General features: G+C 70.8%; 51 protein-coding genes and 1 tRNA gene (2 of these 52 running past the window's edge). 26 read left to right on the forward strand and 26 right to left on the reverse strand.

Annotated elements, in window-relative coordinates:
- Window positions 1-371 carry the 5' portion of a DUF6423 family protein gene (locus tag ACIA5G_RS23655; RefSeq protein ID WP_395927982.1) on the reverse strand. 115 nt of this gene lie to the left of the window's left edge, so the window shows 371 of its 486 coding nt (coding positions 1-371); its start codon is at window positions 369-371; its stop codon lies off the left edge, out of view.
- Window positions 372-638: 267 nt separating this feature from the next.
- Window positions 639-959, reverse strand: coding sequence for a DUF6235 family protein (locus tag ACIA5G_RS23660; protein ID WP_395926636.1), 321 nt, complete (start codon window positions 957-959; stop codon window positions 639-641).
- 341 nt (window positions 960-1300) lie between these two features.
- On the opposite strand from ACIA5G_RS23660, the gene ACIA5G_RS23665 reads away from it, so the two are divergent.
- Window positions 1301-1486 carry a hypothetical protein gene (locus tag ACIA5G_RS23665; protein WP_395926638.1) on the forward strand — a complete coding sequence of 62 codons (186 nt, stop codon included), beginning with the start codon at window positions 1301-1303 and terminating at the stop codon, window positions 1484-1486.
- A gap of 80 nt (window positions 1487-1566) precedes the next feature.
- Here ACIA5G_RS23665 and ACIA5G_RS23670 read toward each other — a convergent pair whose 3' ends face one another.
- Both ACIA5G_RS23670 and ACIA5G_RS23675 read right to left on the reverse strand, forming a co-directional pair.
- On the reverse strand, window positions 1567-2265 hold the full coding sequence (locus ACIA5G_RS23670; protein ID WP_395926640.1) for a maleylpyruvate isomerase family mycothiol-dependent enzyme: 699 nt from the start codon (window positions 2263-2265) through the stop codon (window positions 1567-1569).
- Window positions 2266-2289: 24 nt separating this feature from the next.
- Complete coding sequence (locus ACIA5G_RS23675) at window positions 2290-3471, reverse strand: acyl-CoA dehydrogenase family protein (RefSeq protein WP_395926643.1); 1182 nt, start codon at window positions 3469-3471, stop codon at window positions 2290-2292.
- A 221-nt stretch (window positions 3472-3692) separates the two neighbouring features.
- On the opposite strand from ACIA5G_RS23675, the gene ACIA5G_RS23680 reads away from it, so the two are divergent.
- On the forward strand, window positions 3693-4856 hold the full coding sequence (locus ACIA5G_RS23680) for an epoxide hydrolase family protein (RefSeq protein WP_395926645.1): 1164 nt from the start codon (window positions 3693-3695) through the stop codon (window positions 4854-4856).
- Between the two features lie 77 nt (window positions 4857-4933).
- Here ACIA5G_RS23680 and ACIA5G_RS23685 read toward each other — a convergent pair whose 3' ends face one another.
- Window positions 4934-5503, reverse strand: a complete 570-nt coding sequence (locus ACIA5G_RS23685; RefSeq protein ID WP_395926647.1) for a dihydrofolate reductase family protein — start codon at window positions 5501-5503, stop codon at window positions 4934-4936.
- A gap of 192 nt (window positions 5504-5695) precedes the next feature.
- On the opposite strand from ACIA5G_RS23685, the gene ACIA5G_RS23690 reads away from it, so the two are divergent.
- The 4 genes from ACIA5G_RS23690 to ACIA5G_RS23705 all read left to right on the forward strand — a co-directional run bounded on the left by ACIA5G_RS23690 (window position 5696) and on the right by ACIA5G_RS23705 (window position 10223).
- Window positions 5696-7201: an APC family permease gene (locus ACIA5G_RS23690; RefSeq protein WP_395926649.1), complete on the forward strand. Its 1506-nt coding sequence runs from the start codon at window positions 5696-5698 to the stop codon at window positions 7199-7201.
- 28 nt (window positions 7202-7229) lie between these two features.
- Window positions 7230-8777 carry a GMC family oxidoreductase gene (locus ACIA5G_RS23695; protein WP_395926651.1) on the forward strand — a complete coding sequence of 516 codons (1548 nt, stop codon included), beginning with the start codon at window positions 7230-7232 and terminating at the stop codon, window positions 8775-8777.
- Between the two features lie 110 nt (window positions 8778-8887).
- Window positions 8888-9628: a DUF899 domain-containing protein gene (locus ACIA5G_RS23700; RefSeq protein ID WP_395926653.1), complete on the forward strand. Its 741-nt coding sequence runs from the start codon at window positions 8888-8890 to the stop codon at window positions 9626-9628.
- Window positions 9629-9788: 160 nt separating this feature from the next.
- Window positions 9789-10223, forward strand: a complete 435-nt coding sequence (locus ACIA5G_RS23705) for a VOC family protein (RefSeq protein ID WP_395926655.1) — start codon at window positions 9789-9791, stop codon at window positions 10221-10223.
- 102 nt (window positions 10224-10325) lie between these two features.
- On the opposite strand, the gene ACIA5G_RS23710 is transcribed toward ACIA5G_RS23705, so the two are convergent.
- The 7 genes from ACIA5G_RS23710 to ACIA5G_RS23740 all read right to left on the reverse strand — a co-directional run bounded on the left by ACIA5G_RS23710 (window position 10326) and on the right by ACIA5G_RS23740 (window position 18876).
- A complete protein-coding gene (locus ACIA5G_RS23710) occupies window positions 10326-11102 on the reverse strand; it encodes an acetoin reductase (RefSeq protein WP_395926657.1) in 777 nt (258 codons plus the stop codon).
- A gap of 76 nt (window positions 11103-11178) precedes the next feature.
- A complete protein-coding gene (locus ACIA5G_RS23715) occupies window positions 11179-11637 on the reverse strand; it encodes a nitroreductase family deazaflavin-dependent oxidoreductase (RefSeq protein WP_395926659.1) in 459 nt (152 codons plus the stop codon).
- A 145-nt stretch (window positions 11638-11782) separates the two neighbouring features.
- A complete protein-coding gene (locus ACIA5G_RS23720) occupies window positions 11783-13123 on the reverse strand; it encodes a nucleotide disphospho-sugar-binding domain-containing protein (RefSeq protein WP_395926661.1) in 1341 nt (446 codons plus the stop codon).
- A gap of 150 nt (window positions 13124-13273) precedes the next feature.
- Window positions 13274-14458, reverse strand: coding sequence for a macrolide family glycosyltransferase (locus ACIA5G_RS23725; RefSeq protein ID WP_395926663.1), 1185 nt, complete (start codon window positions 14456-14458; stop codon window positions 13274-13276).
- Window positions 14459-14582: 124 nt separating this feature from the next.
- Complete coding sequence (locus ACIA5G_RS23730; RefSeq protein WP_395926665.1) at window positions 14583-16142, reverse strand: GMC family oxidoreductase; 1560 nt, start codon at window positions 16140-16142, stop codon at window positions 14583-14585.
- Between the two features lie 33 nt (window positions 16143-16175).
- The gene (locus tag ACIA5G_RS23735; RefSeq protein ID WP_395926667.1) at window positions 16176-17537 is read right to left on the reverse strand and encodes an aspartate aminotransferase family protein; all 1362 of its coding nucleotides are present in this window, start codon (window positions 17535-17537) and stop codon (window positions 16176-16178) included.
- A 109-nt stretch (window positions 17538-17646) separates the two neighbouring features.
- Window positions 17647-18876 (reverse strand): acyltransferase family protein, encoded by a 1230-nt coding sequence (locus tag ACIA5G_RS23740; RefSeq protein WP_395926669.1) that lies wholly within the window; start codon window positions 18874-18876, stop codon window positions 17647-17649.
- 283 nt (window positions 18877-19159) lie between these two features.
- Here ACIA5G_RS23740 and ACIA5G_RS23745 point away from each other — a divergent pair, with 283 nt between their 5' ends.
- On the forward strand, window positions 19160-19930 hold the full coding sequence (locus ACIA5G_RS23745) for a thioesterase II family protein (protein ID WP_395926671.1): 771 nt from the start codon (window positions 19160-19162) through the stop codon (window positions 19928-19930).
- 18 nt (window positions 19931-19948) lie between these two features.
- Here the strand turns inward: ACIA5G_RS23745 and ACIA5G_RS23750 are convergent, their stop codons facing one another.
- The 4 genes from ACIA5G_RS23750 to ACIA5G_RS23765 all read right to left on the reverse strand — a co-directional run bounded on the left by ACIA5G_RS23750 (window position 19949) and on the right by ACIA5G_RS23765 (window position 23298).
- Window positions 19949-20203, reverse strand: coding sequence for a hypothetical protein (locus ACIA5G_RS23750; RefSeq protein WP_395926673.1), 255 nt, complete (start codon window positions 20201-20203; stop codon window positions 19949-19951).
- A gap of 298 nt (window positions 20204-20501) precedes the next feature.
- Window positions 20502-20578 (reverse strand) — tRNA-Arg (locus ACIA5G_RS23755).
- Between the two features lie 1080 nt (window positions 20579-21658).
- Window positions 21659-22042, reverse strand: a complete 384-nt coding sequence (locus tag ACIA5G_RS23760; protein ID WP_395926675.1) for a peptidase inhibitor family I36 protein — start codon at window positions 22040-22042, stop codon at window positions 21659-21661.
- A gap of 185 nt (window positions 22043-22227) precedes the next feature.
- The gene (locus tag ACIA5G_RS23765) at window positions 22228-23298 is read right to left on the reverse strand and encodes a LacI family DNA-binding transcriptional regulator (RefSeq protein ID WP_395926677.1); all 1071 of its coding nucleotides are present in this window, start codon (window positions 23296-23298) and stop codon (window positions 22228-22230) included.
- Window positions 23299-23372: 74 nt separating this feature from the next.
- Here ACIA5G_RS23765 and ACIA5G_RS23770 point away from each other — a divergent pair, with 74 nt between their 5' ends.
- Window positions 23373-24557 (forward strand): MFS transporter, encoded by a 1185-nt coding sequence (locus ACIA5G_RS23770; RefSeq protein ID WP_395926679.1) that lies wholly within the window; start codon window positions 23373-23375, stop codon window positions 24555-24557.
- Window positions 24558-24753: 196 nt separating this feature from the next.
- Window positions 24754-25914, forward strand: a complete 1161-nt coding sequence (locus tag ACIA5G_RS23775; protein WP_395927984.1) for a sensor histidine kinase — start codon at window positions 24754-24756, stop codon at window positions 25912-25914.
- Here ACIA5G_RS23775 and ACIA5G_RS23780 read toward each other — a convergent pair.
- Complete coding sequence (locus tag ACIA5G_RS23780; RefSeq protein WP_395926682.1) at window positions 25888-26526, reverse strand: phosphoglycerate mutase family protein; 639 nt, start codon at window positions 26524-26526, stop codon at window positions 25888-25890. The two genes, ACIA5G_RS23775 and ACIA5G_RS23780, sit on opposite strands and share 27 nt — an antisense overlap.
- A 56-nt stretch (window positions 26527-26582) precedes the next feature.
- Between ACIA5G_RS23780 and ACIA5G_RS23785 the strand changes: the two genes are divergently transcribed.
- The 8 genes from ACIA5G_RS23785 to ACIA5G_RS23820 all read left to right on the forward strand — a co-directional run bounded on the left by ACIA5G_RS23785 (window position 26583) and on the right by ACIA5G_RS23820 (window position 41565).
- On the forward strand, window positions 26583-28601 hold the full coding sequence (locus tag ACIA5G_RS23785) for a cytochrome c oxidase assembly protein (RefSeq protein WP_395926684.1): 2019 nt from the start codon (window positions 26583-26585) through the stop codon (window positions 28599-28601).
- Between the two features lie 148 nt (window positions 28602-28749).
- Window positions 28750-30426, forward strand: a complete 1677-nt coding sequence (gene ettA, locus ACIA5G_RS23790; protein ID WP_395926686.1) for an energy-dependent translational throttle protein EttA — start codon at window positions 28750-28752, stop codon at window positions 30424-30426.
- Between the two features lie 16 nt (window positions 30427-30442).
- Window positions 30443-33505, forward strand: a complete 3063-nt coding sequence (locus ACIA5G_RS23795) for a hypothetical protein (RefSeq protein WP_395926688.1) — start codon at window positions 30443-30445, stop codon at window positions 33503-33505.
- Between the two features lie 766 nt (window positions 33506-34271).
- Entirely contained in the window at window positions 34272-39260 is a 4989-nt protein-coding gene (locus ACIA5G_RS23800; protein WP_395926690.1) for an NAD-glutamate dehydrogenase, read from the forward strand.
- Window positions 39257-39676: an acyl-CoA thioesterase gene (locus tag ACIA5G_RS23805; RefSeq protein WP_395926692.1), complete on the forward strand. Its 420-nt coding sequence runs from the start codon at window positions 39257-39259 to the stop codon at window positions 39674-39676. Before ACIA5G_RS23800 ends, ACIA5G_RS23805 begins: the two co-directional genes overlap by 4 nt.
- A complete protein-coding gene (locus tag ACIA5G_RS23810) occupies window positions 39669-40304 on the forward strand; it encodes a hypothetical protein (RefSeq protein ID WP_395926694.1) in 636 nt (211 codons plus the stop codon). The genes ACIA5G_RS23805 and ACIA5G_RS23810 overlap by 8 nt, the downstream gene beginning before the upstream one ends.
- 5 nt (window positions 40305-40309) lie before the next feature.
- Window positions 40310-41251 carry a threonine/serine dehydratase gene (locus tag ACIA5G_RS23815; RefSeq protein WP_395926696.1) on the forward strand — a complete coding sequence of 314 codons (942 nt, stop codon included), beginning with the start codon at window positions 40310-40312 and terminating at the stop codon, window positions 41249-41251.
- A gap of 59 nt (window positions 41252-41310) precedes the next feature.
- Window positions 41311-41565 carry a hypothetical protein gene (locus ACIA5G_RS23820; RefSeq protein WP_395926698.1) on the forward strand — a complete coding sequence of 85 codons (255 nt, stop codon included), beginning with the start codon at window positions 41311-41313 and terminating at the stop codon, window positions 41563-41565.
- On the opposite strand, the gene ACIA5G_RS23825 is transcribed toward ACIA5G_RS23820, so the two are convergent.
- From ACIA5G_RS23825 to ACIA5G_RS23835, 3 genes are all read right to left on the reverse strand, one after another.
- A complete protein-coding gene (locus tag ACIA5G_RS23825; RefSeq protein ID WP_395926700.1) occupies window positions 41562-43124 on the reverse strand; it encodes a glycoside hydrolase family 13 protein in 1563 nt (520 codons plus the stop codon). The two genes, ACIA5G_RS23820 and ACIA5G_RS23825, sit on opposite strands and share 4 nt — an antisense overlap.
- Window positions 43124-43507: a globin gene (locus ACIA5G_RS23830; protein WP_326960134.1), complete on the reverse strand. Its 384-nt coding sequence runs from the start codon at window positions 43505-43507 to the stop codon at window positions 43124-43126. Before ACIA5G_RS23830 ends, ACIA5G_RS23825 begins: the two co-directional genes overlap by 1 nt.
- A 153-nt stretch (window positions 43508-43660) precedes the next feature.
- Complete coding sequence (locus tag ACIA5G_RS23835) at window positions 43661-44644, reverse strand: mechanosensitive ion channel family protein (protein WP_395926702.1); 984 nt, start codon at window positions 44642-44644, stop codon at window positions 43661-43663.
- Window positions 44645-45002: 358 nt separating this feature from the next.
- On the opposite strand from ACIA5G_RS23835, the gene ACIA5G_RS23840 reads away from it, so the two are divergent.
- The gene (locus tag ACIA5G_RS23840) at window positions 45003-45500 is read left to right on the forward strand and encodes an HNH endonuclease (RefSeq protein WP_395926704.1); all 498 of its coding nucleotides are present in this window, start codon (window positions 45003-45005) and stop codon (window positions 45498-45500) included.
- A 119-nt stretch (window positions 45501-45619) separates the two neighbouring features.
- On the opposite strand, the gene ACIA5G_RS23845 is transcribed toward ACIA5G_RS23840, so the two are convergent.
- Window positions 45620-45991 (reverse strand): hypothetical protein, encoded by a 372-nt coding sequence (locus ACIA5G_RS23845; protein ID WP_395926706.1) that lies wholly within the window; start codon window positions 45989-45991, stop codon window positions 45620-45622.
- Window positions 45992-46269: 278 nt separating this feature from the next.
- Here ACIA5G_RS23845 and ACIA5G_RS23850 point away from each other — a divergent pair, with 278 nt between their 5' ends.
- Together ACIA5G_RS23850 and ACIA5G_RS23855 are read left to right on the forward strand one after the other, a co-directional pair.
- Complete coding sequence (locus tag ACIA5G_RS23850; protein ID WP_395926708.1) at window positions 46270-46524, forward strand: hypothetical protein; 255 nt, start codon at window positions 46270-46272, stop codon at window positions 46522-46524.
- Complete coding sequence (locus ACIA5G_RS23855) at window positions 46511-46999, forward strand: DUF5130 family protein (RefSeq protein WP_395926710.1); 489 nt, start codon at window positions 46511-46513, stop codon at window positions 46997-46999. Before ACIA5G_RS23850 ends, ACIA5G_RS23855 begins: the two co-directional genes overlap by 14 nt.
- Before the next feature lie 153 nt (window positions 47000-47152).
- Here ACIA5G_RS23855 and ACIA5G_RS23860 read toward each other — a convergent pair whose 3' ends face one another.
- Together ACIA5G_RS23860 and pepN are read right to left on the reverse strand one after the other, a co-directional pair.
- Window positions 47153-47521: a VOC family protein gene (locus ACIA5G_RS23860; RefSeq protein ID WP_395926712.1), complete on the reverse strand. Its 369-nt coding sequence runs from the start codon at window positions 47519-47521 to the stop codon at window positions 47153-47155.
- 131 nt (window positions 47522-47652) lie between these two features.
- Complete coding sequence (pepN, locus tag ACIA5G_RS23865; protein ID WP_395926714.1) at window positions 47653-50220, reverse strand: aminopeptidase N; 2568 nt, start codon at window positions 50218-50220, stop codon at window positions 47653-47655.
- 162 nt (window positions 50221-50382) lie between these two features.
- Here pepN and ACIA5G_RS23870 point away from each other — a divergent pair, with 162 nt between their 5' ends.
- Window positions 50383-51003 carry a DsbA family protein gene (locus tag ACIA5G_RS23870; RefSeq protein ID WP_395926716.1) on the forward strand — a complete coding sequence of 207 codons (621 nt, stop codon included), beginning with the start codon at window positions 50383-50385 and terminating at the stop codon, window positions 51001-51003.
- Between the two features lie 7 nt (window positions 51004-51010).
- Here the strand turns inward: ACIA5G_RS23870 and ACIA5G_RS23875 are convergent, their stop codons facing one another.
- Window positions 51011-51820, reverse strand: a complete 810-nt coding sequence (locus tag ACIA5G_RS23875; RefSeq protein ID WP_395926719.1) for an MBL fold metallo-hydrolase — start codon at window positions 51818-51820, stop codon at window positions 51011-51013.
- On the reverse strand, window positions 51817-52539 hold the full coding sequence (locus tag ACIA5G_RS23880) for a 2-phosphosulfolactate phosphatase (protein ID WP_395926721.1): 723 nt from the start codon (window positions 52537-52539) through the stop codon (window positions 51817-51819). The genes ACIA5G_RS23875 and ACIA5G_RS23880 overlap by 4 nt, the downstream gene beginning before the upstream one ends.
- A 45-nt stretch (window positions 52540-52584) precedes the next feature.
- Here ACIA5G_RS23880 and ACIA5G_RS23885 point away from each other — a divergent pair, with 45 nt between their 5' ends.
- Both ACIA5G_RS23885 and ACIA5G_RS23890 read left to right on the forward strand, forming a co-directional pair.
- Window positions 52585-53058: a ribose-5-phosphate isomerase gene (locus ACIA5G_RS23885; RefSeq protein WP_395926724.1), complete on the forward strand. Its 474-nt coding sequence runs from the start codon at window positions 52585-52587 to the stop codon at window positions 53056-53058.
- Window positions 53058-53867, forward strand: a complete 810-nt coding sequence (locus tag ACIA5G_RS23890; protein ID WP_395926726.1) for an Fpg/Nei family DNA glycosylase — start codon at window positions 53058-53060, stop codon at window positions 53865-53867. Before ACIA5G_RS23885 ends, ACIA5G_RS23890 begins: the two co-directional genes overlap by 1 nt.
- A 103-nt stretch (window positions 53868-53970) precedes the next feature.
- Here the strand turns inward: ACIA5G_RS23890 and ACIA5G_RS23895 are convergent, their stop codons facing one another.
- Window positions 53971-54783, reverse strand: coding sequence for a hypothetical protein (locus ACIA5G_RS23895; protein WP_395926728.1), 813 nt, complete (start codon window positions 54781-54783; stop codon window positions 53971-53973).
- A gap of 147 nt (window positions 54784-54930) precedes the next feature.
- On the opposite strand from ACIA5G_RS23895, the gene ACIA5G_RS23900 reads away from it, so the two are divergent.
- From ACIA5G_RS23900 to ACIA5G_RS23910, 3 genes are all read left to right on the forward strand, one after another.
- Window positions 54931-55806 (forward strand): LLM class F420-dependent oxidoreductase, encoded by an 876-nt coding sequence (locus tag ACIA5G_RS23900; protein ID WP_395926730.1) that lies wholly within the window; start codon window positions 54931-54933, stop codon window positions 55804-55806.
- Window positions 55807-55811: 5 nt separating this feature from the next.
- The gene (locus tag ACIA5G_RS23905; protein WP_395926732.1) at window positions 55812-56261 is read left to right on the forward strand and encodes a nuclear transport factor 2 family protein; all 450 of its coding nucleotides are present in this window, start codon (window positions 55812-55814) and stop codon (window positions 56259-56261) included.
- Between the two features lie 116 nt (window positions 56262-56377).
- Window positions 56378-56869, forward strand: partial view of a carbohydrate-binding protein gene (locus tag ACIA5G_RS23910; protein WP_395926734.1) — the 5' end (the start) only. The gene runs 1074 nt beyond the window's last position; 492 of the gene's 1566 nt are visible here — the first part of the coding sequence; the start codon lies at window positions 56378-56380; the stop codon falls past the right edge of the window.

The raw sequence follows: 56869 nt of genomic DNA on the forward strand, positions 1-56869 counted from the left end.
GGGCTGTAGCGCGAGTACGAGTAGGCGGGCTTCCGCGCGCTCGTCTCCATTTCGTACACCTTGAGGACCGCCTCGCCGGGCCGCACCTCACCACCGTAGAAGGTCAGGCGGCGCTGGTCCGGGGTCATGAACGACTTGGTGAACTGCCGTGACATCACCAGGGTTTCCGGGTCGTTCACGAAGGTCGACTCGTCGTCCATCACGACCTGCATCGCGACCCAGGTCTGGTCGGTCAGGTTCGTCTCGGACTTGATGATCTGCCAGCGCCCCGGCTCCGGCAGGTTCACCGTCACCGAAACGTCGTGGTCGGTGGTGTCGATGGCGCCGGAAATCATCAGCACCCTCCGCCGGACGTCGGCGACGCCCGCCATTTGGATGTCTTTCGCGCGCACGCGGCCGGATACATCCAGCCCGGCGAATTCCGGTGATGACATTTGCGTGGCCTCCTCGTTTTTCCCCCGGGATCCCCAGTGTTCAGCCAACTAGGCTGAGGATTCCAGAGCGGGAGAGGCGACGCAAGATGACTAACACATGATCGCGTCGGGCGTTTGACCCAGACGGACGAACTGTTGCGCAAATTATTACGACATCCGGCGCGCGTTCGCGCGCGAACGGGTCATCGCCCGCGCGCAAACGGCTCAGAGCTCGTCGACGTCGGCTTCGACCTCGACGGAGAGTGCCGACACATCCGGGTGGGCCGCCTCGTCGTCGAGCGTGCCGACGTAGAGGAGTTCGAACGACTCACCGCGGTTGATGCAGACCTTGACCGTGAGATCGGCTTTCACCAGAATCGTGAAATTCTGGATGTTCTCGGGATCGCCGAATACGTCGTAAATGAGGAATGCCGAACCGTCGCCGATCGCGAACATCGCCTCGTAGACGATGTTCCGCTCGGCCTGGGTGGCCGTGGCCGACCACTGTTCCAGCACCTCGAGTCCCGCGACGAGCTGGAGGCGCATAGCCATCCGCTGGCCTCCCAACAGGCGCACACCGAAGAGCGGGGGAGCGGGTCCGGACGTGCGCGCGACGGCCCGCCGATGGACGGTCGGAGGCCGAAGTCTCCCCCCGAACGATCTGACCTCAAGTCTGCTGGGCGGCGGCACCGCCGGGCATCTCCGAACTTGCCCAACGCGGCCGGCCCGCACCCGGCGCAGGGCACGAGAAGCGGCACGGCCACTTCGTGCGGTGAGCTTGACAGTAAGGAAAACCCCAGCAGCGCGAAGCCTCCGAGGTGTGCGATGACCGAACGTCCTGACCCCGCGCGAAATCCTGTCCGGCGAGCGGCCGGGACGGAGGAGCCGTGAGCGCCGCCGAACGGCAGCGGACCTGCGCCGCCTGTGGCGGGCCGTTCGCCGAGGGTGAGCCGACGGACGTCGAGGTGCTCCTGGACGGCGCCGTGCGGTACGTGGCCGTCCACAGCGGCCACAGCACGTTCCCCCGCAAGGGGGACGGCGAAGCGCTCACAGCGCCGGGAAAAGCGGCCTGACGGTCGTTTCCGCCGGCTCGCCCGGACCACAAAAAGCCGGCGACGGATCGCTCCGTCGCCGGCTTCGTGCGGATCTTGCGCTACCGCCACGCCCACCGCAGGCCACCGTCGGCGACCATCGGCTCGGCCGCCGTCGCCGGCGGGGTGAAGGCTGCCCAGGTGAACGCCGGGAGCCACGGCCCGGGGTCGGCACTCCACTCCAGCGCCCGGATCTGGCCGGTCGTGCGGCGGCCGGTGAACGAGCGCAGGACGTCGTAGTCGGCGCCGGTCACCACCGCGGCCGGCGCGCCGTCCCCCAGCGTCCACCGCTGTCCTGCGGCGACCACCTCGAGCGCCGGGGCGCCGTGCTCGCCGAGGTACCCGCCCATCCCGCGCACGACCACGTCGAGCGAGCGCAGGAACGCCGGGTGCCCCGGCTCGGGCGCGGTGCCGAGGGCCCGGTGCAGGTCGAGCTCGTGGCTGAGCGCGTCCATGATCATGAGCCGGCCGCCGCCCGCCCCGATGAGGGACGCCACCTGCTCACCGAGCACCGACCACGAGTCGAGCACCACATCCAGCGGACCCGCCACGGCGGCCGCCTCCGCGGCGGCGTCCGGTTCGGCCCCCTTGCGACGCGTGACGAGCGCGGCGATCTCCACCAGGTGGGCCAGGAGGTCGCGGACGGTCCACCCCGGGCAGGCGGGGACCACCCGGCCGGCGGAGTCACCCGCCGACGTCGCCAGCACGCTCACGGTCTTGACGAGGTGGCGGTAGACGGCGTCGTCGGGCAGCTCGGTCATGGGTGCCTCCGTTCGGGCTCGCACTCAGATGTACTGCGTGTTCGGCTCGAGCCCGCACAGAGAACGGCCGTACAGCTCGAAGTTGGTGTTCGGGTGCATCAGGCCGTGCAGGCTGAACGCCTGCATGTCGCGCCGGATCCGCTGGATCGGCTTGGACAGCTTGATCGACGAGCCCCCGCTCGCGGACGCCAGCACGTCGACGGCCTCCGCGACCAGCCGCACGAGGCGGCCGAGCCGGCCGCGGTTGTGCATCCGCTCCTCGAGCGTCCAGGCTTCGCCCGCGGTGCCCTTCTCGTCGAGGACGGTGGCCATCTTCCAGGCGTAGTACTCCGCTTCCTCGAGCTTCAAGGCCGCCTCGGCGATCTCGAAGTGCGTGACCGGAGCCGCGCTCTGGAGGGTGTAGTCGGTGAATGCGATCGGCCGGCCCGGCAGGCTCTGGCGGAACTCGGCCAGCGCCGCGCGGCCCATCCCGATCGCCACGCCGATGAACCCCGCCGCGCCGGTCGGGATCATCGGGGTGCGGAACACCGGGGAGGCGGCGTTGAGCTCGGACGCGAACTGCTCCTGGAGCACCAGCGCCATCGGCAGGGTGCGCTCGAGCGGGACGAACAGGTTCTCGGCCACCGTGTTGACACTGCCGGTGCCGGCGAAGCCCGAGGTGTTCCAGTCGTCGTCGATCTTCAGGTCCGACATCGGCACCAGCGCGGCCACCGGCCACTGGCTGCCGTCCGGGGCCGGGGCCATCGCCATGATGGCCTGCCAGTGGCTGTGCCGCGCGCCGCTGACGAAGTGCCAGCGCCCGTTGACGACCAGGCCGCCCTCGGCCTCGGTCGCGACCGCGGTCGGGCTCAGCGCCACGCAGATCCGGGCGGCGGGCGTGGCGAACACCTCGTCCTGCACGTGGTCGGGGAACGCCGCGGCCATCCAGTCACCGATCGCCCACACGGCGGTGTTCCACCCCGCCGAGGCGTCGGCCGACGAGATGACCGACAGGATCTCGCCCATCTCGCGCGCACTCACCTCGTGGCCGCCGTACCGTTCCGGCCGGCGCATGTCGAACAGGCCGGCCTCGGCGAGCGCCTCGACCACCTCGCCGTCCAAGGAGCGGTTCTGCTCCGACAACGGGGCTTTCGACTCGATCAGCGGCACCAGGTCTTCGGCCCGCTTCCGGAGCTCGTCCGCCGACACAATGGCGTTTCCTGACACGACGCCCTCCAATCAGTCGCAGCGTGACTCACGCGCGTCGGCCTCGACGATCCTGGAAGCACCGGGCTCGATCGTCTCTTTCCTTGCGCCGCGGTTCGCGGCGCCGGAAGCCGAGCAACCGTGAAGACGCGGGTGCGCCCCGGCCGTGACCACGATGTGCCTGGGGTTCCGGGCCACGCGCGGACCCCTGCCCACCCCCGGCCGAGGAAAGGTTGACCTCGATGCGTCCCTATCGGATCGAAATCCCCGATTCCGAGCTCGCGGACCTCCGCGCGCGAATCGCCTCGACCCGGTGGCCGACCGCGGTGTCGGTCCCGGGCTGGGAGCGCGGTGTCCCCGCCGACTACCTCCGTGAGCTCGCCACGTACTGGCAGTCCACCTACGACTGGCGGGCGGCGGAGCGGGAGCTGAACCAGTACCCGCAGTTCATCACGGAGATCGACGGCACCGACGTCCACTTCCTGCACGTCACCTCGGCGGAGCCGGGCGCGACGCCGCTGCTGCTCACCCACGGCTGGCCCGGTTCGATCGTCGAGTTCCTCGACGTCATCGGCCCGCTCACCGACCCCCGCGCGCACGGCCTCGACCCCGCCCAGGCGTTCCACCTGGTCATCCCGTCCATCCCCGGGCACGGCTTCTCCGGTCCGGTCACCGAGCCCGGCTGGGACGTCAAGCGCGTCGCCGCGGCGTGGGCGGAGCTGATGCGGCAGCTCGACTACGACACCTACGTCACCGCGGGCGGCGACTGGGGTTCGATCATCTCCCTCGAGCTCGCCCACATCGCGCCCGAGCACGTGCAGGGTGCGTACGTGTCGATGCTGCTGACCGTGCCGTCGGGTGACCCGGCCGAGATGGGGCAGCTGGACGAGTCGGACTTCGGCCGGCTGGCCGAGCTGGGCCGGTTCGACGCGGAGCTGTCCGGCTACATGAAGGTCCAGACCACTCGGCCGCTCACCGTCGGGTACGGCCTCACGGACTCGCCGGTGGGGCAGCTCGCCTGGATCGTCGAGAAGTTCCACGACTGGAACAAGGCCGTCAAGACGCCGGAGGAGGAGGTCGGCCGGGACCGCCTGCTGACCAACGCCACCCTCTACTGGCTGACCGGGACCGCGACGTCGTCGGCGCAGTTCTACTACGAGTCCGCGGCGCACCTCGGCGCGATCTTCACCCCGGGGGTGGCGCCGGCGCCGGTCACCGTCCCGATCGGCGTCGGGGTCTTCGGGCAGGACCCGGGGCTGCCGATCCGGAAGTTCGCCGACCGCGACTACGCCACCATCACCCACTGGTCGGAGTTCGACCAGGGCGGGCACTTCGCCGCGCTGGAGCAGCCGGAGCTGTACGTCGGCGACCTGCGGACGTTCGTCGCCTCGCTGGGTGGCCGCTAGCCAAAAGGAAACGGACGTCGGTGCTGCCTCTCTCGGCGGCACCGGCGTCCGTTCTTTTGGTGGTTCGGGCTTTTTGCTTACTTCTTGACCGCATAGCGCAACAGGACCACGCCGGTTTCGAACGAAGTGGCTTCGAGCACCTCGAGGTTCTCGCTGCTTTCGAAGAAGCGCGTTCCCTTGCCACGGGTGGCCGGGCAGACCCGCATCTGGACCTCGTCGACGACACCCGCCTCGAAGAGCGAGCGCACCAGGGTGAGGCTGCCCCACACCCAGATGTCCTTGCCCTTCTTCTTCTTGAGGTCCTTGATCGTGGCGACCGGGTCGGCGGTCACCGTGGCGGCCGGCCAGTCCTCGCCCCACGGGGCCTCTTCGAGCGTCGTCGAAGCGACGAACTTGGTGAGGGCGTTGACCTTCTTGCCGTAGACACCCTGGTCTTCGGCGGTCGGCCAGTACCCGACGGACATGTTGTAGGTGTTGGCGCCGAGGATCATCGTGTCGACCGAGTCGATGAACGCCATCACGCTGTCCTGGAACGGGCTCGTGGTGTTGTCGTCGAACGGCTCGCCGGACACGAAGCTCAGGCCGCCGTCCTCCTCGGCGACGATGTTGTCCACAGTGGCCCATTGCTGAACGATGATTTTTCGCATGCGCCCGATGTTAGCAGAACCCATTTTGCATACGTCCGGTATGCGTTTCTCATATGCTGCTCCGGTGGTTTTGCACATGATTCCTGGTGAGCGGAAAGTTGTTTCGTCGCAGCAACGAAGACGTCGTCGGGCAGGGCGGTGCGCCACCCTGGACAGCACTTCCGCAAAGAGCAACGAGAGCTGCAGGTAGCCATGAATCAGTCTCCTTCGTCCCCGGAAACCCGGCTGCGCGGCACCTTGAGCACCCCGAAGATCGTCTTCCTCGTCGTCGCCGCGGCGGCGCCGATGGCGTCGATGGTCGGGACGGTGCCGCTGGCCTTCGCCATCGGCAACGGTGCCGGTTTCCCCGCCATGTTCGTGTTCGCCGGCCTGACCCTGCTGTGCTTCTCCGTCGGCTACGCCGCGATGAGCCGCCGGATCGTCGACACGGGGGGCTTCTACACCTACATCGGCGCGGGGCTCGGCAAGCGCGCGGCCGTCGGTGGCGGCCTGGTCGCGGTGATCGCGTACAACGCCGCCACGGTGGGGCTGGCCGGCGCGTTCGCCTACTTCGCGCAGCTCGCCGGGCAGGCGTTCGGGCTCGACCTGCCGTGGCCGGTGTGGGCCGGGGTGGGGCTGCTCGCCATGGGGCTGCTGGGCTACCGCGCGATCGACCTGAGTGTCCGCGTCCTCGCCGTGCTGATGCTCGCCGAGGTCGGCATCCTCGTGCTGCTCGACGGCGCCGTCATCGCGCGTCACGGCTTCGCCTCGTTCCCCGGTGTCTCCTTCTCCCCGGGCGCGGTCTTCGGCACGGCCGTGGGTGTTTCGCTGATGTTCGCCTTCATCTCCTACATCGGCTTCGAATCCGCGGCGCTGTACGGCGAGGAAGCCCGCAACCCCAAGAAGAGCGTGCCGCGGGCGACCTACATCTCCGTTGTGCTCGTCTCGGTGTTCTACGCGCTGAGCAGCTGGGTCGGCGTCGGCGCGGTCGGCCCGGACCGGCTGCAGGCCGCCGCCGGGGAGCAGCAGGGCATGCTGTTCTTCAACCTGAGCGACGACTACCTCGGCACCGCCATCACCGGGATCATGCAGCTGCTGCTCGTCACCAGCCTGTTCGCCGGCATGCTCGCCATGCACGGCGCGGCGAACCGCTACCTGTTCGTGCTCGGCCGTGAGCGCGTGCTGCCCCGGTTCCTCGGCGCGGCCCGGACGAAGTCGGGTTCGCCGCACAAGGCGAGCCTGACGCAGACCGCCTTCTGCGTGCTGGTCGTCGCGATCTTCGCGCTCGCCGGCGCCGACCCGTACCTCGGCCTCTCCACCACCATGATCGGCCTCGGCACGCTCGGCATCATCGTCATCCAGGCCGCGGCCGCGGTGTCGGTGATCGGGTTCTTCGCCCGGCGTTCGGGGCGGCACTGGTGGCGGACGTTTCTCGCGCCCGGGCTGGGCTTCGCCGGCCTCGCGGTGTCGGCCGTGCTGCTGGTCGGCAACTTCTCGCTGCTGACCGGGAGCACCAACCCGATCGTGGCGCAGCTGCCGTGGGTGCTGCTCGTCGCGGCCGTCTTCGGCGCCGGCTACGCCACCTGGCTGAAGGCGCGCCGGCCCGAGCGGTACACCACGCTGGCCGCCGGCGCGGAACGCGACCCGGACGGCGCCGGCGCCCCCGCCGACGGACCGGTCCGGCTCGTCCGGCCGGAGCAGGACGACCTCGCCGCCTGACCGCCCATTCCCCTTGAGGAGCACAAGCATGTACGACTACGTCATCGTGGGCGCCGGTTCGGCGGGGGCCGTGCTCGCGGCCCGGTTGACTGAGGACCCCGACGTCCGCGTCTGCCTGGTCGAGGCCGGCGGCCCGGACGCGGTCCAGGACATCCACGTCCCGGTCGGCTTCGCCAAGCTGTTCCGCACCGACCTCGACTGGGACCACGACACGCACGAGGAGGAGCACCTGCAGCGCCGGCGCGTCTACCTCGGGCACGGCCGGGTCCTCGGCGGGTCCAGCGCCACCAACAACATGATCTACGTCCGCGGCAACCGGCTCGACTTCGACGGCTGGGGACAGCCGGGCTGGAGCTACGCCGACCTGCTGCCCTGCTTCCTGCGTGCCGAGGACAACGAGCGCGGCGAGTCGGAGTTCCACGCCACCGGCGGCCCGCTGCGGGTTTCCGACGGCCGCTCGAAGAACCCGATGTCGGCCGCGTTCGTCGACGCGGCCGCGCAGGCCGGGTTCAAGCGCACCGAGGACTTCAACGGCGCCGAGCAGGACGGTTTCGGCGAGTTCCAGGTCACCCAGCGCGACGGCCGCCGCGAGAGCACCGCGACCGCGTACCTGCACCCCGCCGCGGACCGGCCGAACCTCACGGTCGAGACCAACCTGCGGGTACACCGGGTGCTGGTCGAGAACGGCCGCGCGACCGGTGTCACCGGCGAGCGCCACGGCGAGGAGGTCACCGTCCGCGCCGAGCGCGAGGTGATCGTCTCCGCCGGGGCCTACAACTCCCCGCAGCTGCTGCAGCTGTCCGGGATCGGGCCGGCCGGGCTGCTCGGCGCGCTCGGCGTGCCGGTGGTCGCGGACCTGCCCGCGGTCGGCGCCAACCTCCAGGACCACGCGCTGATCCCGCTCGTCTACACCCACGAGCACCCGATCAGCCTGCTCGCGGCCGGCGCGCCGGAGAACATCGCGAAGTACATGGAATCGGCGAGCGGGCCGCTCACGTCGAACGGCCCCGAAGCCGGCGGGTTCATCCGGACGAGCTCGTCGCTGGCCGCCCCGGACGCGGAGTTCCTGGCCGCGCCGGTGATGTTCTCCGACGGCGGCCTCGGCACGCCGACCGGGCACGCGGTCTCGTTCGGCCCGAGCATGCTGACCCCGCTCAGCCGCGGCAGCGTGTCGCTCGCTTCGCCGCACCCGACGGCGAAGCCGAAGATCGTGCACAACTACTTCGCCGAGCCCGAGGACCTGGCCGCCGCGGCCGAGGCGCTGCGGGTCGCGCTGGAGATCGCCCACCAGCCCGCGCTGGCGCCGTACACGACGACGCCGTACCGGGTGCCGGCGTCGGACTCGGACGCGGACCTGCACGCCTACATCCGGGCGTACGCGCACTCGACGTACCACCCGGCCGGCACCTGCGCGCTCGGCGCGGTGGTCGACCCGCAGCTGCGGGTGCAGGGTGTCGACGGCCTGCGCGTCGCCGACGCCTCGGTGATGCCCACCGGCGTGCGCGGCAACCCCAACGCCGCGGTGATCGCGATCGCCGAGCGCGCGGCGGAGCTGATCCGCGAGACCGCACGATAGGAGTTGCGCCGGGCCGCCGCCCCGTCCCAGAATCGCCAGCAAAAGGACTAGCCGGCCGAGTAGGCTGCCGATGCTGTTTTCCGCGTCGCCAGAGAGGGAAGGGGCGGCTCATGAGCCTGCCGAAAATCGTTTCCCAGGACGAGTGGTACACCACGCACAAGGAATTCCTCGTCAAGGAAAAGGAGTTCACCCGGGCGAAGGACGCGCTGAGCGCGGCGCGCCGTGAACTGCCGATGACCGAGATCGAGAAGGATTACGTCTTCGACGGCCCGGCGGGCAAGCTTCGCCTGGGTGATCTTTTCCAGGGACGCCGTCAGCTGATCGTCTACCACTTCATGTTCCACCCCGACTGGGACGAGGGCTGCCCGGCCTGCTCGTTCCTCGTCGACCACTTCGGCAACTGGTCCCACCTGAACCAGCGCGACACGACGATCGCGGTCGTGTCGCGGGGACCGCTGGCGAAGCTGCTCGCCTACCGGGAACGCATGGGGTGGAACTTCGACTGGTACTCCTCCGGCGGCAGCGACTTCAACTACGACTTCCACGTGACCCTGGACGACAAGGTGGCGCCGCCGAACCACAACTTCGAGGACCGCGCGGCCCTCGAAGCGCGGGGCCTGACCGAGTTCCCCGGCATGGAGGTGCCGGGCATCAGCGTCTTCCTGCGGGACGGCGAGCGGATCTTCCACACGTATTCGACCTACGCGCGGGGGACCGAGGTGTTCGACTCGACGTTCCACGCGCTCGACCTGACGGCGCTGGGCCGCCAGGAGCCGTGGGAGAAGCCGGAGGACCGTTACTCCGGTCCGGTGAAGGGGATCCGCCGACACGACGAATACACCGACGAGTAAACCGGATTTTTCGCGAATAAACCTCCGATGGCGATCGGGACGGGCCCTGCGGGCCCATTCCCGGTCGCCATCTCGCGTGTTGTGGCGGGCCGGCCGGGAAGGACCTCCGAAATTGCGGGGCCGCGCGGCGGAAAGTAACGTCGGCCCCTATACTGTGGACATGGCAATTCAACGAATGGACCACGTGGGCATTGTGGTCGAAGATCTCAAGGCCGCGGTCGCGTTCTTCGTCGAACTCGGCATGGAGCTGGAAGGCGAAACGACGGTCGAGGGCAAGGCGACCGACCAGCTCATCGGGCTGGAGGGCGTCGTGTCGGACGTCGCGTTCGTGAAGACCCCGGACGGCAGCGGCCGGATCGAGCTGTCGGTCTTCCGCCATCCGGTGGCCGAGGACTCTGCGCCGAAGGCGCCGCTGAACGTCCCGGGCATCCCCCGCATCACGTTCGTCGTCGACGACCTCAAGGAGACCCTGGAGCGCATGCGCGCCATCGGCACCGAGTTCGTGGGCGAGACGGCGCAGTTCGGGAGCTACTGCCTCTACTGCAACGTCCGCGGGCCCGAGGGTGTCATCATCGGGCTGGTCGAGGAGCTGTGACCGGCGCCGGCTGACCGGTGGCACAAAAGAACGGACGCCGGCGATGTCAGTACGAGTGACATCGCCGGCGTCCGTGGGGTGGCAGCCGGTGGGGCGCGCCGGCTACCGCATCACCATGCCGCCGTCGATGACGACGGACTGACCGGTCATGAAGTCCGAGTCCGGCCCGGCCAGGTAGGACACGAAGTTCGCGACGTCCTCCGGCACCTCCACCCGGCGCAGGACGGCACCCTGCGCGAAGGTGGTCATCGTCTCGCGCGGCTCGTTGCCCAGCTTGGGGCCGAGCACCTTGTCGAGCTCCGCCCACATGTCGGTGTCGACGATGCCGGGGCAGTAGGAGTTGACGGTGATCTTGTGCTCCGCCAGTTCCATGGCCGCGCTCTGGGTGAAGCTCACCACGCCGAACTTCGTGGCCGAGTAGGCCGAGAACTGCGGAACGCCGGTGTGGCCGGCGCCCGAAGCGGCGTTGATGATCTTGCCGCCACCGTTCTTCTTCATGGTCTCGGCGGCCGCCTGGATGCCGTACAGGACACCGAAGACGTTGACGCGGAAGAGGTCCTCGAGGTCCTGAGGGGTGACCTCGAGCAGCTCCTTCGTCTGGCAGATGCCCGCGTTGTTCACCATGATGTCGAGCGAGCCCAGTTCGGTGAAGGCTTCGTCGACGATCGAGAAGATCTTGTCCCGGTCGGACACGTCACCGGGCACGACCACGGTCTTCCGGCCCAGGTCGTTGATTTCCTCGGCGGTCGCCTTGGCCGTGTCGGGGTTGAGGTCGTTGACCGCGATGTTCGCCCCGTCCTTGGCGAGCCGCAGCGCGATCGCCTTTCCGATCCCCCGGCCGGCGCCGGTCACGAGCGCAGTTTTTCCAGCGAGACTCAAGACCTTCTCCTTAGGTTTCCGTGGTCAAGCCGGTCGCCGGCCACGGCGGTTTACTGGTGATCTACTCGGTGTTCTCTCACGCGGCTGATTCGGCGCCTTGCTCGACCGGGGTCAGCACGAAAAGGGGGATCGACCGGGTGGTCATCCGGGTGTAGTCCTCGAACTCGGGCCAGGTTTCGACGGCCCGGGACCACCACGCGTCGCGCTCGTCACCCGAAATCTCCCGCGCGACGAACTCACCCTTGTCCGCACCGTCCTGGATCTGGACGCGCGGTTCGCGGGTGATGTTGTAGTACCAGCCCGGGTGCTTGTCGGAGCCGGCCGACGAGGCCACGAGGGCGTACTGCCCCTCGTGCTCGATCCGCATGACCGGGACCTTGCGCGTCCGGCCCGTTTTCGCCCCGGTGCTGGTGAGCAGGACGACCGGCCGGTCGTTGTACAGGTAACCGTCGGTACCGTTCGAGACTTCGTACTTCTCGACGTATTGGCTGATGTACTCGACCGGACTCGGCGAGTATTCCCCGTCTGTAGGCATGATTCCATTTTCTCAGTCGTCGTCGGGCCTGGCCAGCAGTTCGGCACGGGCGGAGAAGGTGCAGATGTTTCGATCATTCTTTTGTCGACCGGAAACAAAACCTGGCGGGAGCCGGTGATGCTGCCGCCACCGGCTCCCGCCACTGCTACCGGGTCTTGTGCTGCTCGGCCAGCCGCTCCAGGGTCGGGACGAACTCGCTCGGGCTGGGCTGGGCCAGCCAGTCGTTGCGCAGCCGGTCCGCCTGGTCCTGGAAGTGCTGCTCGTTCAGCACCCGCAGGATCTGCTCCCGCATCTCCAGCGGATCGGGGTTGGCGACGTTCATGACGAGGCCCGCGCCCGAGTCCGTGACGTACCGGGCCAGTGCCGGCCCCAGGCTGTACCGCGAGCGGCCCAGCCGGTCGCCCGAGCCCGGCGTCACGTGGATGTCGTGGCCGACGAAGTCGACGACGATCTGCCGCACGCCGTTGGCGATCGCGGGTGTCACCGTGCCCATGCCGCCGTGGTGGATGAGCAGGTCACACGTCTGGATCAGCTGGTTGAGCGGGACGAAGTCCACCACCCGCACGTTGTCCGGGATCTTGTCGACCTGCGACAGCTGCTTCTCGTTGAGCGTCGCGACGACCTCGATGTCCAGCACCGACACCGCTTCCAGCAGCGCCGGGATGTGGGCCCAGCCCTCGGCCATGAACGACCGCTCGGACAGGCCGAGGGAGATGGCGACGCGGGGACGCTCCGGCTTCGGGTAGATCCAGTCGGGCATGACCTGCTGCTTGGCGTGCGGGATCCAGCGCAGCGACAGCGGCTCCGCGGAGACGAACGGCCCCACCGCCGGCGGCTGCGGGTTCACCGTGAACTGCCCGACCAGCAGCTCCTGGTTCACCTCGACGCCGTAGCGGTCGGCCATCCCGCGGACGGTCTCGGCGAGCGGGTTGTCGACCTCGACCCCGGCCGCCTGGACCCGGTTGACGCGGTCGATGCTGGCGCAGAACACGTCCGGGCAGGTCCACCAGCGCGCCTGCGCGGCGCCGACGGCCTTCCCGGCCACCGCGCCACCCGGCATGCAGGGGTCCCACAGCACGAGGTCGGGCTGCCAGGTGCGGAAGAAGCTCACCAGGCCGTCCATCGCGGGCATCGGCTCGGCCGGGTCACCGCGGTAGGGCAGGAAGTCCCACATCGACGGCACGTAGTACTGGGTCAGCACGTTCCAGTGCTCACGGTCCGGGTCGTCCTTGGTGAACGCCAGGGCTTCGGTGATCTTCTTGAGGTCCACGCGCTCGTCGACGTAGGGCGACGCCGGCCCCAGGAGCGGGGTGCTGTCGGCCTCGCAGATCGACACCGGGGTCAGGCCCATCGCCGCGACCTCGTCCGCGATCGCCGGGTGGGACGTCACGACGACCTCGTGGCCCGCCGCCTTGAGCGCCCACGCGAGCGGAACCAGGGGATACAGATGTGCCGATGCCGGCCAGATGACGAATGCTACGCGCATTTGGAACTCCTTAGACGTTGCCTCGATCTGAACGCGTCCGACACCACGGTGTCCCGAAAGCACCCGGGCGGACCACCTCGGAATTGCGGAGAACGGCGCAAGCGCGTTTCTCACCAACAACTCCCGAGGTTCGTGGCCTCCGGGCGCGGTTCAGCGTGCGTAGGCTTCGAGTGCGTCCGCTCCCGCTTTCGCTCCGCCGCAGTTCTCGATGATCTGCTGGTACCGCTTCACGCCGGCCAGGATCTCCTCGTCGTGCGTGATCTGTTCGACCGCGCTCCGCAGCGTCGCGGCGTCCAGCGTGGCGGGGTCGAGGACCCGCGACAGGCTCTCCTGCTCGGCACGCGTCGCGATCAGCTGGCACATCGGCACCGGCGGCACGATCACCATGGGGACGCCGAGCGTCGTCGCGTCGAAGAGGGTCTTGATCCCCGTGTGCGACACGACGGCCGAGGCGTGCTTGAGCACGTCGAGCTGCGGGAAGTGCGGGCGGACGTCGAAGTTCGCCGGAATGGGGCCGAGTTCGCCGACGTCCAGCTTGTGTGCGGCCAGCGCGATGTTCCAGTCGAGGTCACCGAAGGCTTCGAAGCACATCTTGTAGAACTGCGGGTTGTTGTTGAACAGCGTGCCGAAGGAAATGAACAGCGTCTTCTTCGTGGGGTCAGCCGGCGCCCAGGTCCCGGCCTGCAGCCCGCTGTTGTCCAGCGGCCCGATGAACTGGAACCGCTCGTCGAACGTTTCCGGGCCGTACTGGAACTCCTTGGGGATCAGCACGAGGTTCAGGTCGTCCGGCGAGGTTCCCTCGAGGGCGTCGTCCTGCCACTCGACGCCGTAGGTCGCCGCCGTCTCCTTCATCGCCGCGAAGTAGTTGTGCCAGGGCCACCCGGGGTCCTGAGCGGTCCAGTCGTCGGCGACGGCGATGGCGTCACGCATGCCGAGGGCTTCGTTGAACGCGAAGTGCGGCACCAGGGACGCCGACGGCACGTCGAGGATCTTGCCGAGGATGCGCCCCGCCTCGGTGGTCAGGTCGTAGCACAGCACGTCGGGCGGGTCGGCGGTGAACTCGCGCAGCAGGATCGGGAGGCTGTCCCGGACGCTGCCCGACATCGCGGACAGCATCGCGTCGACACGTTCGTCGGTCGCCCCTTCCGGCCAGAACATGGGGGGCACCTTGGCCGGGATCTCGAGGACCTTCGCGCCGGTGGCCGCGACCGCGGGCACGCACTCCGGGCCGGTCGCGTAGGTGACGCGGTGGCCGCGGGAGAGCAGCTCGGGGACCAGCGGGAGCATCGGGTTGACGTGCCCGTGGGCGGGCTGGACGACGATGGCGACGTGCATGGGTATGAACCCCCGGACTAGGAGTGCGTGATCTCGCGGTTGTCTGATGGGACAGGCTCCGATCCGCCGACGCCGGATCGGAGCCTGCCCGTGGTCTGACCTGGTGCTCGCGGCGAGCCGCGGGTCAGGCCGCCTTGCGTGCCGTTCGGGCGCCGGCGATCAGATCGGCGGCGCGCTCGCCGATGACGATCGCGGACGCGTTCGTCGCGCCCCGGCCGATCGTGGGCATCACCGACGTGTCGGCGATGCGCAGGCCTTCCAGGCCCTGGACACGCAGTTCCGCGTCGACGACCTTGCCCATCGCCGCACTGCCGCCCGCGTGCCAGATCGGGTGGGCGATGCTGCGGATGAAGGCGAGGACGTCGTCCGCCTTGTCCGAAGCCGGCACCTGGTACGGGCGCGTGGTGTAGCGGGTCAGGGCCGGCTGGCTCGCGATCTCCAGCGCCGCCCGGACACCCTCGACGGCCACCACGCGGTCGTCCTCCGTGGTCAGGTAGTTGTGCTCGATCTTCGGCTTCGTCGTCGGGTCCGCCCCGATGATCGACACCTGGCCGCGGCTTTCCGGGGTCAGCATGACCGGGCCGAAGGTGACCGCGTGCTCGGTCGGCACCGAAAGCCCGCTGTCCGGGAACATCATCGGCCCGCAGTAGAACGAGACGTCCGGCGCGGGCAGGCCCGGCTTGGTGCGGATGAAGCCGCCGCCCTCCGGCCCGTTCGAGGTGAACGGCCCGGTGCCGTGCTCGAAGAACTCGGCCATCTCGGCGTCACCCGCCGCGATCGTGCTCACCGGCTCGTCGTGGGCGTAGATCAGCGGGACGAACAGGTGGTCCTGCAGGTTGCGGCCGACCTCCGGGTGGTCGACGGCGACGTCGACACCCGCGCCCTCCAGCACCCCGGCGGGCCCGATCCCCGAGTACATCAGCAGGGTCGGGGTGTTGTAGGCGCCGCCGGAGACGATGACCTCGGCCTCGGCCTGGAACGTCAGCTCCTCGCCGAACCGCTCGCCGGTCACGCCCGTCACGCGCGTGCCGTCGAGGGTCAGGCGCAGTGCGTGGAAGTTCGTGACCACCGTCAGGTTGGGCCGGTCCAGCGCGGGCCGCAGGTACGCGTCCGCGACGCTCCACCGGCGGCCGTCGCGCTGGGTGAGCTGGAACCGGCCGAAGCCGTCCTGCGACTCGCCGTTGAAGTCGTCGTTCGCCGGGTGGCCCGCCTCGAGGGCGGCCTCGATGAGCGCCGTCATGGTGATGTTGTTCGAACGGCCTTCCGAGACCCGCAGCGGCCCGCCGACGCCGTGGTAGCGGGACTCGCCGCGTTCGTTGTCCTCGGCGCGGCGGAACAGCGGCAGCAGCTCGTCGTAGCTCCACCCGGGCTGGTTCCAGCTGTTGTAGTCCAGCGGGTTGGCCCGGATGTAGAGCATGGCGTTGATCGAGCTCGTGCCGCCCAGGACCTTGCCCCGCGGGATGAAGATCCGGCGCCGGTCGAGGCCCGGCTCGAAGTGCGAGTCGTAGTCCCAGTCCACACTGGTGCGGAACAGGTCCCCGAACAGGGCCGGGATGTGGATCGTGTCCAACGTGTCCTGGCCACCGGCTTCGAGCAGCAACACGCGTGCGTCGGGGTCTTCGCTCAGGCGGGACGCGACGACGGTGCCCGCCGATCCGGCTCCGACGACGATGTAGTCGTACATCTCAACTTCCTTCCGCGGTTCGGGGGACGCCGGTCACGGGGCGATGTCGCCGGCCGGGCTGAGCCGCCCGACCACTTCGGCCACCGCGTGGCAGGCCCGCGCGATCTCCTCGGTGGTGGTCACCAGCGGCGGGGCGAGGACCAGGTTGTGGGCGTACGGCCGGGCGATCACGTTGTGCCGGGCGCGGATCTCGAACGCGACGGCGTCGCCGACGTGCCACTCCACCGGGATCTTGTGCTCGCGGTTCGACACGAGCTCGATCGCGGCCAGGGTGCCCTCGACCCGGACGTCGCCGACCGTGGGGAGGTCCTTGAGCCCGGCCAGGCCGGCCTTCAGCTCGGCCTCGATCTCGTGGGCGCGCCCGATCAGGCCCTCGCGCTCGATGATCTCGATCGTCTCCAGCCCGAGCGCGCACGCGACCGGGTGCCCCTGGAACGTGTAGCCGTGGAAGAACCCCTCCTCGCCGATGATCGTGTCGGCGATCTTGTCGGTCAGCACGACGGCGCCGAGCGCGGCGTACCCGCCCGCGATGCCCTTGGCCAGGGTGATCATGTGCGGGCGCATCCCGCGGTTCGGCGCGTCGAACCAGGAGCCGAGCCGGCCGAACGCGGTCACGACCTCGTCCGCCACGAGCAGGATGCCGTGCCGGTCGAGGACTTCCTGGATCCGCGGCCAGTAGTCCGCCGGCGGCGCGACCACACCACCGCCGGCCATGACCGGCTCGCCGATCATGGCGGCGATGTTGCCCGCGCCGATCCGCTCGATGGTCGCCTCGAGCTCCGCGACGCAGAAGTCGGTCGTCTCGGCGCCGCCGTACATCTCCGCCCGGTACGGGTAGGGCGGGGTCAGCTTCTCGAAGTTCGGCAGGTTCGGGCCGACGCCGTGCTGCATCTGCGGGAGGCCGGTGGCCGTGCCGCTGCCGTAGGTGGCGCCGTGGAACGAGTAGTGGCGGGAGAGGATCCAGGTCCGGTCGGGCTCACCGTTGCGGAAGTGGAACAGCCGGGCGGCCTTGATCGCCGTCTCGACCGCTTCGGAGCCGCCGTTCGTGAAGAACACGCGGTCCAGACCTTCCGGGGCCAGCCCGGCGATCCGGGTGGCGAGCCGGATCGCCTTGTCGTTGGAGAACTCCAGCAGGCTGGTGAAGAACTCGATCCGCTTGATCTGCTCGGCGGCGACCTCGGCGAGCTCCGGGCGTCCGTGACCGATCGGCGAGTGCCAGACCCCGCCGCCGGCGGCGTCGAGGTACTCGTTGCCCTCGGCGTCCCACACCGTGGAGCCCCGGCCACGGGTGATGATCACGCGATCCTTGATGTAGCCCCGCTGCATGGACCGGACGAGGTGCCGGCGGTCCAGCTCGTCGAGCTCAGCGGCGCTGAGGGAGTCGTTGTTGGTCATGGTGACGGAACCTCCGGGTGGAGAACGGGTCGTGGTGGCTCGGTGCTCGCCTGCCAGGGTGCTGCTCGAGCACCCCGGCAGGCGTCTCTTCGGTTGCGGGCACCGCCGGTCAGGCCGCGGCACGCCCCGGCCGGCCGGGGTCGTCACCGGCGTCCGAGGTGGTGCCCGGCGTGGTGTCCGCGCCGCCCCCGGTGATGGGCTGCGGGCGGGCGGTGCGGCGCGAGCGCCCCCAGCGCCGCATCGCGGGCCGCTCGACGGTGATGTACAGCAGCCGGGCGACGACCAGGGCCACGCCCATCATGACCAGCATGAAGAGGATCCCGGGGACCACACCCATCTTCGCGCCGCCCGGCAGCACCTTCGCGGCCACGAAGAGCCCGAGCGACAGCAACGGCAGGTGCACCAGGTAGAACGCGTAGGTGGTTTCCCCGAGCCAGAGGGCCGGACGGCTCTCCAGGAACCCGGGGCGGCTCCGGTCGCGGGTCGCCGCGCCGCCGACCAGCAGGGCCGCCGGGAACGCGAAGACCCCCGAGAAGCCGTAGTAGGGCGGCAGGAACGCGGTCGTGAAGGCGTAGACGGCGATGGCGATGGCAGCGGCCCAGCCGACCTTGATCTTCGGGAACCGCTTCTCCTGCACCAGGCGCGCGGTGAGCATGCCGATGAAGAAGTCGGGCAGCCGCGTGACCGGGAAGAACAGGAGCGCCTTGTGCTGGGCCCAGGTGCCGGAGGGGAACAGCGGGCTGGGCGGGCCGCTCGGGAGGATCGCGCCGATCACGACGGTGGTGGCGAGGACGAGCAGCCCGGTGGCCACCCACCAGTGCCACACCCGGTCCCGGCGGATCCGCCGCACCAGCAGGAAGAACAGCGGGAACAGCGCGTAGAAGAGGATCTCGACGCCCAGCGTCCACGTCACGGGGTTCGGCGACGGCGCCCCGAACGTCTGGTCCGTGACCCAGCCCTGCAGCAGGAACAGGTAGTTCACCAGGAGCGGGCCGAGCCCGATCGTGGCGCCGATCAGGAGCGTCACGCCGAGCGCCGGGAGGAACGTCACGAGGTGGTTCGGGAGGATCCGCAGGAAGCGCCGGCGGTAGAAGTCGCGCAGCCGGTACCCGGCCCCGGTCGACCAGGTGAGGACAAAACCGCTGAGCACGAAGAAGAGCGACACACCGAAGTGCCCGCCGTTGATGCCGATGAACGTGAAGTCGTGCGCGAGCTGGGCGTTCGCGAACGGCGCCAGGTAAGCGGCATGGGTGATGAAGACGAGCAAGGCGCCGAAGAGGCGCAGGCTCGTCAGCGCCGGCCGCGCGTCCCCGCGCGCGTCGATCGAGTACTGGGTCACGCAGATCACTCCCGATGTTTCATGGGCGCCTCGCCCGGGCTCCGGGCTCCGACTCACCTGGATGCGGCCCCGACGATCCCCCAGCCGCCGCCGGGAGCACGTCTCGTCACGTGCGGTTTCGGACGCCTTGCTCGCGCCGCGACGCGAAACACCGTGGCAGCAGCGTTTGCCGTCTCCTGCAGTGCTCAGTACGGGGCAGCAAACCGGAAGTTGCCGGGCGTTCCCCGCACCGATCATGCTGGCCGACGGGCGAGAGGGCGGACACGGAAGGGAAATCGATCCGGTGGCGCAGCAAGCGAACGATCCGGCCGGCCCTTGGCTCATCCGCGGCCCGGCCCGGCCCGGCCGGCCGAAGCTGTTCTGCTTTCCGCACGGGGGCGGGGCCGCCGCGGAATTCGTCCGCTGGGCGCGCCTGCTCCGGAGCTTCGAGATCAGCGCCGTCCAGCTGCCCGGCCGTGGTTCCCGCTTGTCCGAACCCGTGCTGACGCGCATGGACGACCTGGTCGCCGAGGTCGTCGGCATCATCCCGACCGGCGCGCCGTACGCGATGTTCGGGCACAGCTTCGGCGCACTGGTGGCCTACGAGGTCACCCGCGAACTGCGCCGAGCCGGGCGCCGGCTGCCGGAGCACCTGGTCGTCTCCGGCTTCCCGGCCCCCTCGACGCCCCGCACCGAGCCGCCCCTGCACCACCTTCCCGACGACGCCCTCCTCGACGAGGTGGCCAGGCGCCACGGCGGCCTGTCCGGTGAGGTCCTGGCCGACCCCGAGCGGAAGGCCAGGGTCGCTCGTTACCTCCGGGCCGACTACCAGATCCTGGAAACGTACGAGTGGCAGGCCGAAGCCCCGTTGCCGGTGCCGCTGACCGTGTTCGGCGGCACCGAAGACGCGTTCGGCCCCGACGCGCTGCGCGCGTGGCAACGGCACGCGAGCGGCGAAATCGGCCTCCGCTACTTCCCCGGTGACCACTTCTATTTCCGCCAGCACCGCGAAACGGTGCTGCGCACCCTGGCGGAGATCATCCCGGCGACGGCCCCCTCGGACCGGGCGGCCTGAGCAAGGGCTGCCGAGGCTTCAGGCCGCCGTTTCCGAATTGGACGGTCGTTGATGAGCGGATTCCGTGGTGTGGGGTGGTGGCTCCGGTGTGGACGGACCGATGGTCCCGAGGGCGGTGAGCGGTTGCGGGGTGGCCGACCGGGCCTTGAGGTGCCGCAGCTTCGTCAGGTGCCGCTGGACGAGGCCCGCGCGCCGGGCTTCGTCCAGGGTGGCGCGCGCGACGCTGTTGTCGCGGCGGCGCCGGTGCCGTCCGCCGGTTTTGTTGTGGTCCACGGTGGTGTCTCCGCCTCCTCGACGGTCATTGCTCGGTGTGATCGTCCGGTTGCGGGGGAGCGCGACCGGGTGATCACCGCACGGATAACAAGGTTGTCTCGACTGGAACTCGGCCCGGGATCGTTGGGCCACCTGGCCGCTTGCACGGTGCGTCGTCCGGACGTGGACGCACAGCGGGAGAATCCGGGCGGCGACCGTCCACAGTGGGGGCAAGAAGGCGGGGAAAGAGGCCCGTGTGGGGCCGGTCACGTGGCCAAGGAGTGCGTCGTGCGCAGCCCGCGCACGACGTCTTCCCTGGTGGCGCCCCCGGCAGGACTCGAACCTGCGACCTAGAGATTAGAAGGCTCTTGCTCTGTCCAGCTGAGCTACGAGGGCCTGCGCCGACGACATGTGCCGCCCTCGCCGGTCGCCCGGCATCCCGCAGCTTAGTCGTCGCCACTCTCTCGATCGTTCGACACCGGCGAATCGTTTCAGGTCTCGTTCGACGTAATTTCGGGGCACGGCGGCGACGATGTCGCGCGGAGGCGCACCACCGAGGCCGGCGGGCGCCGGCACCGGACCACCGGCGGTGGTTGTCCGGTCCGAAGCCACTCGGGCGGGGTGGGCGGGTGACGCCCGGTCGGGTGAAGCCGGCGGACGTGGGCAGCGGGTGACGAGGTGGAGGGCATGGGCTTTCCGCGACTGGTTGATGGATGGTGACCGGGCCGAGGTGCCTGCGCGCCGGGATGACGGCGCAGTCGACATCGGGTCCGGCGCTGACGGCCGAGCTGTAGCAGGTGAGCGACCTGGTGGGCCGCGGATCGAGGCGTGCAAGTTGGCGGCTCGCCTGGTGCGGTGAAGCTGGGCGAGCCGGCCTCGCCTACGGGCGGGGGTTGAGTCGTGCGAGCTGGTGGCTCGCGTGGAGCTGTGCAAGCCGCCCGACCCCGCCGACGGGGCGCGGGTTGAGCCGAGCGAGCTGATGGCTCGCCTGGCGCGGTGAAGCTGTGCAAGTTGGTCGACCTCGCCGACGGGCCGTGGGGTTGGGCTGAGCGAGCTGGTGACTCGCCTGGTGCGGTGGAAGCTGGCCGACCTCGCCGACGGGGTGTGGGTTGAGCCGAGCGAGTTGGTGCCTTGCCTGCCGCGGTGAAGCCGGCCGACCCTGCCGAAGGGCGTGGGGTGGGGCTGAGCGAGTTGGTGGCTCGCCTGGCGCAGTGAAGCCGTGCGAGCCGCCCGACCCCGCCGACGGGCCCTGGGCGTGCGCCCAGGGAGCTTGCGGAGTGCGCCCCCGCAGCGGGTCCCGCGCGGAGAGCCGGAACCCCGCCGTAGCCGCGCTGGGGCCCGTGGGCGCGCCCCGCCGCAGAGGCGCGCCCACGGGGTGGGGCCGCTTTCGGGGGAGCGGCCCCGGTCGGGCCCGGCCGCCGCCGCGAGCCGGCTCCCCCTTGGAGCGGGCGGCGGGCTCGGGCCCGGGTCTGGCGGTCACTCCCAGATCTGGATCCCGCGGACCACGAACGGCGCGTCCGGCACGTACGTGCCGCCGCCGGGGTACGTCGTGAAATCGCCCTCGGTCGAGCATTCCTCGCTCTGGTACACCGTGACGTCCCGGCTCAGCAGATTCGCGAACGACGATCCGGCGAATCCTGTCGGCAGCGGAATGCATTCCCCGGGATTCGCGGTGCGCAGGTCGAAACGCTCGATCTCCCCGCCGTACGCGTTCACCGACCACAGGCAGAACTCGCCCTTCTGACAGCCGGGATCCGGCGGAACGGGTGCGGCCTGAGCAGCTCCGGCACTGGTCAGCAGGCCGATCGCGGCCAGGAGCAGCAGGTGCGGGAGCCGGGCACGAAGGCGGCGTGAAGACATGGTGGATTCCCCTCTGGAGTCGCGGCTCTCGGGGCCGCGGTGAACTGGTGATTCCAGATTGACGGGCGGCGGGGGATTTGTCAGCCCGCAATTTCGATTCTGTGGACAACTGGGCGGCGGCCACCCGGAAGGGGAATGGTTGTCCACAAATCCGCGGAAGGTCTTGCAAAGATCCGGCGGCGATGCTAGGCGGACGCAGTACTCCCGCGCACCACCAGGGAAACCGGCACTTCGGCCGACGCCGGCGCCGGGACCCCGCCGCCGGCCAGCAGCCGCAGCACCAGCTCCCCGGCGATCCGGCCCTTGGCCGCGAGGTCCTGCCGGACGGTCGTCAGGGGCGGCGAAGACCACCCGGCCGGCGCGCTGTCGTCAAAACCGACCACCGACAGCTCGTCCGGCACCCGCACTCCCAGCTGCCCCGCCACCGCGATCGCGGCCAGCGCCAGCTGGTCGGACATGCACAGCAGCGCGGTCGGCCGCGGCTCCCGCCCGAGCAGCGCGAACGCCCCCGCCATCGCGCTCTCCGCGCTGAGCCCGGCCGCCTCCTGGATGACGACGTCAGCATCGGAAAGATCGGAAAGCTCGTCCAGGTACCCGGCCACCCGCTCCCGCGTGTCGCGGAACGCCGCACCCGCGGCCTCCTCCCGGCTGAGCGAGCCGCCGGCCGGTGTGACGCGGCTGTAGGCGGCGAAGATCCCGAACCGCCGGTGCCCCAGCGCCACGAGGTGCCGCGCGGCCAGCGCCGCCCCCTGCCGGTCCTGGCAGCCGATCCGCGCCGTGCCGGGCAGCAGTGGCTGGTCGATCACCACCAGCGGCAGGTTCCGCGCGCGCACCGAATCCAGCGCCGGGGTGCCGTCGGCCAGCGAATACGCGACCGCGATGTCGGCCTGCGCGGCCAGCACCCGGTCGGCGGGCGGCCCGCCGTCGCCGCCGCCCGGCAGCAGGAGCAACGCGTGCCCGTGCGGGTCGGCCACGCGCGCCAGGGCGTCCAGCGTCACCGAAAGCGCCGGGTCGGAGAACGCCGTCGACAGCGAGGTGTCCAGCAGGACCGCGATCGCGCCGGTGCGGCTGGTGGCGAGGCTGCGCGCGGTCGGGTCCGGGCCGGCGTAACCGAGCTCCCCGGCCGCCCGCAGCACCTGTTCCCGGAGCCGGGCGGACAGCTGGTCGGGCCGGTTGTAGGCGTTCGAAACGGTGGCCCGCGAGACGCCGACGGCTTCGGCGACGTCGTCGAGCGTGGGACGGCGGCGCCGGGTCATCCGCGCAGTCTAGCCGGAACGCGGTGGACTTTCTGAAGCGCTTCAGTCAAGCTGGGACAACGGAAGGGGACGTGATGCGGGACCGGGTCGCGGTGTTCACCGTGTTCGCCCTCAACGGGCTCGCGCTGGGCTCGTGGGCGTCGCGCACACCCGCCCTGGCCGCGCAGGTGCACGCCTCACCGGGCGTTTTCGGCCTGGCCCTGCTCGGCGCCAGCGCCGGGATGCTCGCCGCCGCTTCGGTCTCCGGACGGCTGATCGAGCGGGCGGGCGCCCGCGCGGTCGTCGCCGGCAGCACCGCGCTGGCGGCCGTTTCGCTGGTGCTGATCGGCTTCGCGCCGAACGTGCCGCTGCTGGCCGGCGCACTGCTCGTGATCGGCGTGAGCGTCGGGATGCTCGACGTCGCGATGAACGTCGCCGCGGTCGCCGTCGAGCGGCGCGCCCGCAAGCCGATCATGGCGGTGTTCCACGCGGGGTTCAGCTTCGGCGCGCTCGCCGGTTCGCTGGCCGCGGGCCTCGCCGCCGGCCACGGCTGGTCCCCGGCACGCCACCTCGCCGTGGCCGCCGTGGTTGCCGTCGCGGTGCTGCTGCTCGTGGTCCGCGCCGTGCCCGGCATCCACCCCGAGCACAGCGAAACACCCGCCGCCGACACCGGCCGCCGGGCGCCGATCCGCCGTCCGGTGCTGTGGCTGCTCGCCGCGGTCGCGTTGTGCTCGGCCATCGCCGAAGGCGCGGCTTCCGACTGGTCCGCGCTGCTGATGACGGCCGAACGTGGTGTCGGCCAGGGTGCGGCGGCGCTGGCGTTCGCCGGGTTGCAGCTGGTCATGGCGCTGGTCCGGCTGGCGGGCCCGTGGACCCAGCGGCGGTTCGGCCCGACGCGCTGCCTCGCCGCGGGCGCGACGGTGGCCGCCGCCGGGTTGCTCGCCGCGGCCACGATCCCGGTCGCCGCCGCCGGCTACCTGGGGTTCGCGCTGGCCGGCGCGGGTCTCGCCGCGTCGTTCCCGCTCGCGCTCAGCCTCGCCGGGGACGCCGGCAAACGTGGTGACGGCACCGGTGGTGAGCGCGAGATCGGCTTCGTCACGGCCATCGCCTACACCGGGTTCCTCGGCGGCCCCCCGATCGTCGGCGGCCTCGCGCAGGTGACCAACCTCGGGGTGGCGTTCGTGTTCGTCGCGCTCGTCGCGGCGCTGATCCTGCCCGCCGCCCTCGGCGCCCGCCGGGCCCGGCGGCGGGAGGACGCCGCGTTGACGGTCGATTCGTGACAAAACGCGGGGATCCGGGTGTTCCCGGGCTGCGTCTCTTCCTGTACGGCCCCCTAGGCCCAACCCCCGTTGACAGCGCGGAAGCGTGCGGGGCAAGCTGATCGCATCGTCAGCTGAAATGAATACACCGACGTTACGATTTCAGGTGGGCTGGTCAGGGTAGGGGCCTTGATCCGGGGAGGACGTCGTGAGGGTTGTGCTGCTCGGCGGAGCGGGGGCGCTCGCCGGCGGGTCGGGATTTTCGCTGGTGCAGGGCGCCGTGCCACGGCTGGTGCTGGTGCCGGTGGCGTTCCGGCTCGCGTTGTTCCTGCAGGCGGTCTGGGCCGGTGGCCCGCTGAGCGCGCCGGTGCTCTGGGTTGCGGTCGTGCTGTACCTGGTGCCGAACCTCGCCGAGGTGGCCTGGGTCTTCCTCCGGGCCGCCGGCATCAAGCAGCTGCTGGCCGCCGACACGGCGTACACGCTCGTCACGAGCCTCGCCGCGGCGGCGTTCGCGGCGCATTCGGCCGACCTGCTCACCCTGACCTGGCCCAACATCATGGGCACGGTCATGGTGTGGACCCTGCTGCGCGGCGCGCCGGCCGGTGCGGTCGCGATCGTGGGCGCGGTGCTCCTGCGGTACGGCATGGCCGCGCTGTCCGGGACGGCGGCGCCCGCGACGTGGATCCTGCTCGCCCTGGTCGCGGCGGCCCTGACGGCGCTGGCGATCGTGCTGCTGGTCGCCGGGTCGATGCGGTTCGCGCTCGGCCTGGGCGAGCAGCGCGGCCGGGCCGCCGAACGGGAGCGGCACCGCCGGGACGTGCACGACACCGTGCTGCAGGTGATGGAGTCCCTCGCCCTGCCCGCGCCCCGGGACGCGCTGGACCCGGTCGGCAGCCTCGACCACGTCCGCCGCACCGCCCGTGCGCACGCCCTGCGCCTGCGGCTGAGCCTGGACGGCGACGCGCCCGCGGAGCCGGGCGGGCTCGAACACCGCCTGGGCGCGCTGGCGGTCGAGATGACGGCGGACGGCCTGCGCGTCGACCTCGTTGTGCTCGCGAAGCCGTCCGACGTGCCCGAAAGCATCGTGAACTCGTTGCACGACGCGACCCGCGAAGCACTGCGAAACACCTTGAAGCACGCGAAGACCTACACAGCCGTCGTATGCCTCGAAGCCCGCGAAGGCGTCGTGACGGTGTCCGTGCGCGACCACGGGACCGGCTTCGACGTCGGCACGCACCGCGGCGGGTTCGGCATCGAGAACTCGATCCACGCGCGGATGGCCGAAATCGGCGGCGCCGCCCGGATCGACTCGGCGCCCGGCCAGGGCACCCGCGTCGTGCTGACGGCGCCGTTAGAGCTGCGTTTCCCCGTCGGGTGAGTCCCGCCACTGGGCGAACGGGCGGTCCAGCGTCCACTTGCCGTCGTGTTCCTCGAGGACGCGGTGTTCGCACGTCCCGGGGTTGGACAGAGACTCGAACAGCTCGACGCTCCAGCCGAAGAGCCGGCGGCACAGCAGCCGCAGCGTGAGCCCGTGCGAGACGATCAGGACCGTGTCCGGGTGACTTTCGTCGCGCTGGCGCAGGTCCGACAGGAACCCCGCGACGCGGTCGTCGACGTCCGCGCCCGACTCGCCGAAGGGCAGCCGGTAGAAGAAGTGCCCGAACTCGTTGCGCCGCGCCTTCTGGATCTCCTGGTCGGCCGGGTCCTGGAGGTTGCCCCAGTCCTGTTCGCGCAGCCGCGGCTCCTGCACCCGCCGCTCGCACGCGGCCTCGATGTCCAGCAGCCGCAACGTTTCCCGGGTGCGCAGGTAGGGGCTGACGTACACGGCGGGCCGCGCGCCGTCGAGCAGCCGGACGATCTCCGGCGCCACCGCGGCGGCCTGCTCCCGGCCCGCGTCGGTCAGCGGCAGCGCGTGGTCGGGGATCCGCGTGTAGGCGAGCTCGTCGACGTTGCCGAGCGACTCGGCGTGCCGCAGCAGGATCATCTTCACGCCTCCATCCTGCCCGTCACACGGGCCTGACCGGGGCTGGGCATACCCTCTGGGACGTGTCCAGCGAGCCCGTGACGAAATCCGACGTCCCCGTGCAGCGCCGGGCCAGCGTGCTGCCCCTGCTCTCGGTCGGTGTCCTGCTGGCCGCCGTCGTCGCGATCGGGCTGATCGCGCTCACCGGCGGCGCCGGGTACGTCATCGCCGGCCTGCCGGATCCGGGGCTGGTCACCAAGTACGGCATCACCGTCATGCGTGTGCTCTCCGAAGCCGCGTCGGTGATCTGCGTCGGGTCGCTGCTGCTGGCCGCGTTCCTGGTGCCGCCGCAGAAGTCCGGCACGCTCGGCCCCGAGGGTTACGGCGCCCTGCGCGCGGCCGGGATCGCCGCCTGGGTGTGGTTCGGCGCGGCGCTGCTCTCGGTCGCCTTCACCGCCGCCGACACCGCCGGGAAGCCGTTCGGCGAGATCCTCGACCCGCAGACGCTGCTCGACCTGGTCGGCGCCATCGAGCAGCCGAAGGCCTGGCTGTGGACCGCGCTGATCGCCATCCTCGTCGCGCTCGGCTGCCGGCTCGCGCTGACCTGGGGCTGGACGGCGGTGTTGTTCTTCTTCGCCGTCGGCGGCCTCGTCCCGGTCGCGGTCACCGGCCACTCGGCCAGCGGCGGCTCGCACGACGTCGCCACCAACAGCCTGCTGTTCCACCTGGTCGCCGCGGCGCTGTGGGTGGGCGGGCTGGTCGCACTGCTCGCGCTCGGCTACCGGCGCGGCAACCACCTGAGCCTGGCCGCGCAGCGGTTCTCGCGGCTGGCGCTGGTCTGCTGGATCGTGATGGCGATCTCCGGCGCGGTCAACGCGCTGGTCCGGATCGGCCTGAACGACCTGTTCACCACCGATTACGGCCTCCTGGTCGTCGCCAAGACGGTCGCGCTGCTGCTGCTCGGAGTCTTCGGCCACCAGCAGCGGCAGAAGGGCGTCGCGGACCTCGTCGACGGCAAGGGCGGCCGGCAGCTGCTGCGCCTGGCGTCGGTCGAGATCCTGATCATGTTCGTCACGATCGGCATCGCGAGCGGGCTCGCCCGGACGCCCCCGCCGGCGGACGCGGTCACCCAGCCGTCCACCACCGAGCTGCTGATCGGCTACAACCTCGACGGCGCGCCGACGGTGGGGCGGCTGCTCTTCGACACCCGGTTCGACCTGGTCTACGGCACGCTCGCGCTGGTCCTCGGCGGCCTGTACCTGGCCGGCGTCCGGCGGCTGCTGCGCCGCGGCGACACCTGGCCGGTGGGCCGCACGGTCGCCTGGATCGTCGGCTGTGTCGTGCTGCTGATGGCGACGTCGTCGGGCATCGGCCGCTACTCACCCGCGATGTTCAGCGTGCACATGGGCAGCCACATGCTGCTGTCGATGGTGGCGCCGGTGCTGTTCGTGCTCGGCGGCCCGGTGACGCTCGCGCTGCGCGCCCTGCCGGCCGCGGGCAAGGACACCCCGCCCGGGCCGCGCGAGTGGCTCGTCGCGTTCGTCCATTCCCCGGTGTCGCGGTTCCTCACCCACCCGGTCGTCGCGCTGCTGCTGTTCGTCGGCTCGTTCTACGCGCTGTACTTCTCCGGCCTGTTCGACAACGCGCTGAACTACCACTGGGCGCACCTGGCGATGAACGCCCACTTCCTGCTCGCGGGCTACGTCTTCTACTGGCCGGTGATCGGCGTCGACCCGGCGCCGCGGCGGATCCCGTACCTCGGCCGGCTCGGGATGATGTTCGCCGCGATGCCGTTCCACGCGTTCTTCGGCGTCATCCTGATGAGCAGGCAGACCGTCATCGGGCAGGCGTTCTACAGCCAGCTGCACCTGCCGTGGGTGTCCGACCTGCTCACCGACCAGCGGCTCGGCGGCGGCATCGCGTGGGCGTCCGGCGAGCTCCCGGTGCTGCTGGTGCTGATCGCGCTGCTGGTGCAGTGGTCACGCCAGGACGAGCGCGAGGCGAAGCGGCGAGACCGGCGCGAAGCGGCGACCGGCGACGAAGAGCTGAACGCCTACAACGCGATGCTGAAGAACCTCGCCGAGGGCAAACGGGCCGACTGAGTCTCGACTTCTGGTTGAGCTTGAGGCCGCGTCCGGATGGCGGGAAAACGGCGGTTTCGGTGTTCCCGCGGTGATCTCGGGCTGACTTTCGGTAGTCCGACGGTGACCGGCGTCAGGTCGCGATCACGTGCGCTCTACGATCGTGGGTATGGCCGAGTTCATCTACACCATGAAGAAGGTGCGCAAGACCGTCGGGGACAAGGTCATCCTCGACGACGTCAGCACCGCGTTCTACCCCGGCGCCAAGATCGGCGTGGTGGGGCCGAACGGTGCCGGTAAGTCCACCGTTCTCAAGATCATGGCGGGGATCGAGACGGCCAGCAACGGCGAGGCGTTCATCCAGCCGGGGGCGACCGTCGGCATCCTGATGCAGGAGCCGGAGCTCAACGAGGAGAAGACGGTCCGCGGGAACGTCGAAGAGGGCCTCGGCGAGATCAAGGTCAAGCTCGACCGCTACAACGAGGTCCTCCAGCTGATGGAGACCGAGTACAGCGAAGAGCTGATGGAGGAGATGGGCCAGCTCCAGGAGGAGCTGGACCACGCCGACGCCTGGGAGCTCGACTCGACCGTCGAGCAGGCCATGGACGCGCTGCGCTGCCCGCCGCCCGAGGAGGCCGTCACGCACCTGTCCGGTGGTGAGCGCCGCCGTGTCGCGCTGTGCAAGCTGCTGCTGTCCGCGCCGGACCTGCTGCTGCTCGACGAGCCCACCAACCATTTGGACGCCGAGAGTGTCCTGTGGCTGGAGCAGTTCCTCTCCCGCTACGCCGGCGCCGTCCTCGCCGTCACCCACGACCGGTACTTCCTGGACAACGTGGCCCAGTGGATCATGGAGCTCGACCGCGGCCGCGTCGTCGGCTACGAGGGCAACTACTCCACGTACCTGGAGAAGAAGGGCGAGCGGCTCGCGATCCAGGGCAAGAAGGACGCGAAGCTCGCGAAGCGCCTGAAGACCGAGCTCGAGTGGGTGCGCTCCAACGCCAAGGCCCGCCAGACGAAGTCCCGTTCGCGGCTCGACCGCTACGAGGAGATGGCGGCGGAGGCGGACAAGCACCGCAAGCTCGACTTCGAAGAGATCCAGATCCCGCCGGGCCCGCGGCTCGGCAGCGTCGTGGTCGAGGTCGACAAGCTCAAGAAGGGCTTCGACGACCGCGTCCTCATCGACGGCCTGTCGTTCGACCTGCCGCGCAACGGCATCGTCGGCGTCATCGGCCCGAACGGCGTCGGCAAGACCACGCTGTTCAAGACGATCGTCGGGCTCGAGGAGCCGGACGACGGCATCGTCAAGATCGGCGAGACGGTCTCACTGTCCTATGTGGACCAGAACCGTGGCGGGATCGACCCGAAGAAGACCGTCTGGCAGGTCGTCTCCGACGAGCTGGACTACATCCACGTCGGCCAGACCGAAATGCCGTCGCGCGCGTACGTCAGCGCGTTCGGCTTCAAGGGCCCGGACCAGCAGAAGCCGGCGGGCGTGCTCTCCGGTGGTGAGCGCAACCGGCTCAACCTGGCGCTGACGCTCAAGCAGGGCGGGAACCTGATCCTGCTCGACGAGCCGACGAACGACCTGGACGTCGAGACGCTGGGCTCGCTGGAGAACGCGCTGGAGCAGTTCCCCGGCTGCGCCGTCGTGATCTCCCACGACCGGTGGTTCCTCGACCGGGTCGCGACGCACATCCTGGCCTGGGAAGGCACCGAAGAGAACCCCGCGCAGTGGTTCTGGTTCGAGGGCAACTTCGAAGGGTACGAGAAGAACAAGGTGGAGCGGATGGGCGCCGAGGCGGCCCGCCCGCACCGTGTCACCCACCGCAAGCTGACCCGCGACTGAGGGGGCGGGTTTCCCCGTGGAAGCCAGCAAGCAGCACCGGACGGGCCCGCTCTCACGTGGAGAGAGCGGGCGCTCCGCCAATGCCGGGGGAACCCTCTCCGCAGTCGGGCGGCTCATCGAACGGGCGGACGCGCTGCACCTGCGCGCGCCCGAACTCGCACTGGTTCTGGGTGAGCGCGCGGCCGCGTTGTCCGAAGCCGCCGGCGCCGACGAGCAGTGGATCCGAGCCGAGAGCCTGGTCGTGTCCGCGCGCGTCCGGCTCGGCGACCGGCCGGGCACGGTCGGGCGGGCGGTCGCGGCGCTGCGCGCGGCCGAGCACGCCGGGTACGGCGACATCGCCGCCCGGCTGCGCATCGACCTCGCCGTCTGCGCCCGCAGCCTGGGCGTGCCGCTGACCGGGCTCGCCGCGCTGCGGCCGGTGCTCACCGACCCCGTCGTTTCGCCGGTGCACCGCGCCGCCGCGTTGTGCCACCTGGTCGGCTGCCTCGGTTTGCTGGGCCGGAAAGCCGAGCTGGACCGCGTGCTCGTCGAGGCGGACAAGCTCGTCCTCGGCGACGAGTCGCTCGGCGCCGACACCCAGCTGCTGGTGCGGGCGCTGCTGCGGGTCGGCACGGCCGCGCACCGGCGCCGCCACGGTGACTTGACGGCGGCGGCCGACGCGGCCCGGACCGGCCTCGGCTTCCTGGAGAAGCTCCACAACCCGGCCGACGACGGCGGCCTCGTCCGCATCCGGCTGGTGCTGCTGCTGGTCGGCACGCTGCTCGACCGCGGTGACACCGACATGGCGTACGAGATCGCCGAGCCGGTGCTGGCCGAGCCCGTCCGCGCGGCGGGCATCGCCCCGGCGGGCTGGCTGCGGCTGGCCGTCGCGACGCGCATCCACCTGCCGGCGGGCTCCGGCGAGGCGGCGATCGAACTCGTCCGCGAAGCCGTGGCGAGCACCGACCGGCACGGCATGTCCGCGGTCACCGCACGGTTGTGGCTGGAGCTGGCGCAGCTGCAGGAGCGGTTCGGCCAAGCCGAAGAAGCGATCGCGTGCCTGTACCGCTCGCGGGCGGCCGAGCAGCTCCACGCGCGCGCCCGGCGGCAGGCGTGCAACGTGCTGGCCGGCGAGTTCGGGTCCGGCGAACCGGCCTCGGTCGACCTCGACGAGGTGCTGAAGGCGGTGCCGTCGCGGCCGGTCCCGGTCGTCGCGGCCGAGCCGGCGCCGGTCGCCCCGCCGGCTCCGTCGGCCCAGCAGCCTGCGGCCGAACCGCGGACGCCGGCGTGGTCGTTCGGCCGCGAGGAAAACCCCGCGACGCGGCAGCCGGCGTGGTCGTTCGAACGGCCCAAGGTGACGGCGGACGCGGCCGAGACGACGTTGATGCCCGCGGTGCGCGACGAACCCGCGCGCCCGGAGCCTCGTGTGCGCCCGGAGCCTCGTGTGCGCCCGGAGCCGGTGGTGGTCGAGCGACGCCCGGAGCGGCCGTCGGCCCGGCCGGAGCCGATCGAGGTGCGGTCCACGCCGGAGCGGCGGGCGGAGCCGGGTTTGCCGCCGTGGGCACGGTCGGCGGAGCAGGTCGAACGGCGGCGTGCGGAGGCGGGTCACCGGTCGGAGCCGGTCGAGCCTGCTGAAGGGCGGGCGGGACGGCGTGCGGAGTCCGGTTATCGGTCGGAGTCGGTCGAAGGGCGATCGGCGGGACCGGAACGTTCGGCGGAGCCGATCGAGGTGCGGTCGGCGGGATCGGACCGGCCTGTGGCCGAAGGGCGGGCCGGACGGCGTGCGGAATCTGGTTATCGGTCGGAGCCGATTGAGGTGCGATCGGCAGGACCGGAACGGTCGGGGGAGTCGACCGAGGCGCGATCGGAGCCCGGATATCGGCCTGAGCCGATCGAGGCGGAATCGGAACGGTCGGCTGAGCTGATTGATGGTCGGTCGGGCCGGCGTGGCGAGGCTGGTTATCGGTCGGAGTCGATTGATGCGCGGTCGGCGGAGCTGATTGACGGTCGGTCGGGCCGGCGTGGCGAGGCTGGTTATCGGTCGGAGTCGATTGATGCGCGGTCGGCGGAGCTGATCGATGGTCGGTCGGACCGGCGTGGCGAGCCCGGCCATCGGTCGGAGTCGATCGAGGGGCGGTCTGCGGGATCGGAACGGTCCGTGGAGCCGGCCGAAGGGCGAGCGGGACGGCGTGCGGAGTCCGGTCATCGGTCCGAGTCGGTCGAAGAGCGTTCGGCGGGACTGGAGCCGATCGAGGTGCGGTCGGACCGTCGAGCCGAGCCGGGGCACCGGCCCGAGCCGATCGAAATCCGGTCCACGGAACTCCCGCGGCGCGCGGCGGCCGCCGAGGAGCGGTCGCCGGAGCCGGAAGCGAGTGCGCCGAAGCCTGCCGAGAGCGGGAAGACCAAGTTCTCTTGGGCCGCCGTCGCCGAAGCGCGGCTGAAGGAGACTGCGGCCGAACGTGAGTCGGCGCCCACGCGGGTCACCCCCGCGTTGCCGCTCGCACCCGAACCCGCGGCCGAGCGGGAGCCGTGGGAGCCGGGTGAACGTTCGCGCCGCGAGCCGCTGCCGTCGACGCGCCACGACTCCGAACACGGCTCCGAGGCCGCCCGGTCGGTGCTCGACCGGCTGGGCATCTCCTCGTCGGGCGGCGGGGCCGGTGGTGGCCGCCGCCGGGCGGAAGACGCCGAGACCCGCGCCGAAGAGCCGCCGCGGCCCGAGCCGGAGCTCGCTCCGCCGCCGCGGCCCGAGGACGAACCGCCGTCGGCGCCGGACTACCGCGACGAAACCGAGCCCTGGCTGCCGCGGCTGCGGATGCCACCGTCGCTGGAGCCGATGGAGGACTTCGGCCACTGGACACCGGCGACGGCGCCGTTCCCCGAGAGCTACGCGAGGGCCATCGCGGAGGACGAGCCACCGCCGGACGCCGGCCTGGCCGACCTCCTCGCCCGCGCGCTCGCCGAGCACCAGGCCGGCACCGCCAGCGCGGCCGCGCTTGTCAAGAAGCTGGGCTCGCAGGACTCCGGCCACCGCAACGGCCACGGCCGCAACGGCCACGGCGCGGAGGTCTCCGATTCGCGCCGCCACGGCTCGGGCGACTGACCCGGGATCCGCAGCGTCTAGCGGCCGGGGACTGACTCGGCATGAAGGTCCAGGGCTCGCTCTGCCGTGCCTCGGGCGACTCGCCCGGAGTGGAGTCTCCTGGGCCGCGCCCACGGCTCGCGGCGCCTGACCTCGAACCGTGGCGGCCTCCGATTCGCGCCGCGATGGTTTGCGCGACTGACCCGGCGCGGGAGACCCGCGCCGCCACGGCCCGGGACTGACCCGGCGCGGAGCTCTTGAACTCGCACCTGAGCGACCGACTCGGCGCGGAGGTCCCGAACCCCGCGCCCGAACGCCCCAACCCGGCACGGAAGTCTCGAACTCGCGCCACCACACCCCGAAACCACAACCCCGAATTGCCGGCTTCGCCCGGACCACTCCCCGGCCCGTCGGCGAGACACCCCTACCCGTCGCCGAACTGACCCCACCCCGACGCAGTGGGATCGGTCGCAGTCCGGAGGTCGCCGACCGGCCGACGGCGCTCGCCGAACGGTGCCGCGGCAGCACAGCTGAACCGATCATGTTGGCTCCGTGGCCGGTGGCGGCCCCTGAGCGCGGCTGGTCAGCGCCGCGGGCCGCCGCCGGACACAACCCGTCAGTAGCTTGACCGATCCCGCAAATCCGCTGGCCGGAAAGGGTTTTCTCGCGTGAGACAACCTCCGGGTCTTCGTGTGGAGCCGCGGCCCGTCGGATTAGTGTGGGGTGGGTCCGGTTCAACGAAGAGCCGGCACGGTGCCACCTCACGCATACTGGAGAGTTGCCTCAAATGAGCTCGACCGGAGTCTCGTCCCCACCCGGAACCGGAGCCGCCACCGAACCCGAGTTCGGCGGCCCGCGTTCCACCGTCAGCCCGGAGCAGATCAGGGACGACCTGATCGACGCCGCCGCGGGGCTGGCGCCGGAGATCGGCGAGCTCATCCGGCTCTACTACCGGCACATCCCGGCCGAGGAGATCGTCGGCGACGAGCCCGTCAACCTGGTCGGCGCGGTCCGCTCGCACCTGCAGCTCGCCAAGCACCGGATCCCCGGCCGCCCGGCCGTGCGGCTGCTGAACCCCACCGTCGCCGAAGACGGCTGGGCGCGCGAAGCCACCGTCGTGCAGGTCGTCACCGACGACATGCCCTACCTGGTCGACTCGATCGCCGCGGAGTTCGCCCGCGACGGCGTGCAGGTGCAGCGGATCGTCCACCCGATCGTCGTGGTCACCCGCGACCTCACCGGTGAGCTGCAGGACGTCCACCCGGACGCCGACCCGGGCGAGCCGCCAGCGAACTCGGCCGCCGAGTCGTGGATGTACATCGAGATCGACTTCGTCACCGACCCGAACCGCGCCCGCGAGCTCGACAACCGGCTCTCCAGCGTGCTGGGTGACGTCCGCGAGGTCGTCGAAGACGCCGAAAAGATGGCCCAGACCGCCTGCCAGCTCGCCGAAGAGCTGGAGACGAACCCGCCGCAGCTGCCGCAGGCCGAGGTCGCCGAGGGCGCCCGGCTGCTGCGCTGGCTGGCCGACGGCCACTTCACCTTCCTCGGTTACCGCCGCTACGAGCTGGTCGACAACCCGCACCCGGACGCCGACGACCCGGCGCTGCGCGCGGTGCTGGCCTCCGGGCTCGGCGTGCTGCGCCAGGACAGCCTCGCCGCCCGCGGCCTCACCGCGGGCCCCGACACCGCCGCGTCCGCGCTCGCGCCGTCGCTGCTGGTGCTGACCCAGGCGAGCGCGCCCTCGACCGTGCACCGCCCCGTCTACCCGTACTACGTCGGCGTGAAGACCTTCGACGCCGATGGCACCGTCACCGGCGAGCACCGCTTCCTCGGCATGTTCACCACCACCGCGCTGCACGAGAACGTGCTCGACATCCCGGTGGTGTGCAAGCGGGTCCGCGAGGTCATCCACCGCGCGGGATTCCCGATGGAGTCCTTCTCCGGCCAGCGGATGCTCGAGGTGCTGCAGAACTGGCCGCGCGCCGACCTGTTCTCCGCCGACACCGATTCGCTGTACTCGACGACAACCGGCGCGATCACGCTGTCGGACCGCCGCCGGCTGCGGCTGTTCCTGCGCCGCGACCCGTACGGCCGCTTCTACTCCTGCCTCGTCTACCTCCCGCAGGACCGCTACACGACGCGCTCGCGGCTGGCGATGCAGGAAGTCCTGCTCGAGGAGCTCGAAGGCACCCAGCTCGAGTACAGCGCCCGCATCGGCGAAACCGTGCTGGCGCAGGTGCACTTCATGGTCCACACCGATCCCGCGCGCCGGTTCGAGCCGGACACGCAGCGGATCCAGGAGCGGCTGAACAGCGCCGTCCGCAGCTGGGACGACCGGATGGTCGAGGCGGTCCTCGACGAACGCCGTGAGCGTTCGGACGGCGGCGTGGCCGTGGGTGTCCTCGGCGAGGAGTCCGCGACCGAGCAGGGCCAGCGTTACGCGAGCATCTTCCCCGAGGGCTACAAGGAGGACTTCTCCGCCGAAGAGGCGCTGGCCGACCTCCGCTCCCTCGACTCGCTGACCGACGAAGGTGACCTCGCGCTGTCGTTCTACCGGCCGCTTGATGCCGAGCCGGGTGAGCGGCGCTTCAAGCTGTACCTGCGCGGCGAAGGCGTCACCCTCTCGAAGGTGCTGCCGGTGCTGCAGGCCATGGGCGTCGAGGTGGTCGACGAGCGCCCGTACGAGCTGCACCGCGAAGACGGCGGCGCCTGCTGGATCTACGACTTCGGCCTGCGGGTCGCCCAGAAGATGCTCGACGAGGGGGACGACCACGCGGTCGAGCAGCTGCGCGGCCGGTTCCAGGACGCCTTCGAAGCCGCGTGGCGGGGTGACGCCGAGGTCGACGGCCTCAACGGTCTTGTCCTGCGCGCCGGGCTCACCTGGCGCCAGGCCGCCGTGCTGCGCGCGTACTCGCGGTACCTCCGCCAGGCCGGCAGCGCGTTCTCCCAGGACTACATCCAGAACACGCTGCTGAACCACACCCAGGTCGCGACGAAGCTGCTACGGCTGTTCGAGGCCCGCTTCGACCCGCAGCTGGGCGACGCCGACCGCGAAGCCGCGACGGAAGCGCTGGCCGGCGAGCTGAGCGCGATGATCGACGAGGTCACCAGCCTCGACGAAGACCGGATCCTGCGCCGGCTGATGGCCGTCATCCGGGCCACGCTGCGGACGAACTACCACGTCACCGACGCCGACGGGAAGACCCGGCCGTACCTGGCCATCAAGCTCGACCCGGCCGGCGTGCCCGACCTGCCCGAGCCGCGCCCGCGGTTCGAGATCTTCGTCTACTCGCCGCGCGTCGAGGGTGTGCACCTGCGCTTCGGCGAGGTCGCACGCGGTGGTCTGCGCTGGTCGGACCGCCGCGAGGACTTCCGCACCGAGATCCTCGGCCTGGTCAAGGCGCAGGCGGTGAAGAACGCGGTGATCGTGCCGGTCGGCGCGAAGGGCGGCTTCGTCGTGAAGATGCCGCCGGCCCAGACCGGCGACGCGAGCATCGACCGCGACGCCCAGCTGAACGAAGGCATCGCCTGCTACCGCATGTTCATCTCCGGCCTGCTCGACCTGACCGACAACCGGATCGAGGGCAAGACGGTGCCCGCGCCGGGTGTCGTCCGGCACGACGCGGACGACTCGTACCTGGTCGTCGCGGCGGACAAGGGCACCGCGAAGTTCTCCGACATCGCCAACGAGATGTCCGCGCAGTACGGCTTCTGGCTGGGCGACGCGTTCGCCTCCGGTGGCTCGGTCGGCTACGACCACAAGGCCATGGGCATCACGGCGAAGGGCGCCTGGGAGAGCGTCAAGCGGCACTTCCGCGAGCTGGGCAAGGACACCCAGACCGAGGACTTCACCGTCGTCGGCATCGGCGACATGATGGGGGACGTCTTCGGCAACGGCATGCTGCTGTCGGAGCACATCCGGCTGGTCGCGGCCTTCAACCACATGCACGTCTTCCTCGACCCGAACCCCGACGCCGCCTCGACGTTCGCCGAGCGCCGCCGGCTGTTCGACCTGCCGCGCAGCTCGTGGGACGACTACGACCGGTCGCTGATCAGTGAGGGCGGCGGGATCTACCCGCGCTCGGCGAAGTCGATCCCGATCAGCCCGCAGGTCCACGCGGCGCTGGGGCTCGACGAGGGCGTCACCGCGCTGGCGCCGATGGACCTCATCCAGGCGATCCTGCTGGCGCCGGTCGAGCTGCTGTGGAACGGCGGCATCGGCACCTACGTCAAGGCGGAGCCCGAAACCCACGCCGCCGCGGGTGACAAGGCCAACGACGCCATCCGCGTCGACGGGAAGCAGTTGCGCGTCAAGGTGTTCGGCGAAGGCGGCAACCTCGGCCTCACCCAGCTGGGCCGGATCGAGTTCGCGCGCAACGGCGGCAAGATCAACACCGACGCGCTGGACAACTCGGCCGGCGTCGACTGCTCCGACCACGAGGTCAACATCAAGATCCTGCTCGACCACCTGGTGCAGACCGGGAAGCTCGAGGAGGCCCAGCGCAACGAGCTGCTGGTGGAGATGACCGACGAGGTCGGCGCGCTGGTGCTGGCCGACAACTACCGGCAGAACGCCGTGCTCGGGGTCAGCCGGGCGCACGCCGCGCCGATGCTGTCGGTGCACGCGCGGCAGGTCCAGGCCCTGGTCTCCGCGGGCGCCTTCGACCGGAAGCTCGAAGCACTGCCGAGCAACTCGGAGTTCCGCGAGCTGGAGAAGGCCGGCAAGGGCCTCACCTCGCCGGAGCTGGCGACCCTGCTGGCCCACGTCAAGCTGGACCTCAAAGACCAGTTGCTGGCCAGTGAACTCCCCGACTCGAAGGTGTTCGCGGATCGGCTCCCGGAGTACTTCCCGAAGCCGCTGCGCGAACGGTTCGCCCCGGCCATCGGCGAGCACCCGCTGAAGCGCCAGATCATCACCACGCTGGTCGCCAACGAGGTTGTCGACGGCGGCGGCATCTCGTTCGTCTACCGGCTGATGGAGGAGATGAACGCGACCGCGACCGACGCGGTGCGCGCGTACGCCGTGGTGACGCGGGTGTTCGACCTGCCGTCCCTGTGGGCGGAGATCGACGCGCTCGACAACGTCGTGCACACCGACGTCGCCGACGAGATGGTGCTGGAGACGCGGCGGCTGCTCGACCGCGCCGCACGCTGGTTCCTCACGAACCGGCCGCAGCCGTTGGCGCTCCTGTCGGAGATCAACCGCTTCGGCCGCGTCCTCGGCGAGCTGGTCCCGAAGATCGGCGACCTGCTCCGCGGCCGCGAGGCCGAGTCGGTGCAGACGCACGCGGACGAGCTGATCGCCGCGAACGTGCCGCCCGGGCTCGCCCGCCGCGTCTCGCTGCTGCTGCACACCTTCGGCCTGCTCGACGTCACCGAGGTCGCCGAGCTCGCCGAGCAGCAGATCGGCGTGGACGCCCCGCACAGCCCGCCGGAGACGGCGGAGCTGTACTACGCGCTTTCGGACCACCTGGACGTCGACAAGATGCTCACCGAGATCAGCAAGCTCGAACGCGGCAACCGCTGGCACGCGCTCGCCCGGCTTTCGCTGCGCGACGACGTCTACGGCTCGCTGCGGGCGATCACGCTGGACGCACTGAAGCACAGCGATCCCGGGTCGTCCGGGGACGCCAAGATCGCGCAGTGGGAGAAGACGAACGCCTCGCGGCTGCAGCGGGCGCGCGTCGCGCTGGACGAGATCCACAAGTCCGGCCGGCTCGACCTGGCGACGCTTTCGGTGGCGGCCCGCCAGATCCGGAGCACGGTGCGGTGACCTACGTTTCGCTGGTCCGCCCGCGCTGGACGGACATGGACGTCTACGGCCACATCAACCACGCGAAGATGGTGACGCTGCTCGAAGAGGCGCGGATCCCGCTGCTGTTCAAGGGCGCCGTCGAGGCCGGGCTCGAACAGTTGCCGAAGGGCATCGTCGTGGTCCGGCTCGAAGTGGCCTACAAGGCGCCGATCGTGGTGTCCGGGCAGCAGCTGCGGGTCGACATCGACCTGACCGAGCTGAAGGCGGCGACCTTCACGCTGGGCTACCGCGTCCGCACCGGGCCGGCCGAGTCCGACCCGGTGGCGGTGACCGCGGAGACGGTGCTGGCGCCGTACGACACGGTCGCGCTGCGGCCGCGTAGGCTCACCCCGCCCGAGTCGGAGTTTCTGAAGCAGGGGTTCGCGGATGCCTGAGTTGCTCGTGCCGGACGCGGCGGACCGGGAGACCCTCGGTGCGTTTGTCGCCCGCGCGGTCCGGTTGGACGGCCAGACGGCCGTGCGGCTGCGCCAGCGCGGTGACGGTGTGGTCGAGGCCTGGACGGCGACGCCGTTCGAGTGCCTGGCCACCCGCGCGGTGGCCGGTGACGTCACCCCCGGCGACGTCACGGTGTCCGGCAACGAACTGCTCGCCGCGCTGACGGTCGCGGGTGCGCCGCGGATGGACCCGGGCCCGGCCCGGGACCTGCTGTGGCACGGCGAACTGCCGCCGTCGGGGCGCTGGCAGCTGGTCGACGAGCTCCCGGCGCGGGTCGTCGCGGACCTCGCCGACCGCGGCGTCACGCTGGCCCGGGACAACGCCGGCCCGCACGGCAACCCGCCGGCGTCGCTGATGGACCAGGCGGTGCTCACCGTCAGCGGCGGCTCGCTCGAGGTCAAGGTCCAGATGCGCTGCCTGTTCGCGATGTCCGGCATGGGTTTTGTGGATTCGGACGTCGAGGGTGACGTCGTCCGCGTGACGGCCACGGACTCGTGGCTGCGCCTGGACGCCCGCTACGGCGCGATCGTCCGGCGCCGGCACGCGCTGCTGCCGCTGCTGTTCTGAGCACCGTGCCGGAAACGCGCCTCGACCTGGCTCGCATTCGCGCGGCTCGCCGGGTGATCAACCCGGTCTTCCTCGACTCGCCGTTGTACCGGTGCGACGCGCTGGAATCGGCCCTCGGGTGCGCGGTCAGCGTCAAGCTCGAAACGGCGAACCCGGTCCGCAGCTTCAAGGGCCGCGGCACCGAGCTGGTCGCGAGCGCGCTCACCGGTCCGGCGGTGTGCGCCAGCGCGGGCAACCTCGGCCAGGCTCTCGCCTGGTCGGCCCGCGGCCGGGGGCTCGACGTCAAGGTTGTGGCGTCCCGCTTCGCGCCGGAGGCCAAGCTCGAGCGCATCCGGGCACTGGGCGCGGAGCTGGAGCTGGTGGACGGCGACTTCGAGCTGGCCCGCGAGCGGGCGGTGGCCATCGCCCGCCACGACGGCATCCGGCTGGTCGAAGACAGCTTGGACCTGGAGACCTGCGAGGGCGCGGCGACGATCGGCCTGGAGCTGGTGGACACCGCGTTCGACACCGTCCTCATCGCGCTCGGCGGCGGGGCGATGGCCACCGGGGTGGGACACGTGCTGAAGGCGCTGGCGCCCGGCGTCGAGGTGATCTGCGTCCAGCCGCGGGGCGCTCCGGCGATGACGCGCTCCTTCCACGAACGGCGGGTCGTCACCACCGGCCCGACCGACACGATCGCCGACGGTGTCGCCGGGCGACGGCCCATCCCGGAGGTCCTGGCCGACCTGCTGCTGGTCGCCGACGACGCCGTGCTGGTCGAGGAGCCGTCGATCAGCACCGGCCTGCGCATGCTGTTCGACCACGCGGGGCTCGTTGTCGAACCGTCGGCCGCGCTCGGCATCGCGGCGATCCTCGAAGACCGGGAGCGTTTCGCCGGGCGGCACGTGGTCACCATCGTGTGCGGCGGCAACGTCGACGGCGACGCGTACCGCCGCTGGGTCGGCTGAAGGCTTACGGATTCCTTTCGCCGGTCACTTTCCCGCGTCCGCGGTGGCACGCTGGAGCCATGACCCCGGACGAAGACCCGACCGCGGACTTCCTCGACGGTGTTTGTGCCGAGGAGACGCCGTGGCGGCGCGACCGTCCGGTGGGGGAAGAGGCGCCGGAGCGCGCCGGAAGACCTGAGAGGTGGGGCCGCACGCGAGCGGCGGGCCGGGCGGCCGCCCAAGCGGCGCCCTACCTCCAGGCCGCGGCGCTGGTGGCGTGGCTGGCGAGCGGCGCTTTCGACGACGGGCCGGGCTCGGGCGACCAGTCCGGCTAGACCAGCCAGGCCGCGGCGTCGGCCGGGAGCTTCCCGTCCACCAGCGGGCTGCTGGACAGCAGCAGCTCACCCGGCGGCAGCGCGATCGGGCTCGCCGAGGTGTTCAACGCGCACACGAGCCCGCCGCCCTTGCGGCGGAACGCGAAGCACCCCGCGGGCGCGCCGTACCACTCCAGCTCGTCGCCGCCGAACGCCGAATGCGTCTTCCGCAGCTCGATCGCTTGGCGGTACAGCGAAAGTGTCGAGTCCGCGTCCTCGATCTGCTTCTCGACCGTCAGCCCGGCCCACCCGGCCGGCATCGGCAGCCACGTGCGCGGGTTGCGGGAGAAGCCGAACGGCGGCAGGTCGCCCTCCCACGGCAGCGGCACCCGGGAGACGTCGCGGCCGAACTCGGCGCCGCTCGTCTTCGCACGAGGGTCGGCCATCGCGTCGACCGGCAGGTCCACGTTCGCCAGGCCCAGCTCTTCGCCGTTGTACAGGTAGACCGCGCCGGGCAGGGCCAGCTCGACCAGCGCCATCGCCCGGGCCCGCCGCACCCCGGCCGCGCCGCCGCCGTAGCGGCTGACCTGCCGCCAGACGTCGTGGTTGCTCAGCGTCCAGGTCGCCGGCGCGCCGACCTTCGCCGGCACGGTCAGGGAGCGCTGGATCGCCGTGCGCATCGCGTCGGCGTCGAAGTGGGTCAGCACCAGGCGGAAGTTGAACGCCAGGTGCAGCTCGTCGGGGCGCAGGTACCGGGAGAGGCGCTCCTCGTCGGTCACCCAGATCTCGCCGACGGCCATCGCCTCGGGGAACTCGTCGAGCACCTTGCGGATCATCTGGTGGATCTCGTGGACGCCGTCGTAGTCCCACCGCGGGTCGTAGTAGTGGCTCGGCCCCAGCGCGTCGGCGCGCGGGTCCATGTCCGGCAGCCCGGGCGGCTTGGCCATGCCGTGCGCGACGTCGATGCGGAAGCCGTCGACCCCGCGTTCGAGCCAGAACCGCAGGGTGCGCTCGAGGTCGGCGGCGACCTCGGGGTTGGCCCAGTTCAGGTCCGGCTGCTGCGGCGCGAACAGGTGCAGGTACCACTGGCCGTCCGGCACCCGGGTCCAGGCCGGGCCGCCGAACGCGCTGACCCAGTTGTTCGGCGGGTCCTCGCCGCGCGGGCCGACGCCGTCGCGGAAGATGTAGCGCTCGCGCTCCGGGCTGCCCGGCTCGGCCGCCATCGCCGACTTGAACCAGGCGTGCTGGTTGCTGGTGTGGTTGGGCACGACGTCGACGGTGACCTTGATGTTGCGCTTGTGCGCCTCGGTCAGCAGCACGTCGAAGTCACCGAGGGTGCCGAACATCGGGTCGACGTCGCGCGGGTCGGCGATGTCGTACCCGTGGTCGGCCATCGGGGAGCGGTAGAACGGCGTCAGCCACAGCGCGTCGACGCCCAGCAGCTCCAGGTAACCGAGCCGGGAGTGGATGCCTTCCAGGTCTCCGACGCCGTCGCCGTCCGAATCGGCGAACGAACGCACGTAAACCTGGTAGAACACCGCGTCCCGCCACCAGGCGGGTTCTCCCGGCTCCGGTCTCATCAGACGAAGCTGTTCATCATGCTGTGGGCGGCCATCTCCAGGTAGGCCCACAGCTGCTGCCGGTACGGCTCGTCGAGGTTCTCCTCGTCGACCGCGATCCGGATGCAGCGCAGCCAGGCGTCCCGCTCGATCGGCCCGATCTTGAACGGCGCGTGCCGCATCCGCAGCCGCGGGTGCCCGCGCTGGTCGGAGTAGGTGTGCGGGCCGCCCCAGTACTGCATCAGGAACAGCCGGAAGCGCTCCTCGGCCGGGCCGAGGTCCTCCTCGGGGTAGAGCGGGCGCAGGATCTCGTCCCGCGCGACCTCCTCGTAGAACCGCCCGACGATCCGGCGGAACGTGGGTTCGCCGCCCACCGCTTCGTAGAGGTTCGCCGGTTCGCTCACTGCAGACACGCCTTCCATTTTGCCCTTCGGGTGCGGGGTTCCCGACGCCGGTCCCACCCGTCGGCGGATGGTCGCGAACCCGTTTCCCAGCGTAACGGCGGGGCCGGCCCCGGCCCGGGTCGCGAGTGCGCTCGGCACCCGCGACCCCGGCCGCTACTTTTCGATCGCTGGGGTCGCGCTCGGGAACAAGCGGCCGAGCGGCGGCTCGAAGCCGGCCTCTTCCAGGGCCGCCAGCAGCTGGCCCCGCAGCGCGCGCTGGACCGCCCACTGCTTGCCCGGGCGCACCTTCACGGTCAGGCGCAGCTGGATGCCTTCCGGTGTGACACTTTCCACACCCAGCATCTCGGGCGGCTCCAGCACGTTGGCCCGGAGCGCCTCGCTCTCGGTGGCGATGGACGCGGCCTCCATGAGCACGGTGGACGCGCGCTCGACGTCGGCGGTGTACCCGAGCGGGACGTCGACGAGCGCGACCGCGAAGCCCTGGCTCGAGTTGCCGACGCGCAGCACCTCGCCGTTGCGGACGTACCAGACGGTGCCCTTCATGTCGCGCAGCGTGGTGATCCGCAGGCCGACCGCCTCGACGGTGCCGGTCGCCTCGCCGACGTCCACGACGTCGCCGACGCCGTACTGGTCCTCGACCATCATGAAGATGCCGGACAGGAAGTCCTTCACCAGGTTCTGCGCGCCGAACCCGATCGCGACGCCGATGATGCCGGCCGACGCGATGATCGGGCCCAGGTTCAGCCCCAGCTCGCCCAGCACGAGGATGAACGCGAGGCCGTAGACGAGGAACGTCGCCATCGACTTGAGCACCGAGCCGATGGTCTGCGCGCGCTGGCGGCGCCGTTCGATCACGGCGGAGCCCAGCACCTCGGGGGCGCGCTCACGCAGGGGGCGCAGCAGCGCGGGGAGCTTCCCGTTCGACTTCGGGAGCGTCGTGATGCGGTTGATCATCCGTCTGATCAGCAGTCGCACGGCGAACGCGATCACGATGATCATCAGGATCTTCAGCGGCTTGGTCAGCAGCCAGTTCGCCGAGCCGGCCAGCCACTCGTTGTTCGTGGCCCGGAACACCTGGTAACACCACGTGCTGGCGTCGGTGATGCAAGGCGTCGCGGCGGTGAACAAAGGGGACACGGGAGTTCGATCATCCTTCCGATCAGGTCGGTCATCCCAACTTCGAGTGGATGTTGGGTCGCGCGGATGTGACACGTCTTGTAACACACGTGCGCTGGGGGCCAGTTCTGTGGTCGACTATGCCTACGCCCCTGGAGGTGGTCGAGTGCCAGACCGACAACCCAGCCCCCGCGGTGTCTCCGGCCAAGCCATGGCCGAAGAGACGCCAGAGGTGGTTCTGCGCGCCTATCCGGGGGGTTCCGCATCCGGCGGAGCCGTTCCGGCCGGGCCGGGGAACCGCCCAGGGGGAGTTACCCGCCCGCCCGGACAGCGTAGTAGAGGCCGGGATCCGGCCGCCCCCTCGTGGGGCCGACGCCGGGTGCTCCTGCTCAATGCCACGTTCGAGCCGCTGACCGCGCTGCCGCTGCGGCGGGCCGTGGTGCTGGTGATGTGCGGCAAGGCCGAAGTGGTGCACGGTGATCCCGGTGGCATCGAGTTGCACGCGGCGACGGTGTCGCTGCCCGTGCCCTCGGTGATCCGGCTCAGCACGTACGTGCGGGTGCCGTACCGGGCCCAGGTGCCGCTGACCCGCGCCGGGCTGATGCACCGCGACCGGTACCGCTGCGCGTACTGCGGAGGGCGGGCCGAGACGATCGACCACGTCATCCCGCGCAGCCGTGGCGGACCGCACAGCTGGACGAACTGCGTCGCCTGCTGCGCCAAGTGCAACCACCGCAAGGCGGACCGGCTGCTCTCGGAGATCAACTGGCGGCTGCGCGTCGTCCCGCGGGCGCCCCACGGCCCGCACTGGCGGCTGCTCGCACACTCCAAGGAGGCCGACCCGCTCTGGCGGCCGTATCTCGGCTCCGCCGCCTGAGGTCTGCCGGACGAGCGGGGCCCGGACATGCCGGCGCCCCGGCTGCCTTGCGGCGGCCGGGGCGAGCCGGGTGTGCGCGCGGTGCGCTCAGGTAACGCAGGTGAGCCTGGAGTGCCGGGTCAGGCGGCCAGCGCGTAGTCGCTCTGGCAGGTGACGCGGGTGCCCATGGTGACGCGCGTGCCGCGGGTGACCCGGGTGCCTCGCGTGACGCGGGTGCCACCGGTGACGCGCGTGCCGGCCGTCACTCGCGTGCCCATCGTGACCCGCGTGCCACGGGTGACCCGGGTGCCTCGCGTGACCCGCGTCCCGTTCGTCACCCGGGTGCCCATGGTGACGCGCGTTCCCGCCGTGACCCGTGTACCGCGAGTGACGCGTGTACCGCGGGTAACCCTTGTGCCCGCCGTCACACGCGTTCCGGGCACGAATTCGATGTCGCTGGGTGACGAGATGGTCTCGGTGATCGCCTGTGCGGGGGTGTCGACGCTGTTCATGGCAAGGCCTCCTGGGACCGGTGCGTTACCTGCTGGGGCTGGGGAGCGGGGCGCAAGGCCCGTACAGGTGAAAAAGCTACGAGGATTTCAAGGCAACAACAAGACGACAGCGGCGGGTGCGGCCGCCTGTACGTTGAGTTGCAACCTTTCGGCCCGACGGTCTTCGCCCCAACGTTCCAGTGGCCGCGAGGCAAGCGGCGGACGGCACCCGGCTTACGACGAACGGTCGAGTGCGGCGCGCGCGGTGGTCGTGGAGGTCATCCGATACGCTCAGCGCCGTGAACGTTGTCGAGACGATCGTGGTCTTCGCCGTGATCCCGCTGGCCATTTACGGCCTCGCCGGGCTGCTGACGCTCCGGCGCAGGTCCGGCGGTGCCCCGCGGCACCGGTCCGGCCAGGCCTGGGACTACCCGGCCATGTGGTGGAGCGCCAACCCCGAAGGGGTCGGCGAGGGGCACCGGCACGCCGGTGCCGAGAACAGCGCGCCCGAGGGCGCCCCGACCGCGGCCGGAGGCGCTCGTGGCAACTGGTGAGCTGACCAAGCGCGTCGACGAGTCCGAGCTGGCCTACGGCGAGGTGATCACCGGCAGCGGCCGCCGTTCCGCGGCGAAGATGTACGAGCCCGTCGCGCCGGCAGGCCCCTTCACCACCCGCCAGCTGGCCCGCCTCGACGAGGCCCTGACCTTCGCGAGCCGCGAGACCGGGCTGGACTTCAGCCTGTACCTCGGCGAGCTCGGCGAGGACAGCCGGTCGACGGCGGAGAAGCTGCACGCGACAACGGCGGACCCGGCGAACGCGGTCCTGATCGCGGTCTCGCCCGGCGAGCGCAAGATCGAGATCGTCACGGGCAAGCTGGCCTACCAGCGCCTGCCCGACCGCGGCGCCAAGCTGGCGGTGGCGAGCATGGTGGCGTCCTTCAAGGAAGGCGACCTGGTCCGCGGGCTGGTCAACGGCCTGGCGAACGCGCTGCGCATGCTGTCCGATCAGGCGGGCCCCGCGCCCCGCTGACGCAGACTCGAAGAGCCCCGCACCTCGAGCAGGTGCGGGGCTCTTTCACGTCCGGCGCCGGTCTCGAACGCCCCAATGTGGCGTTGGGTGCGTTGGACGCACCGAACGCCACATTGGGTGCGTTGGATGCACCCAACGCCACATTGGGGTGCTTCAGCGGGGGCTGTGGTCGGCGAACTCGACGGTGAAGCCGTCCGGGTCGCGCAGCTGCAGCTGCCGCTCGAAACCGCGGTCGCGCGGCGGCCCGGCCACCTCGACACCGCGGGCCACGAACTCGGCGTACAGCTCGTCGAGGTCGTCGGCCAGCAGCTCGACCTGTACGAACGTGCGCAGCCGCCGCACTCGCTCGTCCTCCTGGCTGACGACCGGGCCCAGCTCCAGCAGCCCAAGAGTGCCGGCGCCCAGGCGCAGGAGGACGAAGCGGTCGGTGCGGACCTCGACGGTGAACCCGAGCGAGACGTAGAAGGGGACCGAGCGGTCGAGGCTGGCGACCGGCAGGCTCATCCCGGCGAACGTGATCATGGCGACTCCTCGAGGAGTGCGCCACGGACCGGATCGGACGGGCGTTCCGACGCTGCACCCGCCGGCACCCACCTTAGCGAACCGGCGGCGGCCCGTGCCGGAGCACGAGCCGCCGCCGGGGCGGAACCGCGTCAGGCCTGGGCGTCGAAGTCCCGGGCCGCGAGGGCGCGGACGATCCCCGCCCGGCCCTCCGACACCAGCCGCCGCAGGGCTTGCGGGTGCTCGCCCGCCAGCCACTCGTCGGACGCCGTCACCGTGTCCGGGGCCACCGCCCACGACGGGTACAGCCCGATCGCCATCGGCTGCGCGCGCTCGCTGGAGCGCCGCTGCCACACCTCGTCGATGACCTCGAAGTACTTGGCCACGTACGAGCCGAGCAGCGCCTTCTGACCCGGGTGCGAGAAGCCCGAGATGAGCGAGTCGCTGACCGCGTTGGGCAGCTCGTCGTCGTGCACCGCGCGCTGCCACGCGTCCGCCTTGGCCTCCTCCGTCGGGCGCAGGGCGCGGGCGCGCTCCGCCTGGCGGCGGCCGGTGGCGGTGTTGTCGCGGGCCAGCTCGGCGTCGATCTGCTCGCCGTCCGCCTGGCCGTGCGCGACCAGGGCGTGCAGCAGCCGCCAGCGCAGGTCGGTGTCGACCGTCAGGCCCTCGAGCGGCGCGGAGCCGTCCAGCCAGCCGCTGAGCACGGCCACCGTGGCCTGGTCCAGCACCGAACCGGACAGCGAGTTCACGAACGCCAGCTGGTGGTCCGAGCCCGGCTCGGCGCCGCGGGCCAGCTCCAGCAGCCGTGCGGTGAACGCGGGCCAGCCGGTCGACGCCGCCCACTCCTGCTCGGCGTAGGAGTTCAGCGCGGTCTGCGCCTGCAGCAGCAGCCGCTGGACAACACCGACCTCGCTCTCGGTGTGGATGCCGCGCTGCACCAGCGTGACGAAGTCGCGGGCCTTCAGCTCGGCTTCGCGGGTCATCTCCCACGCCGCCGACCAGCACAGCGTCCGCGGCAGCGATTCGGTGATGTCGGCGACACGGTCGATCAGCGTGGTCAGCGACGCCGGGTCGAGCCGCATCGTGCAGTAGGTCAGGTCGTCGTCGTTGACCAGCACGAGCTTGCCCGCCGCCCGGCCGACCAGGTCCGGCACCTCGGTGCGCTCGCCGTCGACGTCCAGCTCGACGCGGTGGGTCCGGACGATCTTGCCGCTGCCGTCCTCGTCGTAGATGCCGACGGCGACGCGGTGCGTCCGCAGCTCACCGGCGCCCGGCTTGGCGCCGGACTGCACCACGGCGAACGACGTGAACTTGCCGTCCGCGCCGACCTCGTAGCGCGGGCTCAGCGAGTTCAGCCCGGTGGTCTCGAGCCACTGCGCGCTCCACCACGACAGGTCACGCCCGGACGCCTCCTCCAGCGCGCCCAGCAGGTCGGCCAGCGTCGCGTTGCCCCAGGCGTGCTTGCCGAAGTACACCTTCAGGCCGTCGAGGAAGTGCTCCAGCCCGACGTAGGCGACGAGCTGCTTGAGCACGCTCGCGCCCTTGGCGTAGGTGATGCCGTCGAAGTTCACCTCGACCGCGTGCAGGTCGACGATGTCCGCGGCGATCGGGTGTGTCGAGGGCAGCTGGTCCTGCCGGTAGGCCCACGACTTCTCGATGTTCGCGAAGCTGGTCCACGCGTTCTTGTACTCGGTCGCCTCGGCCTGGGCCAGCACGCTCGCGAAGGTCGCGAACGACTCGTTCAGCCACAGGTCGTCCCACCAGCGCATGGTGACCAGGTCGCCGAACCACATGTGCGCCATCTCGTGCAGCAGCGTCTCGGCGCGCCGCTCGTAGGCGTAGCGGGTGACGCGGCTGCGGAAGACGTAGTCCTCGAGGAAGGTGACGGCGCCGGCGTTCTCCATCGCGCCCGCGTTGAACTCCGGCACGAACAGCTGGTCGTACTTGGAGAACGGGTAGGGCGTGCCGAACTTCTCGTGGTAGAAGCCGAAACCCTGCTTGGTCTCGGTGAACAGCCGCTCGGCGTCCATGTGCTCGGCCAGCGAAGCGCGGCAGTAGAGGCCCAGCGGGATCGTCTTGTGCTCGTCGGTGTACTCGTCACGCCACTCGGCGTACGGCCCGGCGATCAGCGCGACCAGGTAGGTCGAGAGCCGCTCGGACTCCTTGAACACCGTGCGGACGGCGCCTTCGGGCGTCTCCTCGGCGGACTCCGCCACGGTGTTCGCGATGACCTTCCAGTCCCGCGGCGCGATCACGGTGAGCCGGTAGACCGACTTCAGGTCGGGCTGGTCGAAGCAGGCGAACATCCGCTTCGCGTCCGCGGTTTCGAACTGGGTGTACAGGTAGACGCTGTCGTCGACCGGGTCGACGAACCGGTGCAGGCCCTCGCCGGTGTTCATGTAGCGGCAGTCGGCGGTGACCGTGAGCTCGTTCGTCTCGGCCAGGTCCGCCAGCGCGATGCCCTTGTCTTCGACGTAGGCACTGATGTCGACGTCCGCGCCGTTCAGCGTGGCGGAGTGCACGCGGTCGGCGACGAGGTCGACCCAGGTCTGTTCGCCGGCCTTGGCGCTCGCGAACCGGACGGTCGTCGTCGACGCGAAGGTCTTCTCCCCGGGTCCGCCGTGGCCGTCGGTCAGATCGAGCTCGATGTCGTAGTGCGTGACTTCGAGCAGATCCGCGCGCAGCTTGGCTTGGTCGCGGGTCAGGTTGGGGGCGGGCACAGGCACCTCTGGGTCGTGGTATCGGTTTTCAACTCCCCGCATCCAATCATGGGCACGGGGTGGCGGGCGACAAGGGAACAAGCCTGCGTCCCCGGGTGTTGGCCCGCTGTGTGGGGGTGTGCCCGCTCCCGGACCGGACCAGATTTCGCACAGGAGTACTCGATGACCGCTGCCGAGCAGCCCACCAAGGTCGATTTCTACTTCGACCCGATCTGCCCGTTCGCCTGGATCACCTCGCGCTGGATCCTCGAGGTGGAGAAGCACCGCAACCTCGACCTCAACTTCCGGATCATGAGCCTTTCGGTGCTGAACGAGGGCCGCGACGAGCTGCCCGAGCAGTACAAGGAGCTGCTGGCCCAGGGCTGGGGCCCGGTCCGCGTGGCCGTCGCGCTCGCCCAGCTCAACGGCGAAAAGGCGCTGCGGGACTACTACACCGAGTTCGGCACGCGCTACCACAACGAGGGCAACAAGGACCGCGACGCGGTGATCAAGGAGTCCCTGGCCGCGATCGGCGCGCCGGCCGAGCTCTACGAGGCCGCGGACAAGACCGAGTTCGACGAGGCGCTGAAGAAGAGCCACCACGAGGGCATGGACCCGGTCGGCATGGACGTCGGCACCCCGACGATCCACATCGACGGCGTGGCGTTCTTCGGCCCGGTGCTCAGCTCGATCCCGCGGGGCGAGGACGCGCTGAAGGTGTTCGACGGCGCGGTCGCGCTGTCGAGCTACCCGGACTTCTTCGAGCTCAAGCGCACCCGGTCGGGCGAGCTCAACTTCGACTGAGTCTCCTTCAAGGCGTCGCGAGGGCGGCCAAGGTGACGTCGCCGGGGTAGCGCGAAGCTGCCACGGCGGCCTCCTCGGTCGTCTCGCCGCGCCCGACCCCGGCCTTGAGCGCGATCAGCTCGTGCAGGCCGTGGCGGTGGTAGCGGACGAAGTCGGCGTCGACGGGCTCGCCGTGGCCGGGCACGATCACCCGGGGCTCGAGCGCGAGGATCGTGTCGAACGTGTCCGGCCAGGCGGTCAGGTCCGACTCGGAGCTGAACGAGAACTCGCTGAAGCCGTGCTCGGCGTTCTCGACGATGTCCCCCGCGAAGACCACGCCCGCGTCGGGCACGTGCACGATCACGTCGTGGTCGGTGTGCGCCCGGCCGGGGTGCAGCAGGACGGCCGTCCGGCCGCCGAGGTCGAGCTCGGTCCGGTCGGTGAACAGGTGGTCGGGCACGACGAACGTGGTGCGCGCGATGGCGTCGGCAGTCTCCGTCTTGCCCTGTTTGCGGTAGTGGGCGATCCAGGTGGCGCGCGCGCCTTCCGGGTCCTCGGTCAGCTCGGCGCGGCAGCCCTCGTGCGCCCAGACCGGGCAGGGCCCGAACCGCTCGGTGCCCCAGGTGTGGTCGAAGTGCGCGTGCGTGTACACGACCGACCAGGGCAGCGGGGTCAGCTCGCGGACCGCCGCCGCCAGCTCGGCGCCCTGCTCGAGGTCGCCGCGCGTGTCGACGACCAGGCAGCGGTCGGCGCCCACCACCAGGCCGACGGTCAGGTCCAGCTCCGCGTAGCGGCGTGCGTGCACACCGTCGGCGACTTCGATCCAGCGCCCGCTCATGCCAGTACTCCTTCGCTCAGTACGGGAGCAGCATCGCTCACGTCGAGCTGCGCGGCCAGCGTCACGTCCCCGCCGTGACCCGATTCGGTCAGCTCGCGCCCGGACACGCAGCTCGCCAGGGCCGTGACGTCGACCGATCGGGCGGCGAGCGCGGCTTCGGGGGACAGCGTCAAGCCGTGCTCGGCGAGTGCCGCGGCGAGCGCACCGGCGCCCACCTGGTCCTCGACACACGGCCGCAGCGGCCCGAACGTGTCACCGTGGCCGAAGATGTTCACGCCCCAGCGTTCCCCGGCGGCGATCAGCCCAACCGGGCCGCCCAGTTCGCGGGCCTTCGCGGCGACGGCGGAGGCGTTGCGCAGGCAGCCGGCGAGGACCCGGGCGCCGGTCGCCGCGGCGGCTTCGCACAGCGTCGCGCCGTTGGGCGAGGGGAGCGCCAGCAGCGTCCCCGGCGGGATTTCCGTCACAGACGACGGCCTGAGGGTGAACGCGCCTTCACCCGCGATCACCGCGCCGGCCGCCCGCGCCTGCGCCACGCCGCGCTCGTCGCGCCACCGCACCGGCAGCACGCGGCCGCCGCGGCCGACCACGAGATCGGTGGTGGTGCTGAAGGAAAGCACGTCGACGACCACCAGCACGGCGCACTCCCGGCCGAGCGCGGCGACACCTTCGCCACCCCAGTCGAGCCGGACGTCGTACCCCGACTGCTCCCAGATCCCCACCCCCGGAGCATGCCCGAAATGGGCCGTGGTGGCAGACTCCCAGCCGTGCGTGTCTACTTGGGATCCGACCATGCCGGTTTCGAGCTGAAGAACCACCTGGTGGCTCACCTGGAGAAGCAGGGCCACGACGTCACCGACATCGGTCCGCAGGTCTACGACGCGGCCGACGACTACCCGGCCTTCTGCGTCGAGACGGCGTTGCGCGTGGTGGCCGACGAAGGCAGCCGTGGCATCGTCGTCGGCGGCTCGGGCAACGGCGAGCAGATCGCCGCGAACAAGGTGCCCGGCGCGCGGGCCGGCCTGGCCTGGAGCGTCGAGACCGCCCAGCTGTGCCGTGAGCACAACCACGCCCAGCTGATCGGCGTCGGCGCCCGGATGCACACCGTCGAGCAGGCCACCGAGATCGTCGAGGCGTTCCTGGCGACCGAGGTTTCGCCGGAGGATCGGCACGCCCGCCGCGTCCAGCAGCTGCTGGACTACGAGCGCACCGGGACCCCGCCGCCGCTGCCGGAGGCCTGATGCCCGAGGGGCACACCCTCCACCGGCTCGCGCGGCTGCACAAACGCCGGTTCGCCGGCGCCCCGGTCGCGGTGAGCAGCCCGCAGGGCCGGTTCGCCGCCGAAGCGTCCCGTTTGGACGGTCAGGTGCTCGCCGGCGCGGAGGCGTACGGCAAGCACCTGTTCCACGACTACGGCCCGCCCGGGATCGTGCACATCCACCTGGGTCTCTACGGCACCTTCGCCGAGGCGCCGCTGCCCGCGCCGGAGCCGGTGGGCCAGGTCCGGCTGCGGCTGGCCGGCCGGACACATTGGACGGACCTGCGCGGGCCCACCCGCTGCGAGCTGCTCGACGTCGCGCAGGCCGACGCGATCAAAGCCCGGCTGGGACCGGATCCGCTGCGCCGCGACGCAAAACCCGAGCTGGCCTGGGCGCGCGTCTCACGCTCGAAGGTCTCGATCGCCGCGCTGCTGATGGACCAGGCGGTGCTGGCGGGTGTCGGCAACGTCTACCGCGCCGAGGTGCTGTTCCGCCACGGCGTCGCCCCGCTCACCCCGGGGCGCGCGCTGGACCGGGCGCTGTGGGACGACATGTGGGCCGACCTGGTGACGTTGATGCGCGACGGCGTGCGTGTCGGCCGCATCGACACGGTCCGCCCCGAGCACCTGCCGGAGGCGATGGGCCGCGCCGCGCGTGTCGACCGCCACGGCGGCGAGGTGTATGTCTACCGCCGCGCCGGCGACCCGTGCCTGGTGTGCGGGACGCCGGTGGCGAACTCGGAGCTGGTGGGCCGCAACCTCTACTGGTGCCCCACCTGCCAGCCGGCCTGACCCCGAGCGCCCCAATGTGGCGTTGGTTGCGTCCAGCGCACCCAATGTGGCGTTCGGTGCGTCAGATGCACCCAACGCCACATTGGGGCGTTTGAAGCGGGCCTCAGAAGTCGAAGCCGCCGCCGTCGAAACCTCCACCGTCGAAGCCGCCGCCGTCGAACCCGCCGCCGCCCCAGTCGCCGCCACCGTCGCCGCCGCCCATGTCGCCGCCGCCGTCACCACCACCGTCGCCGCCGCCCGCGTCGCCGGACTCGAGGGCGTCCTGTTGGCCCGCGTCGTAGCCGGACTCCCAGGCGCCGGCGCTGGCGATGCCGCCCATGCCGGAGAACATCGCGCTGAACAGGAACATCGACCCGAGGCCCCAGGCGCCCGCGACGAGCGCGGGCTTCCACCACGGCTCGCTGTACCAGCCCTGCGGCACCGGCCGCCCGGCCACACGGCCGCCGGGGTAGTAGTACGGCGTGTCCTGGCCGGCGTCCGGGGACGCGGCGTAGTGCTGGCCCTCGACGTCCACGTCGCGGCGCTCGGTGACCTTGCCGGCGCGCTCGCGCTCGGCCTCCTCCGGCAGCTGCGGTCCGGGGTCCATGCCCATCGCGACCCGCGCGGCGCGGACGTAGTAGAGGCCTTCGACGGCGGTGTCCTTGACCAGCCGGGCCTGCTCGATGGTGGTCGCCTGTTCCATCTGCGAACCGGCCGCGTTGTAGCGCTCGCTCGCGTCGGCCATCGCCTGCATCGACGCGGTGTCGTTGCCGTTGAGGTTCAGGACCTGCCCGCCGAGCCGCTCGACCAGGCGCCGGGCGTCGGCCTTGGCGTCGTCGAGCTCGCGTTGCCTGGCCGCGGCGCGCTGCCGCGAGAAGTAGAGACCGCCGGCGACGATCACGACGACGAGCACGATCAGGAAGATCGCGGTGCCCATGGACCACTCCCAGATGTTCGGGACTCGGTGGCGGGAAGCCACCTTTGATTCGGACAACGCGGACGTTACGCGGAGGGTTCCCGGTAAGTGATCCGGCACACCGTGCCACCTGGCCGAAGAAACTAGAACACGTTATAGTTCAGTGCTATGAAGTTCACCCTGTCGATCGCGATGAACCCCCTCGATCAGCTGGGCGAGCTCGCCCGGGCCGCCGAAGAGGCCGGTTTCGCCTCCATCGCCCTGCCGGACTCGCTCTTCTACGCCGAGACGGTGGACACGGACTACCCGTACACCCCCGACGGCAGCCGGTTCTGGACCGCGGACACCCCCTGGGTGGACCCGCTGGTCGCGACCGCGGCCATGGGCGCGGTCACCAGCCGCATCGAGTTCTACACGTCGGTGCTGAAGCTCGGCTCGCGCAACCCGGTGCTGCTGGCGCGCCAGGTCGGCTCCGCGTCGGTGCTCACCGGCGGTCGCTTCGGCCTCGGGCTCGGTGTCGGCTGGCTGCCGCAGGAGTTCGAGTACTGCGGAGTGCCGTTCGAGCGGCGCGGCAAGCGTGTCGACGAGGCCATCGACGTCCTCCGGCTGATCCTCGACGGCGGCATGGTCGAGTACCACGGCGAGTTCTACGACTTCGACAAGATCCAGATGAGCCCGGCGCCGCCGAAGCGGGTGCCGTTCTACATCGGCGGCCACACCGACGTCGCGCTGCGCCGCGCCGCCCGCGTCGCCGACGGCTGGTCGTCGGCGATGATGAAGCTCGACGAACTGCGCGACACGATCACCCGCCTGAAGGAACTGCTCGCCGAACGCGGCCGCGCCGACGACCCCTTCGAGTACCAGGCCGTCTGCATCGACAAGTTCGGCCTCGACGGTTATCGCGAGCAGGCCGAGGCCGGTGTCACCGACATCATCACCATGCCGTGGGTGTTCGACGGGGTCGGGTTCGACGCGCCGGTCGAGCCGAAGCTCGAAGCGATCCACAAGTTCGGGGCCGAGATCATCACCAAGTTCGAGGAGTGACGGGCATGGGTGTGCAGGTCAGCTGGGACACCGAGAAGGAGCAGCCGCCGGCGCGGCGCGCGGCGTTCGCTTCGATGACCGCGGTGACGGCGGGGGACAAGGACGCCTGGCTGGCGCTGTTCGCGCCGGACGCCGTTGTCGAAGATCCCGTCGGGCCGTCGATGTTCGACGCCGAGGGCAAGGGACACCACGGCCCCGAGGGGATCAGCGCGTTCTGGGACATGACGATCGGCAACGTCGAGCGCTTCGAGTTCATCATCCGCGACTCGCACGCCGCGGGTGACGAGGTGGCGAACGTCGGGACGATCACGACCTACCTGCCGGGCGGCCACCGCGTCGACACCGACGGCGTGTTCGTCTACCGCGTCGGTGAGGACGGGCTGATCCGGTCGATGCGGGCGTACTGGGAGACCGAACGCGCGATGGCCACGGCGCGCCAGGTCGAAGGGGAGTGACGGTCCCGGCCAGCGGAAACCGGATTTCATATCTGATACGCGATCCCTTGACTCGCCGTTAGACAGGACTCTTTACTAACCGGGGTAGACCTCCGATGTCTCCACCGGGAGTACGCATGTCCTTGTCTCGGCGATTCGCGAGCGCGCTGGCCGCCCTCGCACTCGCGGCCAGCGGTCTCGTCCTATCCTCACCCGCAGCGCTCGCCCTGGAAAACGGGTTGTTGCGCGTCCCGCCGATGGGCTTCAACAACTGGAACTCCACCCAGTGCAAGGCTGACTTCACCGAGGGGATGATCAAGGGCATCGCCGACCTCTTCGTGAGCAAGGGGCTCAAAGACGTCGGATACACCTACGTCAACATCGACGACTGCTGGGCGCTCCCGTCGCGCAACTCGGCGGGTGACCTGGTGCCCGATCCGGCGCGCTTCCCGCACGGCATCAAGTCCCTCGCGGACTACGTCCACGGCAAGGGCCTGAAGTTCGGCATCTACACCAGCGCGGGTACGAAGACCTGCAACAAGGCCGGCTTCCCCGGCGGGCTGGGCCACGAGCAACAGGACGCCAACCTGTTCGCCTCCTGGGGTGTCGACTACCTGAAGTACGACAAC

The organism is Amycolatopsis sp. NPDC051758, assembly GCF_044453095.1.
In the GTDB taxonomy this organism is placed as follows: domain Bacteria; phylum Actinomycetota; class Actinomycetes; order Mycobacteriales; family Pseudonocardiaceae; genus Amycolatopsis.

Bases quoted from the DNA above. Each gene is read 5' to 3' on its own strand.
- ACIA5G_RS23860 (WP_395926712.1), bottom strand. From the start codon at position 47,521: ATGATCACGTTCGCCGGGATGAGCCTGCCGGTCGCCAGCCTCGACCGC.
- ACIA5G_RS23870 (WP_395926716.1), top strand. From the start codon at position 50,383: ATGACCGCTGCCGAGCAGCCCACCAAGGTCGATTTCTACTTCGACCCG.
- ACIA5G_RS23670 (WP_395926640.1), bottom strand. From the start codon at position 2,265: ATGACCGAGCTGCCCGACGACGCCGTCTACCGCCACCTCGTCAAGACC.
- ACIA5G_RS23695 (WP_395926651.1), top strand. From the start codon at position 7,230: ATGTACGACTACGTCATCGTGGGCGCCGGTTCGGCGGGGGCCGTGCTC.
- ACIA5G_RS23845 (WP_395926706.1), bottom strand. From the start codon at position 45,991: ATGAACAGCGTCGACACCCCCGCACAGGCGATCACCGAGACCATCTCG.
- ACIA5G_RS23905 (WP_395926732.1), top strand. From the start codon at position 55,812: ATGGGTGTGCAGGTCAGCTGGGACACCGAGAAGGAGCAGCCGCCGGCG.
- ACIA5G_RS23765 (WP_395926677.1), bottom strand. From the start codon at position 23,298: ATGACCCGGCGCCGCCGTCCCACGCTCGACGACGTCGCCGAAGCCGTC.
- ACIA5G_RS23810 (WP_395926694.1), top strand. From the start codon at position 39,669: ATGCCTGAGTTGCTCGTGCCGGACGCGGCGGACCGGGAGACCCTCGGT.
- ACIA5G_RS23690 (WP_395926649.1), top strand. From the start codon at position 5,696: ATGAATCAGTCTCCTTCGTCCCCGGAAACCCGGCTGCGCGGCACCTTG.
- ACIA5G_RS23890 (WP_395926726.1), top strand. From the start codon at position 53,058: ATGCCCGAGGGGCACACCCTCCACCGGCTCGCGCGGCTGCACAAACGC.
- ACIA5G_RS23895 (WP_395926728.1), bottom strand. From the start codon at position 54,783: ATGGGCACCGCGATCTTCCTGATCGTGCTCGTCGTCGTGATCGTCGCC.
- ACIA5G_RS23680 (WP_395926645.1), top strand. From the start codon at position 3,693: ATGCGTCCCTATCGGATCGAAATCCCCGATTCCGAGCTCGCGGACCTC.
- ACIA5G_RS23685 (WP_395926647.1), bottom strand. From the start codon at position 5,503: ATGCGAAAAATCATCGTTCAGCAATGGGCCACTGTGGACAACATCGTC.
- ACIA5G_RS23875 (WP_395926719.1), bottom strand. From the start codon at position 51,820: ATGAGCGGGCGCTGGATCGAAGTCGCCGACGGTGTGCACGCACGCCGC.
- ACIA5G_RS23800 (WP_395926690.1), top strand. From the start codon at position 34,272: ATGAGCTCGACCGGAGTCTCGTCCCCACCCGGAACCGGAGCCGCCACC.
- ACIA5G_RS23725 (WP_395926663.1), bottom strand. From the start codon at position 14,458: ATGCACGTCGCCATCGTCGTCCAGCCCGCCCACGGGCACGTCAACCCG.
- ACIA5G_RS23760 (WP_395926675.1), bottom strand. From the start codon at position 22,042: ATGTCTTCACGCCGCCTTCGTGCCCGGCTCCCGCACCTGCTGCTCCTG.
- ACIA5G_RS23825 (WP_395926700.1), bottom strand. From the start codon at position 43,124: ATGAGACCGGAGCCGGGAGAACCCGCCTGGTGGCGGGACGCGGTGTTC.
- ACIA5G_RS23705 (WP_395926655.1), top strand. From the start codon at position 9,789: ATGGCAATTCAACGAATGGACCACGTGGGCATTGTGGTCGAAGATCTC.
- ettA (WP_395926686.1), top strand. From the start codon at position 28,750: ATGGCCGAGTTCATCTACACCATGAAGAAGGTGCGCAAGACCGTCGGG.
- ACIA5G_RS23900 (WP_395926730.1), top strand. From the start codon at position 54,931: ATGAAGTTCACCCTGTCGATCGCGATGAACCCCCTCGATCAGCTGGGC.
- ACIA5G_RS23715 (WP_395926659.1), bottom strand. From the start codon at position 11,637: ATGCCTACAGACGGGGAATACTCGCCGAGTCCGGTCGAGTACATCAGC.
- ACIA5G_RS23770 (WP_395926679.1), top strand. From the start codon at position 23,373: ATGCGGGACCGGGTCGCGGTGTTCACCGTGTTCGCCCTCAACGGGCTC.
- ACIA5G_RS23660 (WP_395926636.1), bottom strand. From the start codon at position 959: ATGCGCCTCCAGCTCGTCGCGGGACTCGAGGTGCTGGAACAGTGGTCG.
- ACIA5G_RS23735 (WP_395926667.1), bottom strand. From the start codon at position 17,537: ATGACCAACAACGACTCCCTCAGCGCCGCTGAGCTCGACGAGCTGGAC.
- ACIA5G_RS23700 (WP_395926653.1), top strand. From the start codon at position 8,888: ATGAGCCTGCCGAAAATCGTTTCCCAGGACGAGTGGTACACCACGCAC.
- ACIA5G_RS23820 (WP_395926698.1), top strand. From the start codon at position 41,311: ATGACCCCGGACGAAGACCCGACCGCGGACTTCCTCGACGGTGTTTGT.
- ACIA5G_RS23730 (WP_395926665.1), bottom strand. From the start codon at position 16,142: ATGTACGACTACATCGTCGTCGGAGCCGGATCGGCGGGCACCGTCGTC.
- ACIA5G_RS23720 (WP_395926661.1), bottom strand. From the start codon at position 13,123: ATGCGCGTAGCATTCGTCATCTGGCCGGCATCGGCACATCTGTATCCC.